Annotated in this window: 43 protein-coding genes; 28 read left to right on the top strand and 15 right to left on the bottom strand. The window is 70.1% G+C overall.

Features of this window, described 5'->3' with window-relative positions; translation table 11 throughout:
• Window positions 1-86: 86 nt before the first annotated feature.
• From BLQ50_RS15640 to BLQ50_RS15625, 4 genes are read left to right on the top strand one after another with little or no spacing between them, the layout of a single operon-like run.
• Window positions 87-299: a heavy-metal-associated domain-containing protein gene (locus BLQ50_RS15640; RefSeq protein ID WP_093185670.1), complete on the top strand. Its 213-nt coding sequence runs from the start codon at window positions 87-89 to the stop codon at window positions 297-299.
• Window positions 296-1252: a heavy metal-binding domain-containing protein gene (locus BLQ50_RS15635; RefSeq protein ID WP_093185668.1), complete on the top strand. Its 957-nt coding sequence runs from the start codon at window positions 296-298 to the stop codon at window positions 1250-1252. Before BLQ50_RS15640 ends, BLQ50_RS15635 begins: the two co-directional genes overlap by 4 nt.
• A gap of 45 nt (window positions 1253-1297) precedes the next feature.
• Window positions 1298-3568 carry a heavy metal translocating P-type ATPase gene (locus BLQ50_RS15630; RefSeq protein WP_093185665.1) on the top strand — a complete coding sequence of 757 codons (2271 nt, stop codon included), beginning with the start codon at window positions 1298-1300 and terminating at the stop codon, window positions 3566-3568.
• A 49-nt stretch (window positions 3569-3617) separates the two neighbouring features.
• A complete protein-coding gene (locus BLQ50_RS15625; RefSeq protein ID WP_093185663.1) occupies window positions 3618-3893 on the top strand; it encodes a YHS domain-containing protein in 276 nt (91 codons plus the stop codon).
• Between the two features lie 167 nt (window positions 3894-4060).
• On the opposite strand, the gene BLQ50_RS15620 is transcribed toward BLQ50_RS15625, so the two are convergent.
• Window positions 4061-5137, bottom strand: a complete 1077-nt coding sequence (locus BLQ50_RS15620; protein WP_093185661.1) for a LacI family DNA-binding transcriptional regulator — start codon at window positions 5135-5137, stop codon at window positions 4061-4063.
• A 297-nt stretch (window positions 5138-5434) separates the two neighbouring features.
• Here BLQ50_RS15620 and BLQ50_RS15615 point away from each other — a divergent pair, with 297 nt between their 5' ends.
• From BLQ50_RS15615 to BLQ50_RS15590, 6 genes are all read left to right on the top strand, one after another.
• On the top strand, window positions 5435-6742 hold the full coding sequence (locus tag BLQ50_RS15615) for an extracellular solute-binding protein (protein WP_093185659.1): 1308 nt from the start codon (window positions 5435-5437) through the stop codon (window positions 6740-6742).
• The gene (locus BLQ50_RS15610; RefSeq protein WP_093185656.1) at window positions 6742-7683 is read left to right on the top strand and encodes a carbohydrate ABC transporter permease; all 942 of its coding nucleotides are present in this window, start codon (window positions 6742-6744) and stop codon (window positions 7681-7683) included. The genes BLQ50_RS15615 and BLQ50_RS15610 overlap by 1 nt, the downstream gene beginning before the upstream one ends.
• 2 nt (window positions 7684-7685) lie before the next feature.
• Window positions 7686-8513, top strand: a complete 828-nt coding sequence (locus tag BLQ50_RS15605; RefSeq protein WP_093185653.1) for a carbohydrate ABC transporter permease — start codon at window positions 7686-7688, stop codon at window positions 8511-8513.
• 26 nt (window positions 8514-8539) lie between these two features.
• On the top strand, window positions 8540-10921 hold the full coding sequence (locus BLQ50_RS15600) for a beta-xylosidase/alpha-l-arabinosidase (RefSeq protein WP_093185651.1): 2382 nt from the start codon (window positions 8540-8542) through the stop codon (window positions 10919-10921).
• A 216-nt stretch (window positions 10922-11137) separates the two neighbouring features.
• Window positions 11138-13708: an RICIN domain-containing protein gene (locus BLQ50_RS15595; RefSeq protein WP_093185649.1), complete on the top strand. Its 2571-nt coding sequence runs from the start codon at window positions 11138-11140 to the stop codon at window positions 13706-13708.
• A gap of 121 nt (window positions 13709-13829) precedes the next feature.
• Complete coding sequence (locus BLQ50_RS15590) at window positions 13830-15050, top strand: WxL protein peptidoglycan domain-containing protein (RefSeq protein ID WP_093185647.1); 1221 nt, start codon at window positions 13830-13832, stop codon at window positions 15048-15050.
• Here BLQ50_RS15590 and BLQ50_RS15585 read toward each other — a convergent pair.
• The 3 genes from BLQ50_RS15585 to BLQ50_RS15575 form a co-directional block, all read right to left on the bottom strand.
• A complete protein-coding gene (locus BLQ50_RS15585; protein WP_093185931.1) occupies window positions 14989-15486 on the bottom strand; it encodes a phosphoribosyltransferase in 498 nt (165 codons plus the stop codon). The two genes, BLQ50_RS15590 and BLQ50_RS15585, sit on opposite strands and share 62 nt — an antisense overlap.
• Before the next feature lie 207 nt (window positions 15487-15693).
• Window positions 15694-16641, bottom strand: a complete 948-nt coding sequence (locus BLQ50_RS15580; protein ID WP_093185644.1) for an FKBP-type peptidyl-prolyl cis-trans isomerase — start codon at window positions 16639-16641, stop codon at window positions 15694-15696.
• A gap of 58 nt (window positions 16642-16699) precedes the next feature.
• Window positions 16700-17659 (bottom strand): FKBP-type peptidyl-prolyl cis-trans isomerase, encoded by a 960-nt coding sequence (locus BLQ50_RS15575; protein ID WP_093185641.1) that lies wholly within the window; start codon window positions 17657-17659, stop codon window positions 16700-16702.
• A gap of 198 nt (window positions 17660-17857) precedes the next feature.
• Here BLQ50_RS15575 and BLQ50_RS15570 point away from each other — a divergent pair, with 198 nt between their 5' ends.
• On the top strand, window positions 17858-18145 hold the full coding sequence (locus BLQ50_RS15570) for a hypothetical protein (RefSeq protein ID WP_093185638.1): 288 nt from the start codon (window positions 17858-17860) through the stop codon (window positions 18143-18145).
• Between the two features lie 65 nt (window positions 18146-18210).
• Window positions 18211-19014, top strand: a complete 804-nt coding sequence (locus BLQ50_RS15565) for an alpha/beta fold hydrolase (protein ID WP_093185636.1) — start codon at window positions 18211-18213, stop codon at window positions 19012-19014.
• Window positions 19015-19026: 12 nt separating this feature from the next.
• Here BLQ50_RS15565 and BLQ50_RS15560 read toward each other — a convergent pair whose 3' ends face one another.
• Entirely contained in the window at window positions 19027-19461 is a 435-nt protein-coding gene (locus tag BLQ50_RS15560; protein ID WP_245701308.1) for a hypothetical protein, read from the bottom strand.
• A 5-nt stretch (window positions 19462-19466) separates the two neighbouring features.
• Entirely contained in the window at window positions 19467-21578 is a 2112-nt protein-coding gene (locus BLQ50_RS15555; protein WP_093185633.1) for a coiled-coil domain-containing protein, read from the bottom strand.
• A 252-nt stretch (window positions 21579-21830) separates the two neighbouring features.
• On the opposite strand from BLQ50_RS15555, the gene BLQ50_RS15550 reads away from it, so the two are divergent.
• The 3 genes from BLQ50_RS15550 to BLQ50_RS15540 are packed head-to-tail and all read left to right on the top strand — an operon-like array spanning window position 21831 to window position 25103.
• Window positions 21831-23126, top strand: coding sequence for a hypothetical protein (locus tag BLQ50_RS15550; protein ID WP_093185631.1), 1296 nt, complete (start codon window positions 21831-21833; stop codon window positions 23124-23126).
• Complete coding sequence (locus BLQ50_RS15545; RefSeq protein ID WP_093185629.1) at window positions 23126-24118, top strand: DUF8094 domain-containing protein; 993 nt, start codon at window positions 23126-23128, stop codon at window positions 24116-24118. The genes BLQ50_RS15550 and BLQ50_RS15545 overlap by 1 nt, the downstream gene beginning before the upstream one ends.
• A gap of 43 nt (window positions 24119-24161) precedes the next feature.
• A complete protein-coding gene (locus BLQ50_RS15540) occupies window positions 24162-25103 on the top strand; it encodes a tetratricopeptide repeat protein (RefSeq protein WP_093185626.1) in 942 nt (313 codons plus the stop codon).
• 29 nt (window positions 25104-25132) lie between these two features.
• Here the strand turns inward: BLQ50_RS15540 and glgB are convergent, their stop codons facing one another.
• From glgB to BLQ50_RS15520, 4 genes are all read right to left on the bottom strand, one after another.
• A complete protein-coding gene (gene glgB, locus BLQ50_RS15535; RefSeq protein ID WP_093185623.1) occupies window positions 25133-27346 on the bottom strand; it encodes a 1,4-alpha-glucan branching protein GlgB in 2214 nt (737 codons plus the stop codon).
• Between the two features lie 75 nt (window positions 27347-27421).
• A complete protein-coding gene (locus tag BLQ50_RS18705; protein WP_175559161.1) occupies window positions 27422-28957 on the bottom strand; it encodes a maltokinase N-terminal cap-like domain-containing protein in 1536 nt (511 codons plus the stop codon).
• 51 nt (window positions 28958-29008) lie between these two features.
• Window positions 29009-30775, bottom strand: coding sequence for a maltose alpha-D-glucosyltransferase (gene treS, locus BLQ50_RS15525; protein WP_093185921.1), 1767 nt, complete (start codon window positions 30773-30775; stop codon window positions 29009-29011).
• Between the two features lie 26 nt (window positions 30776-30801).
• On the bottom strand, window positions 30802-32958 hold the full coding sequence (locus BLQ50_RS15520) for an alpha-1,4-glucan--maltose-1-phosphate maltosyltransferase (RefSeq protein WP_425424108.1): 2157 nt from the start codon (window positions 32956-32958) through the stop codon (window positions 30802-30804).
• A gap of 355 nt (window positions 32959-33313) precedes the next feature.
• Between BLQ50_RS15520 and BLQ50_RS15515 the strand changes: the two genes are divergently transcribed.
• Complete coding sequence (locus BLQ50_RS15515; RefSeq protein ID WP_093185621.1) at window positions 33314-33856, top strand: hypothetical protein; 543 nt, start codon at window positions 33314-33316, stop codon at window positions 33854-33856.
• A gap of 108 nt (window positions 33857-33964) precedes the next feature.
• Here the strand turns inward: BLQ50_RS15515 and BLQ50_RS15510 are convergent, their stop codons facing one another.
• Together BLQ50_RS15510 and glgX are read right to left on the bottom strand one after the other, a co-directional pair.
• Window positions 33965-35065 (bottom strand): hypothetical protein, encoded by a 1101-nt coding sequence (locus BLQ50_RS15510; RefSeq protein WP_093185618.1) that lies wholly within the window; start codon window positions 35063-35065, stop codon window positions 33965-33967.
• Window positions 35062-37356: a glycogen debranching protein GlgX gene (gene glgX / locus BLQ50_RS15505; protein ID WP_093185616.1), complete on the bottom strand. Its 2295-nt coding sequence runs from the start codon at window positions 37354-37356 to the stop codon at window positions 35062-35064. Before glgX ends, BLQ50_RS15510 begins: the two co-directional genes overlap by 4 nt.
• A 119-nt stretch (window positions 37357-37475) precedes the next feature.
• On the opposite strand from glgX, the gene BLQ50_RS15500 reads away from it, so the two are divergent.
• The 6 genes from BLQ50_RS15500 to BLQ50_RS15475 all read left to right on the top strand — a co-directional run bounded on the left by BLQ50_RS15500 (window position 37476) and on the right by BLQ50_RS15475 (window position 44283).
• On the top strand, window positions 37476-38282 hold the full coding sequence (locus tag BLQ50_RS15500; protein ID WP_093185614.1) for an electron transfer flavoprotein subunit beta/FixA family protein: 807 nt from the start codon (window positions 37476-37478) through the stop codon (window positions 38280-38282).
• A gap of 18 nt (window positions 38283-38300) precedes the next feature.
• Window positions 38301-39323 (top strand): electron transfer flavoprotein subunit alpha/FixB family protein, encoded by a 1023-nt coding sequence (locus tag BLQ50_RS15495; RefSeq protein WP_093185611.1) that lies wholly within the window; start codon window positions 38301-38303, stop codon window positions 39321-39323.
• A gap of 102 nt (window positions 39324-39425) precedes the next feature.
• The gene (locus tag BLQ50_RS15490; RefSeq protein ID WP_425424107.1) at window positions 39426-40676 is read left to right on the top strand and encodes a cysteine desulfurase family protein; all 1251 of its coding nucleotides are present in this window, start codon (window positions 39426-39428) and stop codon (window positions 40674-40676) included.
• Window positions 40676-41869, top strand: coding sequence for a tRNA 2-thiouridine(34) synthase MnmA (gene mnmA / locus BLQ50_RS15485; protein WP_093185606.1), 1194 nt, complete (start codon window positions 40676-40678; stop codon window positions 41867-41869). The genes BLQ50_RS15490 and mnmA overlap by 1 nt, the downstream gene beginning before the upstream one ends.
• Window positions 41866-42912 carry a uroporphyrinogen decarboxylase/cobalamine-independent methonine synthase family protein gene (locus BLQ50_RS15480; protein WP_093185919.1) on the top strand — a complete coding sequence of 349 codons (1047 nt, stop codon included), beginning with the start codon at window positions 41866-41868 and terminating at the stop codon, window positions 42910-42912. The genes mnmA and BLQ50_RS15480 overlap by 4 nt, the downstream gene beginning before the upstream one ends.
• Before the next feature lie 57 nt (window positions 42913-42969).
• Window positions 42970-44283 (top strand): MFS transporter, encoded by a 1314-nt coding sequence (locus BLQ50_RS15475; RefSeq protein ID WP_175559159.1) that lies wholly within the window; start codon window positions 42970-42972, stop codon window positions 44281-44283.
• Window positions 44284-44317: 34 nt separating this feature from the next.
• Here the strand turns inward: BLQ50_RS15475 and BLQ50_RS15470 are convergent, their stop codons facing one another.
• Window positions 44318-46408: a prolyl oligopeptidase family serine peptidase gene (locus BLQ50_RS15470; RefSeq protein ID WP_093185600.1), complete on the bottom strand. Its 2091-nt coding sequence runs from the start codon at window positions 46406-46408 to the stop codon at window positions 44318-44320.
• Window positions 46409-46496: 88 nt separating this feature from the next.
• Between BLQ50_RS15470 and ligA the strand changes: the two genes are divergently transcribed.
• Entirely contained in the window at window positions 46497-48821 is a 2325-nt protein-coding gene (gene ligA, locus BLQ50_RS15465; protein ID WP_093185598.1) for an NAD-dependent DNA ligase LigA, read from the top strand.
• Here the strand turns inward: ligA and BLQ50_RS15460 are convergent.
• Both BLQ50_RS15460 and BLQ50_RS15455 read right to left on the bottom strand, forming a co-directional pair.
• Window positions 48810-49499, bottom strand: a complete 690-nt coding sequence (locus BLQ50_RS15460) for a ThuA domain-containing protein (RefSeq protein WP_245701306.1) — start codon at window positions 49497-49499, stop codon at window positions 48810-48812. The genes ligA and BLQ50_RS15460 overlap by 12 nt on opposite strands.
• Window positions 49496-50677, bottom strand: a complete 1182-nt coding sequence (locus BLQ50_RS15455) for an ROK family transcriptional regulator (protein ID WP_093185595.1) — start codon at window positions 50675-50677, stop codon at window positions 49496-49498. Before BLQ50_RS15455 ends, BLQ50_RS15460 begins: the two co-directional genes overlap by 4 nt.
• 192 nt (window positions 50678-50869) lie before the next feature.
• Between BLQ50_RS15455 and BLQ50_RS15450 the strand changes: the two genes are divergently transcribed.
• The 5 genes from BLQ50_RS15450 (at window position 50870) to BLQ50_RS15430 (ending at window position 56990) form a co-directional block, all read left to right on the top strand.
• Window positions 50870-52399, top strand: a complete 1530-nt coding sequence (locus tag BLQ50_RS15450) for a sugar ABC transporter ATP-binding protein (protein WP_175559158.1) — start codon at window positions 50870-50872, stop codon at window positions 52397-52399.
• Window positions 52396-53448, top strand: coding sequence for an ABC transporter permease (locus tag BLQ50_RS15445; RefSeq protein ID WP_093185593.1), 1053 nt, complete (start codon window positions 52396-52398; stop codon window positions 53446-53448). The genes BLQ50_RS15450 and BLQ50_RS15445 overlap by 4 nt, the downstream gene beginning before the upstream one ends.
• 122 nt (window positions 53449-53570) lie before the next feature.
• The gene (locus tag BLQ50_RS15440; RefSeq protein ID WP_093185590.1) at window positions 53571-54647 is read left to right on the top strand and encodes a substrate-binding domain-containing protein; all 1077 of its coding nucleotides are present in this window, start codon (window positions 53571-53573) and stop codon (window positions 54645-54647) included.
• Window positions 54648-54729: 82 nt separating this feature from the next.
• Window positions 54730-55914 carry a Gfo/Idh/MocA family protein gene (locus BLQ50_RS15435; RefSeq protein WP_093185588.1) on the top strand — a complete coding sequence of 395 codons (1185 nt, stop codon included), beginning with the start codon at window positions 54730-54732 and terminating at the stop codon, window positions 55912-55914.
• Between the two features lie 71 nt (window positions 55915-55985).
• Entirely contained in the window at window positions 55986-56990 is a 1005-nt protein-coding gene (locus BLQ50_RS15430) for a sugar phosphate isomerase/epimerase family protein (protein ID WP_093185586.1), read from the top strand.
• The last annotated feature ends 681 nt before the right edge of the window (window positions 56991-57671 follow it).

The raw sequence follows: 57671 nt of genomic DNA, 5'->3' as shown, positions 1-57671 counted from the left end.
CTCGTTGCAGAATACCCCCGAGGGGTATACCGTTCTGACTGCGGATACCCGGTAGGGGTATCTATCCACGAGAGGGAGGGGGCGCGATGACCACGAACGAGTACCAGGTGACGGGTATGACGTGCGGGCACTGCGAGATGTCGATCCGTGACGAGATCGAACAGATCGCCGGGGTCGAGGGCATCCAGGTGAGTGCGCAGACCGGAAAGCTCGCGGTGACAGGCGCTGGTGCGATCGACGACGCCGCGGTCCTGGCCGCCGTGCAGGAGGCCGGCTACCTGGCGGTGCGGTCAGCATGAAGACCGGCGCGCGCCTCTCCCTCTACGGCGTCGGGCTGGTTGTCGCGTTCGGCGGGGCCTTCGGTGTTGCGGGGGTCGTCGTGCCGAACAGCGCGGTAGCTCAGTGGGCGGAAGGAACCGAGATGAACGGGCATGACGAGGGCCACGACCCCGAGGGCGCCGGATCGACCAGCGCCCCGGCAGAGACGATGAAGGGTCTCTCGCTCGGTAGCGACGGGTACCTGCTGTCGCCTGTCGCGGCGCCTGCCGTGGTCGGCGCGACAGGCGAGCTGAGCTTCCAGATCCACGATGCCGCGGGCGCCCCGGTGACGCAGTATTCGACCGCTCACGACCGCGATCTGCATCTCGTCGTCGTGCGGGCAGACGGTAGCCAGTTCCGGCACGTCCACCCGGTGCTGGACGAGTCCACGGGCACCTGGGCGATGCCGTGGGAATGGGGCGCCGCCGGAAGCTACCGCGTGATTGCGGACTTCACGCCGGCAGGCGCGGATACGCCGGCCCTGACGCTCACACGCGCGGTCCAGGTGGCGGGGGAGTTCACTCCGGTGGCCTCGCAGCCGACCCGGGTCGCCGAGGTCGACGGCTTCACCGTCTCCCTCGACGGTGAGATCGTAGCTGGTTCGCCGAGCGAACTCACGCTCACCGTGGCCCGCGACGGTGAGCCGGTGACCGCACTGGAACCGTACCTGGGTGCGTTCGGCCACCTCGTCGCCCTGCGTGAAGGCGACCTCGCGTTCCTGCACGTCCATGCCGAGGGTGCAACCCCCCAGGCCAGTGACACGGCCGGACCGGACATCGTGTTCGCGGCACAGGCGCCCACGGCGGGTCGCTACCTGCTCTACCTGGACTTCCAGGTCGACGGCGAGGTCCACACTGCCGAGTTCGTGCTCGACGCCGCGCACGGCGCCGCCGGCACGGGCGCCGTGAGCGAATCGCATCCGGATGGGCACTGACCGTCAGGTCTTGCCCGTCTCACCGCTATCAGAAGGAAGAAGCACATGAGCACATCAGCGCCCGCGAGCACGGGCACCGGCGTCGAGCTGGAGATCGGCGGGATGACCTGCGCCTCCTGCGCGATGCGCATCGAGAAGAAGCTGAACAAGCTCGACGGCGTCACCGCGACAGTGAACTACGCGACCGAGAAGGCGAAGGTCACCGTCCCTGAGGGTTACGACCCTGCGTTGCTGATCGCTGAGGTCGAGAAGACCGGGTACACCGCTGCGGTGCCCGCCCCCAAGCGCAGGACGAGCGACGCCGCGATCCCCGGAGACGCCGACGAGGTGGACCCTGAGCTAATGTCGCTACGCAATCGGCTGATCGGGTCGATCATCCTGACGGTGCCGGTCATCGCCATGGCGATGATCCCCGCGTTGCAGTTCACCTACTGGCAGTGGGCGTCGCTCGCGCTGGCTTCCCCCGTCATCGTGTGGGCGGCGTGGCCGTTCCACAAGGCGGCGTGGACGAACCTCAAGCACGGCGCCGCGACGATGGACACCCTCATCTCTATGGGGACCTCCGCCGCGTTCCTCTGGTCGCTGTACGCGCTGTTCTTCGGCACGGCCGGCACCCCGGGCATGACACACCCCTTCGAGTTCTCGTTGGCCCCCTCCGATGGTGCGGCGAACATCTACCTCGAGGTCGGCGCCGGCGTGACGATGTTCATCCTCGGCGGCCGGTACTTCGAGAAGCGGTCCAAGAAGCAGGCCGGCGCGGCCTTGCGCGCGCTGCTCGAGCTCGGCGCCAAAGAGGTGTCGGTCCTGCGAGGCGGGGTCGAGACGAAGATCCCCGTCGAGGACCTGCAGGTCGGTGACGAGTTCATCGTCCGGCCAGGGGAGAAGATCGCCACGGACGGCGTCGTGGCCGCCGGTACGTCCGCTGTGGACGAGTCCATGCTGACCGGGGAAGCAGTCCCGGTCGAGGTCACCGTGGGGGACACCGTGACCGGGGCCACGACGAACGCCGGCGGTCGGCTCGTGGTGCGGGCGACCCGGATCGGGTCGGACACGCAGCTGGCCCAGATGGCCAGGCTCGTCGAGGACGCTCAGACGGGGAAGGCCGAGGTGCAGCGCCTCGCCGACAGGATCTCGGGTGTGTTCGTGCCGATCGTCATCGTGATCGCCTTCGCCACGCTCGGCGGCTGGCTCGGTGCGGGGTTCCCGGTGACGGCGGCGTTCACCGCCGCGGTCGCGGTCCTCGTCATCGCGTGCCCCTGCGCGCTGGGCCTGGCGACGCCGACGGCGCTGCTGGTCGGCACCGGTCGTGGAGCGCAGATGGGCGTCCTCATCAAGGGTCCAGAGGTGCTGGAATCGACCCGCACGATCGACACGGTCGTGCTGGACAAGACCGGAACGGTCACCACCGGCAAGATGACTCTCGTCGACGTGGTCGTCGAGCCGGGGACCGACCGGGCAGAGCTGCTGCGCCTGGCCGGAGCGTTGGAGGACGCCTCGGAGCACCCGATCGCGCAGGCGATCGCCAAGGGCGCGACCCAGGAGGTCGGAGCACTGCCGACACCCGAGGACTTCGCGAACATCGAGGGCAAGGGAGTCCAGGGGATCGTCGACGGCCACGCAGTCCTGGTGGGTCGTGAGTCGCTGCTGGCCGAGTGGTCGCTGCATCTGAGCCCTGACCTTGCCGCCGCGAAGGCGAGTGCCGAGGACGAGGGCAAGACGGTCGTCGCTGTCGCCTGGGACGGTCGGGCGCGAGGCATCCTTGTCGTCGCCGACACGGTCAAGCCGACCAGCGCCGATGCGATCGCCCGGCTCAAGGCGCTCGGGTTGACCCCGATCCTGCTCACCGGCGACAACGAGGCCGTGGCCCGGCGGATCGCCGCCGAGGTGGGGATCGACGAGGTCATCGCCGAGGTCCTCCCGAAGGACAAGGTCGACGTGGTCACCCGGCTGCAGGGCGAAGGAAAGGTCGTCGCGATGATCGGCGACGGCGTCAACGACGCACCCGCCCTCGCCCAGGCCGACCTCGGCCTGGCCATGGGTACCGGCGCCGACGTCGCGATCGAGGCATCTGACATCACCCTGGTGCGCGGCGACCTGCGTAGCGCGGTCGACGCGATCCGACTCTCCCGCAAGACGCTCGCGACGATCAAGACCAACCTGTTCTGGGCGTTCGCCTACAACGTCGCGGCCATCCCCGTCGCGGCGCTCGGAATGCTCAACCCCATGCTTGCCGGAGCTGCGATGGCGCTGTCCAGCGTCTTCGTCGTCGGCAACAGTCTGCGCCTGCGCGGGTTCAAGAGCGTCGCCAAGCAGTAGCGCGACCACCCCACACCACCCACAGAAGAAGACGAAGGGAATCACCACGATGACGAACGAACCCCAGGCGACCTCCAGCTGTTGCAGCACCAGCGCACCTGCTCCCGCAGCAGCGGCGGGCGGACGCAAGAACCTGCTCGACGCCGGCGCCAGTGACGACATGACCACCTGCCCGGTCATGGTCGGCCGGCCCGTCAGCAAGAAGGCCGCCGAAGCGAGCGGCCTCTACCGCGACTACGAGGGAACGCGGTACTACTTCTGCTGCCCCGGCTGCGGTCCGGCCTTCGACTCAGACCCCGCCAGGCACGCCGCCACCATGGCATAGCTGCGCCACCCGTCCGCCCCCGCACGCCGCCGCCCTTCCTCGCCTCTGGCGTCGGGGGGGGGGCGGCGGTCGGCGTTGGGGACGAGTCGCGGATTTCGTGGCGATCGCCGATGTTCCGGCGATCGCGAGCTACCTCGGTCGTGGGAGAGGCATGTCCGGCGCGGTCGTCACCGCTGTGGCGGGGCGGTCGAGTCTCGGACGACGAGATGGGTCGACAGCTCAACTCGCTTGGTGGACAGCATGTCGCCGCGCGCCAGGCGGATGACGGTGGAGACGGCCGCCCGGCCGATGTCCGCGATCGGCTGGTGGACCGTCGTCAGGGGCGGCGCGCTCATCTGAGACAGCAGGGTGTCGTCGAACCCGACGACGCTGAGGGAGTCCGGCACGCTGAGGCCGAGCCGTCGGGCGGCCTCGAGGACTCCCGTGGCGGAGGCGTCGCTCCCGGCGAAGATCGCCGTGGGACGGTCTGGCCCGGTGAGCATCTCGGTCGCAGCCCGGAGGCCGTGCTCGAACGTGTACGAGTGCCGAGGGACGTCGGCGACGTCGAGGCCGTGCTCGTTCATCGCAGCCGCCCAACCATGGGCGCGCACGATGTCGCACCGGGCGCCCGCCGGGCCGCCGACATAGCGGATCCGCTCGTGGCCGAGCCCGATGAGGTGCTCGGTCGCGGCGTAGGCGCCGGCCCAGTTCGTCGCGCCGATGCTCGGCGTCGAGGTTCGAGGAACGTCGATGGGATCGACTAGCACCATGGGGATGCCCGCACGCACGAGCGCGCGCTCGCGCTCGGCCGAGTAGGCGTTCGTCACCTCGATCACGCCGGCCCGTCCGGCGCGGGCCAGGTCCTGCGCCCAGGCGACGGGCTTGCGTTCGGTGGTCCAGTCGATGCTGCGCAGGACGAGCGCCACCCGCAGCTCAGCCGCGGCCTCCATAGCCCCGCCCAGGAACGTGGCCAGATAGGGGTTCGTCACGTCGCGCGGGTCCACCATGAGCTCGATGCTCATCTCGTGTGCGGCGTGCAGCGAGCTCTGGCGCTCACCGAGGCTGACGTACCCGAGCTCGTCGATCGCGGCCTCTACCCGGACGCGGGTGTCCGGCCCGACGCCGGTTCGGCCGTTGATGACCTTGGAGACGGTCGCCATCGAGACGCCGGCCAGCGTGGCGACGGCGGACAACGTGACGCGTTGGCTTCCGAGCGCCGGGGCAGGGCGGGCGGGAGGTGAACTGCTGGCTGCGGTGCTGGTCATCGACTCTCTGGCCCCTCGAGCAAGAAGAACGTGTGCTGCATTCCACGGACCAACGTACACAATTTTCGTTCCGACGTCGCGCAGATCGGGGCGATCAGACCGCCGATAGAAGGTCAGGGCGACGCGTTGTGTCTGATTTGAGGCGCCGCATTGCTCCCGGGATCGCGAAACATTTTCTATCTCACTGGAATCTCTTGACCTCGTCATCGAGCGCGAACCATGATCTGCATGGCGACTCCAAGTCGGATCTTGGCTCGCCCGTCCGACTCTCGACAACGATGTGAAGAGGTGCAGGCAATGATGCGAAGCACAGTGCAAAAGTCCTTGGCGGTCCTGACAGCCGGCGTGGTGGCCCTGTCAGCGGCCGCGTGCGGCGGCGGCAACGGCGCGGCTGGCGCGGCCGGGGACGGCGCGGCGAGCGCCTGGGCGCTCACCGGCGGGAGCGAGACGGTGTTTCGTGCCTCGTTCGACCGGTGGAACGAGGCACACCCAGACGCGAAGCTCACCTCCGAGTGGTTCGCCAACGACGCCTTCAAGGAGAAGATCCGCACCGCCGTCGGCTCGGGCAACTCGCCCACCCTCGTCTTCTCGTGGGCCGGTGGAACCCTGGCCGACTACGTCGACAACGACGCCGTCGCGGACATCTCCGATGCCGTCGCTCCGTTGCTCCAGAACATCATCCCGTCGGTGGCCGCCAATGGGCAGATCGACGGCAAGACCTACGCCATCCCCAACAACCAGAGCCAGCCCGCCATCCTCTACTACAACCAGGACCTGTTCGACCAGGTGGGAGTGCCGGTCCCGACGACCTACGACGAGCTGCTGACCGCGGTGGCGAAACTCTCGGACGCGGGGATCATCCCGATCGCGCTCGCCGGGCAGAGCAAGTGGCCGGAGCTCATGTACATCCAGTACCTGACCGACCGCATCGGGGGCACTGAGGTCTTCCAGAGCATCCTCGACGGTGAGCCGGACGCATGGTCCGACCCGGCGGTGGCCGAGGCGCTGACCAAGATCCAAGAGCTTGTCGACGCCGGCGCCTTCGGTGACAGCTTCGGCTCGGTGGCCGCCGACGCGGGCGCCGACACCGCACTGGTGCACACCGGCAAGGCCGCGATGGTCCTGCAGGGCAGCTGGGTCTACCCGGACTTCCTCAACAACGCCCCCGACTTCGTCACGTCGGGAACCCTTGGCTTCGCGAACTTCCCGGCAGTGACGACCGGCACGGGAGACCCTGCGAACATCGTGGGCAACCCCGCGAACTTCTGGTCGGTGTCGGCGAGCGCGTCGGTCGCGGAGCAAAAGACCGCGACTGACTTCCTCAAGGCCGAGACGTACTCCGACGAGGCGATCGACGAGTTCCTCGCCGTGGGCGCGGTTCCTCCCGTCCTCGGACTCGAGGACAAGATCGCCGCGGCAGACAGCCCGGAGTACCTGTCGTTCGTGTACTCGATGGTCACCGACGCCCCGCACTTCCAGCTCTCCTGGGACCAGGCGCTGCCTTCCGACCAGGCTCAACAGCTGCTGGACAACCTGAGCCAGATCTTCCTCAAGCAGATCACGCCCGAGACGTTCGTCGACAACATGAACGCGACGCTCGGCTGATGAGTCTCACCATCACGAAGCGGCCGGGCGTCGAGGCACGCCCGGCCGCCGCCGGACGGCAACGGAGACGCACCAAGGGCGGCGTGTCGATCTGGTTCGCCGCACCAGCGCTGGTGCTGTTCGGCCTGTTCGCGCTCGTGCCGCTCGGAGGAGTCGTCGTCCTGTCGTTCATGTCATGGGACGGACTGGGCACCCCCGCGTGGACTGGGCTGGACAACTGGCAGGGCGCGATCGGCGACGACGTGACCCGCGATGCCTTCGTCCTGACCATCAAGGTGACGGCCTTCTCCTGGCTGATCCAGGCACCGACGGCGCTGCTGCTGGGGGTGTTCATGGCAGGGCGGCAGCGCTACCGCGCTGTCCTGTCCGTGCTGTTCTTCCTGCCCCTGCTGTTCTCGGCGGCCGCGGTCGGCATTGCTTTCAAGTCGCTCCTCGACCCGAACTTCGGCATCGGCCAGGCGCTGGGCATCGACTGGCTGGCGAAGGACTGGCTCGGCGACCCGCAGCTCGCTCTCGCCGTCGTGCTGTTCGTCATCGCCTGGTGCTTCGTGCCCTTCCACTCGCTGCTCTACCAGGCCGGTGTGCGCCAGATCCCGGCCAGCCTGTACGAGGCGGCTCGGCTCGACGGCGCAGGTACGGTGCAGCAGTTCCTCCACATCACGCTGCCGCAGCTGAAGTACACCGTCATCACGTCCTCGACGCTGATGATCGTCGGCTCGCTGACGTACTTCGACCTGATCTTCGTACTGACGGGTGGGGGGCCGGGCAACGCGACCCGCATCCTGCCCCTGGACATGTACCTGCTCGGGTTCCGCAGCTACGACATGGGCCGGGCGAGCGTGGTCGCGGTCGTGCTCGTGGCGGTGGGTCTCGCGGTGTCCATCGGCCTGAACCGCCTGTCCGGCGCACACAAGATGGACAGCCAGATGGAGGGTTCCTGATCATGTCCCGCACCACCTCACGCCCCAACGTCCTGGCGGGAACGGGCGGCTGGCTGTGGCTGGCCGTCATCATCGTGCCGATCTACTACATCGTCGTCACCAGCTTCCGGCCCCGCTCGGACTACTACGCCGAGAACCCCCTGTCGTTCCCGGCGCACCCGACCCTGGACGCGTACCGGCAGGTCTTGGAGAATGACTTCCTGCGCTACTTCGGAAACTCGCTGTTCGTGACGGTCGTGTCCGTCGTCGCCATCCTGGCGGTCGCGCTCACGGCCGCCTACGTCGTGGTCCGATCAGCCAGCGCACGCGCCCGCCGGATCTTCCAGGTGTTCCTGCTAGGAATCGCGATCCCCATCCAGGCCACGATCGTGCCGGTCTACTACCTCATCATCAAGCTCGGGCTGTACGACACCCTCTGGGCGCTCATCCTGCCCTCGATCGCCTTCGCGATCCCGCTGTCTGTGCTGATCCTCACGAACTTCCTCCGGGACGTCCCGAAGGAGCTGTTCGAGTCGATGACGGTGGACGGCGCCGGCGAGCTGCGCACCCTGTGGAGCCTCGCCCTCCCGCTGTCCAAGCCCGCCATCGTCACGGTCGGCGTCTACAACGGACTGACGGTCTGGAACGGCTTCCTGTTCCCCCTGGTCCTGACGCAGAGCGCGAGCACGCGGGTCGTCCCGCTCTCCCTGTGGTCCTATCAGGGCGAGTTCACCATGAACGTCCCCGCGGTCCTGGCCGCCGTCGTCCTGTCGGTCGTGCCGATCCTCGCCGCGTACATCCTCGGCCGTCGACAGCTCGTGTCCGGGCTGACCGCAGGATTCGGCAAATGATGTCCCACCAGCCTCCGAGGAGCACCATGAAGCAGCACGCCGTCGCACTCTGGCGCGACGTCTCCCAGCCGGCCGAGGCACGGGCCCAGGCACTGCTCGATGCGATGAGCCTGAGCGAGAAGATCGCCCAGCTCGGCGGCTTCTGGGACCGCCCCGAGACGGAACCTTCCTCCGACGTGGTCGACGAGCCTGTGGCGTCCGGCGGCGATGTCGCGCCGATGCAGCACGCCTTCGACCAGGCACGCCGCAGCTTCGCGGACGCCACCGCGCACGGCCTGGGACAGCTGACCAGGGTGTTCGGGACCGCGCCGGTGAGCCCCACCGCCGGCGTCGCCGCGCTGCGTGCGGCTCAGGCACAGGCGACGAGCGGCTCATCCTTCGCTATCCCTGCGCTCGCGCACGAGGAATGCCTGACCGGGTTCACCGCCTACGGCGCGACTGTCTACCCGGCCGCGATCGCCTGGGGCGCGACATTTGATCCCGAGCTCATCGAGGAGATGGCGCACGCCATCGGTTCAGACATGCGGGCGGTCGGCATCCACCAGGGGCTCTCCCCGTTGCTCGACGTGGTCCGGGACTACCGATGGGGACGCGTCGAGGAGACGATCGGAGAAGACCCCTACCTCGTCGGCACCCTCGGGACTGCTTATGTCCGTGGCCTGCAGTCGGCCGGCGTGGTGGCCACCCTCAAGCACTTTGCCGGGTACCCGGCGTCCAAGGCGGGTCGCAACCACGCCCCGGTCTCGATCGGGCCTCGGGAGTTCACCGACGTGATTCTCGCCCCGTTCGAGATGGCCGTCCGCGACGGCGGGGCTGGTTCGGTGATGAACTCCTACTCCGACATCGACGGGCTGCCGGCGGCCGCGTCCCCCGAGCTGCTCACCACGATCCTTCGCGACCGCTGGGGATTCGAGGGGACGGTCGTCTCGGACTACTGGGCGATCGCCTTCCTCGACCTCCAGCACCGGGTGTCCCCCGACCGGGCGGCCTCGGGCGCTGTCGCGCTGCGGGCCGGCGTCGACGTGGAGCTGCCCGACGCGGACGCCTATGCGCGTCTGGAGTCCTTGGTCGCGTCGGGCGAGGTCGACGAGTCGCTCGTCGACCGCTCGGTGCTGCGGGTGCTCACCCAGAAGGTCGGGCTCGGGCTGCTCGACCCGGACTGGCAGGTGGTTCCTGCCGCGACCGGTGACGGGTCGAGCATCGACCTGGACCCGCCGGGCAATCGCGCCCTCGCCCGGCGGGTGGCCGACGAGTCGGTGGTGCTCCTCGCCAACTGCGGCATCCTCCCTCTGGACCGGTCGAGCACGGCGAGAGTTGCCGTGATCGGGCCGACCGCCGACCAGTCACGGTCGTTCCTGGGCTGCTACTCCTTCCCCAACCACGTGATGGTCCACCACAGCGCCGACGACCTCGGGGTGCCCGTGCCCTCGCTGCTCGACGGCCTCCGGGAGGCGCTGCCGCTGGCAGAGCTGCGGTACGAACGTGGCGTCCCCGTGCTGGACCGGGACAGCAGCGGGATCGCCGCCGCCGTCCGGGCGGCCGAGGACGCGGAGCTGGTCGTCCTCGCGGTCGGTGATCTCGCGGCACTGTTCGGGCGAGGTACCTCAGGTGAGGGCTGCGACGTCGAGGACCTGCGGCTGCCCGGTCTGCAGGATGACCTCGTCGAAGCGGTCCTGGCGACGGGCACCCCGGTCGTCCTGGTGGCGGTGACCGGCCGGCCTTACGCCCTCGGGGCCTACGCCGACCGGTGCGCCGCGCTCGTGCAGGCCTTCATGCCGGGCGAGGAGGGCGGCCGGGCCGTCGCGGGGGTGCTCACGGGGGACGTCAACCCTAGCGGGCACCTGCCGGTCGGGATCCCGCGCTCACCCGGAGGACAGCCCTACACCTACCTGGCCCCACCGCTGGGGCAGCACAGCGACGGGATCTCCAACCTCGACCCGAGGCCGCTGTTCCCCTTCGGGTACGGGCTCTCCTACACCGAGTTCGACTACGAGGACATCAGGGTCTCGAGCCAGGAGATCGCTACGGACGGGACCGTGCACGTGTCGGTCCGGGTGACCAACGTCGGGGACCGGTCCGGAGCGGACGTGGTGCAGCTCTACCTGTCAGACCCGGTCGCCTCGATCGTGCGCCCGGTGCGCACCCTCATCGGCTTCGCGCGCGTCGAGCTGGACGCAGGGGAGAGCGCGGTCGTCGACTTCGCGGTGCACGCGGACCGCACGGCCTTCACCGGGATCGACCTGGCCCGCATCGTGGAGCCAGGGGAGGTCGTCCTTGCCGTCGGGCACTCGAGCGAGGACCTGCCGCTCGCCGCGAGCGTCCAGCTCGTCGGGCCCGTGCGCCGGGTCGACTCCCCGGTCCTGGTGACCCCGGTGCTCGTGCGCGCGGAGGCAGGCGTCCGCGGCTGAGCCCGTGCTCCTCACCCTCCCTGGCCCGCTGTTGCGACATCGAGAGATCGGTCGGTGCTGCGGTGGGCCGGGTGGTGGCGCGCTGGTCGCGCCACGTCAGAGACAGACCGAGATCGGTTCAACGAAGAACTGAAAGAAAGGTACAGACTGATGAGATCTACGTGGAGGACGGCGCTGGCCGCCACGGTCACAGCTACGGTCGCCCTAGGACTGGGTATGGCCCCTACGGCCCCTGCGCTCGCAGCAGACGACCTCGCTGCGGACGAGACAGCGACCGACTACGAGTACCACCCGAGCGTGGGCACCGTCTACGCGGCCACCGCCGCCGAACTCGCCCAGGTGAACAAGGGCAACGCGGTGCTCTACCCCAAGTCCGCCCAGCTCGAGAGCGGGCGCCTCGTGGCCACCTTCGAGCGGAGCATCGGAGACCCGGTCGGACAGGGCGTCCCTGTCTACCGGAGCGACGACTTCGGCACCACGTGGCAGAAGCTGGCCGACGTGCAGCCACCGGCCATGTCGTCGGACGACCCGGAGTACGCCAAGTACACGAGCAACTGGACCAATCCCTACCTGTACGTCTTGCCCGAGACCATCGGAGACCTGGCGAAGGGCACGCTGCTCATGGCGACGCTCGTCTCCGGGGACGACGGGTACTACCGAGACCAGAAGTCGGCAGACCCGTCCTGGGTCCCGACCGCAGACGGTGATCGCCAGGATCTGGCCATCGCGCTCTACTCCAGCGTCGACGACGGCGCGACGTGGGACCTCGTCAACATCATCGGGACGGGTGGCTGGTCCGCGGACTACGGGCGCAAGTTTGCCTCGGGCAACACCTACCACCAGCAGGATCCGGTGTGGGAGCCCTACCTCCTGGCCTACGGCGGGCAGCTCGTGGCCTACTACACCGACGAGAACGACTGGGAGAGCTTCGACCCCAACACGGGTGTCCTGACCGAACGCCCCGACAACCTCACGGGAAGCGCTCCCGCCTCTGGTCTCAACCCGGGCGACACCGGTGGGCAGATTCTCCTGCACAAGACCTGGGACGGACTGACCGCCTCGGACTGGAGCGCCCCTGTCCTGGACGCCTACGACCGCTTTGCCGCCGGCGTCGGCTTCACCGGACGACCCGGCATGACGAATGTCGTGCCCACCACGGACGGCAAGTGGATCCTGACGGCCGAGTTCGGCGTCTGGCGAGTCAGCGACAGCCCCTTGCGATTCTGGGACGCGCCGCAGCAGTCGAAGTCGTTCCACAACAACGGTGGAAGCCCGGTGATCATCAAGGTCCCGAACCCGGCGGATCCGACCCGCTGGAGCCTCGTCTTCAACAACTCTTCCTCCGGCAACGACCTGTACGTCAACGCCTCGGGCCGCAGCGACGGGCAGTGGTTGCGATACGCGACCTCGATCGGCAACGGCTACAGCCGGAACTTGCAGTACGTGCCCCAGACGGGTCGGCTGGTGATCTTGCGCGGTACGTGGGGCGGATCTCCCATCACCCACACCGAGGTCGATCTCGGCAGCTCCCAGGGGGCGTACTACTCGCTGGTCAACCGCAAGACCGGCCAGGTGATCGGCACGGGCGGCAGATCGCAGGACGCGAACTTCACGGGCAACGTTCCTGACGTGGTCCTTGAGGCGGCGGGCAGCTCGTCCGTCCCTGACAGCCAGCTCTGGCACCTGATGGCGAAGGGCGACGGCGTCGTCTCACTCCTCAATAAGTCAGGTGGCCGAGCGATCGCGATCTGGCAGGGGAACGCTGCGGCGGGATCGAAGCTGGCGCAGTGGAACGACGAAGGCGCGAGCGACAAGCAGTGGAGGCTTGTCGAGTCCAGCGACGGGTACTACCGACTGCAGTCCGTGAAGGGTCCGTCGCTGTACGCGACCGGTGCGACCGCCGGTGCTGCGGTGGTGATTCAGCCCGCCAGCGTGACCGACCCGATGTCGCAGGAGTGGGATCTCGTACAGCAGGCGCCGACTACGGCGGACCTGTCCGCGAGGTCGGTCAGCACCGACCTCGTGGCGGCCGAGACCACCGCGGCGGGATCGATCCTCCAGGTCGATACGGCGTCTGCCACCACACCCGGCGGGGCTCTGCTGCATGCGAACGACCGGGGGACCGTCTACGTCCTGGCCGAGAGCTCAGCGACCCCTGTGCGCCTGGGGACGGTTCGCTTCGATGCCATGGGCAAGGCGGACATCGACCTACCTGACACCTTCGCCGCAGGGGCCTACCAGATTGCCGTCCTCTTCGATGCGACGCCGTTGATGCGGGACGCGCTGACCCTCGTGGCGCCGCAGGATCCCGCGCTCACCGGCGAGGTGACCGTGACCGTTGACGTCGATGCGACGACGGGGGGACTGTCCCTGCTGGTCCCCGAGAATGCCGTGGACCTCGGATCGGCTCAGCTCGCTGCAGGCATCGACCGACTGGTGGCCGAGGGCCAGCTGCCTCGGGTGCGGGTTACCGACACCCGGGCTGGTGATCTCGGCTGGTCGCTCACGGGTCTCGCGTCCGCGTTCGTCGCGTCGAGCGGCGTTCCCCTCGCTGATGCGGGGATCGGTTGGACACCTCACGTGCTGTCGACGTCGCAGGGCCAGGTCGTCGCACCAGGGCCGTCGGTTGCACCGGCCGAGGGGCTGACCGCCGGGGCGACTCTTGCCCGCGCCGAAGCCGGTCGCGGACGGGGCACCGCCGAGGTCGACGCCGGGCTGAGGGCCGAGCTGCCGACGACGACCTCGAGCGGGACCTACGTCGCGACCATCACGATCACGTTGGCGTGACTGCTGTGCCGACCGGCCCGTGACTGCTGTGCCGACCGGCCACAGAATGCCGGTCGGCACAGGAAGCGGGCCACCATCTTGAGGCGGCTGACCGCCGGCCTGCCTCCCGACCCTCGAAGACATGGATCCCATGTACCTGTTCTGCGCTCACACGTCACGCCGGCTCGCCGCAGCGCTGATCGCGACCTGTCTAGTCCTCGGGTTCTGCCCGGTGCTCGCTGCGTCCGCGGCGCCGGGGGACAGTGCTGATCCGGGCCCGTCTGGTGTCAGCTGGCTCGTCCAACCGGCCGGCCCCCAGGGGGGCGCGGATGCACGCTCCTATCTCATCCACGGCGTGAACCCAGGGGAGTCGGTCGAGGACGCGATCAGCATCACCAACACCTCCGAGGCCGAGCTGACGCTGCGAGTATCCGGAGCCGACGCGTTCACGAGCTCCGACTCCGGCGTGTTCGGCCTGCGTCCTACGGACGAGAGGCCGCAAGCCGTGGGCTCCTGGGTGCAGCTACCGGTGGCGGAGATCACGATCCCGGCCCGGTCGCGGGCAGACGTCCCGGTGCTGATCTCTGTGCCGGTGGACGCAGCTCCGGGGGATCACACCGGAGGCATCGTGACGACGTACACGTCTCAGGTCACGGACGAGCACGGGCAGCCCGTGCTCCTCGAGACACGGATCGCCGTGCGGGTCTACCTGAGCGTCGCCGGCGAGCGACTACCCCGGCTGTCCGTCCAGGACCTCAGCTCGTCCTTCGAGCTCTCTCCCGATCTGCTCACCGGGACCCTGCGTCTCGCGTACTCGGTCCAGAACACCGGCAACGTCCGCCTGGGGGTCGAGGAGGAAGCCGAGGTGACCGCCTTGTGGGGTGCCGTCCTGGCCGACGCCGTCACCAGCGACCTTGAGGAGCTCCTTCCCGGAAGCTCCGTGAGCCGAGAGATCGTCGTCGACGGGCTTCCGGCCGTGCTTGCGTTGCGCACGGCGCTGACAGTGGAGCCGATCGACCTGACTGGCGACGGACGGGGGCTGACCGCCCTCACTGAGCGGACGAGCGCCATCGCTGTCCCGTGGGTCGTGCTCGTGCTCGCGGCCCTCGTTGTGGCGGGCACGATGCTCATCCTCCGCCAGCGGCGTCGTCGCTGGCGGAGCCTGCACGCCGAGGTCGCCGCGGCACGCGCGAGCAGTGCCCGGCCGGGCGAGGAACCGCTGTCAGGCCTGGACAGCAACGTGGCGAGCCCTCTGCGGAACCCCGTGGATCCGATCGGACCCGGGACCTTCGGCCGGACGCCTACTCCGGAGCGGCCGGCAGCGCGCCGTCGACCGGGGGCTGGGCTGACCAGGGGAATGTGATCCACCGGTCGGTGGTCTTCCAGGAGTAGTCGGGCACGACGATCGAGGCGGGCTTCGTGTAGAGGACCGCGGAGCGGGCCTGGACGCCCTTGTCCGCGAGCATGCTCATGACCAGGGCGAGGGTGCGGCCGGAGTCGGCCACGTCGTCGACCACGAGGACGCGGGCGCCGGGGAGCTCGGAGGTGTCCATGAGCGGGGGGAGGACCCGCGGGTCCTTCAGGGTCTGGCCGATGTCGGTGTAGAACTCGACGTTGAGCGTGCCGACGCCCTTGGTCCCCAGCGCGTAGGCGACGGCGCCGCCGGGCAGCAGGCCGCCGCGGGCGATGGCGACGACCACCTCGGGCAGGAACCCGCTCGCCACGACCTGCTCGGCGAGCTCGCGGGAGGCGAGGCCAAACGTCTCCCAGGTGAGGACTTCACGTTCTGTGGGCACCATCTGCGCAGTCTCGGTCACTTGCTAACCCTACGCGCGGCCCGGTTGCGGATCCGACGGTCCTGCGCCGGCTGTCCGGACGGGTGTTCCAGCCCGTCGCGAGCCGTGATACCCGCCGAAACGACCCGAGGCCCGCTCACCGGAGTCGGTGAGCGGGCCTCGGGCGAGCACGACCGCTTGGGTCGGGCTCCTGCGTCGAGCGGTTGTGGACTACTTCGCGGCGATGATCTCCACGACGAAGACGAGGGTCGCGTCACCGGGGATAGGGTCCTTGCCCTGTGCGCCATAACCGAGCTCTGGCGGGATGACCAGCATGACCTTGCTGCCGACCTTCTGACCGACCAAGCCCTGGTTCCAGCCATCGATGACCGCCGCGGATCCGACCGGCGAGACGTCGAACGTCGTGCCCCGGTCCCAGGAGGAGTCGAACTTCTCGCCCGTGGACTGGAGCCACCCGCTGTAATTCACGGTGACCGACTGGCCGGCCTCGACGACCGGGCCGTCGCCCTCGGAGAGGACCTGGGTGATGAGGTCGGCCGGCCCGGAGAACCCGGGCTGGACGGTGATGGACGGGGCACCCGACTCGTCGAAGGTGGCCGTCGGCATGCCCTCGCTGAGTGAGATGGCTGGCGGTGTGGCGATGATCTCGAGCGCGGTCAGGGCCGTGATCGAGGTGCCGTCGTCCTGCGGCAGCGGGGCTGCGTACAGGGCCTGCGTGCCGACCTTCTTGTCCTTGAGCACTGCGAGCAGGGCATGGCCCTCGGGAGCCGTGCTGAGGTCAATCATCTGAGGTGCATCCCACGAGGACGCGGCCGCGGGGGCCTCCTCGCCGGTGGTCCCGTTGATCATCACTGCCCGGACCCACACGATGCCGTCCACGCCGGTCGCGTCACCGGTGCCCTCGGCGAACACCCGGGACACGTCGGCTGTGACCGCGAAGGGTGGGGTGAAGCCGATCGTGGGCTTCTCCCCGGCCTCGCCGGACCAGGTGACCGCCGCGAGCGCGGCGATGTCCGCAGCGGTCGGGGGAGCGATCGTCGACGACTCCGAGGCGCTGGGCGTCGCGTCGCTGTCCTGTGCGTCAGCCCCGCATGCGGAGAGCAAGAGCGCTCCTCCGAGCGTGAGGGCGGTGATCGCGCGTACGGTGCGGTTCTTCAAGACGAATCGGTCCTTTGGTGGTTGGTTCCGCGCATCCGCGCGACGAGCAGGGCTGGTGCTATGCCGCGCGCAGGATGTCCACGACGAAGACGAGGTCTTCGGTCGCCAGGTCGCTCGTGGAGCCTTCGGTGCCGTAGGCGAGCGCCTTCGGGATGACGAGCAGCACCTGGCTGCCGACGGTCTGGCCGACGAGGCCCTGGTCCCAGCCAGCGATGACCTTGCCGGTTCCGATCAGGGTGACCAACGGCGTGCCCTCCCAGGAGGAGTCGAACTCGGTGCCGTCGGAGAGCTTCCAACCGGTGTACTGGACCTGGATGGACTGGCCGGACTCGACCACGGCGCCGGTTCCCTTGATGAGCGGCTGCGCGACGAGCTCGGTCGGTGCGACGTAGCCCTCGGGGATGGAGATGCTCGGCTTGCCGGTGTCGTCGAGCGTGACGGTCGGCAGGTCGGCAGGAGGCGTGACGGCCTCGCCCTCGGCGCGCGTGGGCACCGGGCGGGTGGAGAGCGCGTCGACCGCGAAGACGACCGTCTGGGTCGTCCCGTCGGTCTGGTTGGTCTGCGGCTGGGCGAAGAGCACGCGCGCGCCGACCTTCTGTCCGACGAGGGCCTCGGTCAGCGCCACCGGAAGGTCGGTTCCGTCGAGCGCGGCCTCGAACACGGGGTCTTCCCAGCTGGACTGCATCTCCACGCCGTCGGACCCGGTGTAGGCGACGAGCTGGAGGCCGACGAGGTTGCCCTCGAGGATCTCGTCGCCGGTGCCCTCTGACGCGAGACGGGATACCTCGGTGCTCGTGGTGAACGGAGCCGCGATCGTCAGCGTGGGCTTGGTCCCGGGATCTCCGGCCACGACGACGGCGTCCAGTGCCGCGATGTCGGCCGCGGTGGGCGCGGGAGCCGTGGATTCTGACGCACTCGGCGTCGGGGTCGCCGTGTCGTCGGAGTTCCCGCAGGCGGACAGGAGGAGCGCAGCTCCGAGCGTGAGCGCGGTGATCCCGCGCACTGTGCGGTTCTTCAAGACGAGTCAGTCCTTCGGTGGTCGATTCGTGCGGCCTACGCCGCAAGCCAGGCAACTGTAGCGTCGAATGCTGAAAGCACCCTGTGACGCCTGCCCCCTCACGAGTCCCTCACTGCCCCCTCACCAGGGGGCACGGTGGCCACACGCCCGGGGGCGGACCGGGGGCACGCACGGGGTGATTGCTGGGAGGATGGTGCCATGCCGTCTTCACGCCGTTCCTCGCGCCGTCCCTACTCCGAGGAGTACCGCCCGCTCGACATGGACCGGGCGACCGGGGGCCGGCGGACCGAGGAGCGCCGCGGCGAGGAGTGGACCGTCCAGAGCGTACGCGCGGGCGACAAGGCCTACCGCTGCCCCGGCTGCAACCAGGAGATCGCGGCCGGGACCCCGCACGTCGTCGCCTGGGCCAACGACTCCCTCTTCGGCGCCCAGGCGGCACTCGCCGACCGGCGTCATTGGCATTCCCGCTGCTGGGGCACCCCATGACAGACACTGACCGACCCCACTGGGCAGCGTCGCCCGGACCCGTACCACCGAAAGAGGTTCCCGCGATGACCGCTCCCCGCGTCCCCCTGTTCACCTACCGCGACGCGGGACCCACCGCACCGGCGCTGGTCCTGCTGCACGGGTTCCCGCTCGACCACCGCATGTGGGACGACGTCGCCCGCGAGCTCCCGAGCGATCTCACCGTCCTCGCGGCCGACCTTCCGGGCCTGGGGAAGGCCACGCTCGGCGGGTTCCCCGAGCCTTCGATCGAGGCCGCCGCGGCCGCCGTCGCGCATTCCCTGCACGACGCCGGGATCACCTCCGCAGTCGTCGCCGGCCTGTCGATGGGCGGCTACGTCGCCCTCGCCCTCGCCGAGCGCCACCCCGAGCTGGTCGCGGGGCTCGCCCTCGTGGACACGAAATCGACCGCGGACGACGACGCTGCGCGGGCGAACCGGCTGCGGGTGGCCGGGGAGGTCGAGCGGGCCGGGACGGTCGATGCAGTGCGAGGCATGCGCTCGAGCCTGCTCGGTGAGACCAGCAGGGTTGCACGCGCCGAGCTGGTCGATCGGCTCGACGGGTGGATCGGGGAGCAGTCGCCGGCCGGGGTCGCCTGGTCGCAGCGGGCCATGGCAGCGCGCGGGGACCGGACGGCCGTGCTGCGGTCCTTCGCCGGACCGGCCACGGTCGTGGTGGGGGAGGAGGACACGCTCACCCCCGTGGCCGCCGCCGAGCACATGGTGGCGGCGCTCAGCGAGCCGGGTTTCGTGGTCGTCCCCGGAGCCGGGCACATGAGCGCGATCGAGTGCCCGGTTGACGTGGCTCGGGCGCTGACGGACCTGGTCCACCGGGTGCCGCCGACGTACTGAGCGGAATTGAGGTCAGACCGGGCGTTCGGGGTGGAGCGCCCGGTCGAGAGCCTCGCTCAGGTCGATGGACTCCCCGTCCCGGGCGCCCTGGCCGAGCACGAGCGGCGGGTCGCTCGGGGTGAGCTCGGCGCCGCGCAGGCGCGCCATGAGCGAGCCCTGCACGGCGAGGACGTAGAACTCCCCGTCGGTCCCGACCCCGACGCTCTCGTTCTTGCGCAGGTACCAGCCGTGGACCGAGGTCCGGTAGGTCGCCCCGCCGCCGTAGCTGTGGGCGATGAAGCGGCGGGTCGGTACGTCGGCGGCCACCGCCGCGCGGACGAATGTCGCGATCATCGCCCGCGCCTGGTCGGACTGCACCTGGCGCTTGCGCTCGAGCTCAGCGCGCTGGTGTGCGGCGTTCAAGGACGCCTTCTCGCGCCACGAGGGGTCGGGGCTGGTCTCGGACACGTTGATCAACGCGTCTCGGACGCCTCGATGTGCTCCTCGCCGCCGTCGGTGACAGTGGCGCTCTCGGTTCCGGACTCCTCAGGCGCCTCGGCAGCCTCGACCGGCTCGGCCGCGGCCGCGGAGTCTGCCTCGACCGGTGCGTCAACAACTGCCGCGTCACCAGCTGCCTCGACCACGGAAGCGACCTCGTCGCTGTCGGTGTTCGTGGGGGCGGCTGACAGCGGAGCCGGGTGGGCCGCACCCTTTCCGGCGGCGGCCTTGCGCGCCTGCTGGGCTGGAGTGCCCTGAGCCGAGAGCGGGGCGGGCCGGGTCGACTTCTTCGGCTTCTGCTGGGTGGCGGCGGTCGCGGCGACGAAGGACTCCTCGACCGCCGCGGCCTTCTCGAGGGTCGACGCGCTCGGGATGGCCTCGGTGCCCAGCAGGGTCCGCAGCTCGTCGAGGTAGGTCGTGATGGACTCGCGCTGGCGGTTGAGGTCGTCGACCTGACGCTGGGCGGTGCTGCGCTCGCGCTCGGCCTCGATCAGGGAGTCGCTGACGGTCTGCTCGGCCTGCTCGCGAGACGAGGACGTGATGGTCTCCGCGGCCAGACGGGCCGACTCCGCAGACTCCTTGGTATATGCGTCGCTGTCCTTGCGGATCTGCTCGAAGGTCGCCAGTGCCTCCGCGGCCCGGCGCTCGGCCTCGGCGGCGTGCCGCTCGGCGTCGCTGAGCAGTCGGTCGGTCTCCGCCTTGCTCTGGGCATGGAGCTCGGTGTCCGCAAGCTGGGCCTGCTCGTGCTTGGCCGCGATGTCCAGCTCCGCAGCGGCGAGTCCCTCACGCGCGGCGTCAAGCAGCTGAGCGGCCTCGGCGCGGCTGGTGGAGAGGATCTCGTCGGCCTGACGCTTGGCGTCCGAGACGGCGCGGTCGGCGTCGACGATCGTCTGCTCGCGCAGCTCTGTGGTCTCCCGGGCGGCGCTCTCGCGCTGCTCGGTCGTCTCGCGCAGGGCGCGCTCGCGCAGCTCGCCGGCCTCCCGGGCCGCGCTCTCCACCAGGTGGGTCGCCTCGAGGTTGGCGGTCGTGAGCTGCTCGGTCGTCGTGCGCTCGGCCGTGGTGCGCAGGTCGTTGAGGTCATGCTCGGCCTGCAGGCGCACGGCGTCGAGCTCCTGGTCGACGCCGAACCGCAGGGCGGCGATCTCGGCCTCGGTTGCCTGACGCAGCGAGGCGAGCTCGCGGCTGAGCTCGCCGCGGCGTGCGTCGACCTCCTGCTGGGCCGCCGCGCGCACGGTCGCGGCGTCGGTCTCGGTGCGCTGACGCAGGTCGTCGGTGTCGCGGGTCGCGGAGGCGCGCAGCTGGGAGGTGTAGTCGTCGGCGTCCTTGCGCGCCTCAGCGGTCTCGGAGTGGGTCCGGTGGCGCAGCTCGGTCGTCTCGGCGTCGGTCGTCAGACGCAGCTCACGGGCAAAGCGTGCTGCTTCCTCGCGCTCGTTGGCGGACCACGCCTCGGTGCTGGTGCGCAACGCCTGGGCGTCGCGCTCCGTGGTCACGCGCAGCTCGGTGATCTCGCGTTCGGTCGTCGCGCGCAGGGTTCCGAGCTCACGCTCGAGGGAGGTGCGGCGCTCGGTGCCCTCGGTGATGATCGCCGTCTGGATCCGGGTGGCCTCCCGCTCGGCAGAGCCTACGAGCTCCTCGGCGCGACGCTCGGCCGACACGGTCGTGGTCTCGGCCTCGTTGTGGGCGGACGTCCTGACCTCGTCGGCCTCGCGGCGGGCAGCAGCCAGGATCTCGGCGGCCTCGTTCTCGGCGCGCGACCTGATCTGCCCCGAGGTGGCCTTCGCCCGGCTCAGGACGTCCTCGGCGTGGGTGTTCGCCTGGGACATGACGTCGGTCGACTGCTCTTCCGCCGTGCGCATGAGCTGCTCGATGCGTGAGCCGAGCCCCGCGTAGGAAGGCCGTTCGGTCTCACGGAGCTTCTCGTGGGCCGCGTCGAGGTCCGTGGCGACCTGCCGCGTGTGTGCTTCGAGCGCCTCGATCTGCGCAAGCGACTTCGCGAGCGTCGACTCGAGGGACTGGATCCGTCCGTCGACCTGCGCTCGGTCATAGCCGCGCATGACGACAGGGAAGATCGGGCGATCGTCGGACACAACAGACCTCCGTGGTCAGGGTTGAACATGCTCCACTGAACATTCACATGGTCGGTCGGCCCGACTGAAGGAGCATGGATACGTCGCTGTGACAAAGGGTTCCGTCACTGTAGGCCTCAGCCTAACGGGTCGGGACGGCGTCGATCACGAGGGTCCGCTCGGGCCGGTTACGCGGCCTTTGTTGCGCAAGGGCTAGATCTGCCTGACCCGTGGGGCGATAGGCTTGAAGACCGCAGTCGAAGGGAACAATCGGTGCTCCACAAAATCGTGACGGCCAGCCTGGTGCTCGTGGGCCTGGTGCTCGCCGGGCTCTCGGTCGCGTCCGGGACTCTCTGGCGCCCCAGTGACACGGCGGTGATGACGACCGGCACCCAGAGCGGTACGACGTTGCTCACCACCGCGCCCGGCGTCCTCGGCCTCGTCGACCACTCCGTGACGATCACCGCGTCCTCCTCGCCCGAGGCGAAGGTCGTCCTGGCGCTGGGCCGCTCGGTCGACGTCGACGGATGGATCGGTGAGGACCCGGCGCTCGTGGTGACCGGCGCCTCCGACTGGGAGACGCTGAGCGTGACCGCGAGGACGGGCAGCACGACCGACCCGGCCACCGATCCCACGACCGACCCCGCGACGCCCACCACGGACGCCACGGCCACCGACGCTCCCGCCGCAGATGCACCCGCAGACGCTGCGCCAACCGACTCCGCGCCCACCGATGAGGCTCCGGCTGTCGGGCCTGATCCCGAGGGCTCGGACATGTGGCTGACGAGCGCGACCGGAACGGGATCCGCCTCCCTCACCTGGGACGCGTCGTCGAGCGACGTGGTCCTGCTCGTCGCGGCAGTCGGCGAGAACGCGACGACGCCGGTCCTGACCCTGACCTGGCCGCGGGAGGTCACCACCCCCTTGATGTGGCCCGGCGTGGTTCTCGGTGCGCTCCTGGTCATCGCGGGCTGCATCTACGGGCTCCTGCTGCTTCGCCCGCGTGACCGGGTGGCATCTGCCCCCACGAACAGCTCGGCGCTGCGCACGTCGTCTCGCCAGAGCGGTGCGTCGACGAGCGGACCGGCCGGGGAAGCCACCTCATGGGTCGTGACCTCAGGGGATGCCTCGGCTGACACCGGCGTCTTGGACGCCTCTGCCCGGACGCCCGTGGCGGCCGAAGACGGCTCCCGCACGACCGGCCTCACGCGTCGTGAGCTGCGCGAGCAGGCCGCGCGGGAAGAAGCAGCTCGGCTCGAGGAGGTCAATGCTTCTGCCCGCCGCTCGAAGCGGGCGTGGCCATGGACCGGAGCCATCCCCATGGTCAAGAAGAGCGCGGACGCACCGTCCGCACCTGCGGCGCCCCCCGCGGCCGACCCGGCGCGTCCGGTGTGGCTGCCCGAGGGGACCGGCTCCACGTCCGGGTCCAGCTGGCGACAGGCCTGGGGCGTGCGCCCCGACGCCGCGACCCCCACCACGGGCGACGCAGCGGCAGACACGACGACACCGACCTCGCCTCCGACGGACGGGTCCGCACCACACAACAACACGACGACGGAAGGACACTGATGCGACGCACCACCCCCGCACTGGTTCTGACAACCGCCGGGTTCCTGCTCCTGACCGCGTGCAGCCCGGCCCTGCCTGAGGCGCACGTCGACCCGGCGCCCTCGACCCCGTCCGTGGTGCTCACCACGGAACAGGACGAGTCGATCAACACGGCGATCGGCGAGACGCTCGCGGCCGCTGCCGCGACCCTCGACCCGGCGGCGCTCGATGCCCGGCTGACCGGCCCCGCCCTCGCCTTCCGCACGGCAGAGTTCACGGTCGCCACCGCGACCGGGAGCGCTGACGCGATCTCCGAGATCCCGACCGCGGTCCAGTCCGAGGTGCTTCCCACGACCCAGACGTGGCCCCGGACGACCTTCGCGGTGAGCGAGCGACCGCAGAACCTGCAGACCGAGCGGCTGCTGGTCACCGAGCAGGCCTCGCCTCGTGAGCAGTACAAGCTCTGGGGCTGGATCCGGCTGTTCCCGGGAGTGACACTGCCTGCCTTCCCGTCGGCGGAGATCGGCACCGAGGCGGTCGCCCCGGACGACTCCTCGCTCGTGCTCACCCCGGTCGACGCCGTGGCGCACTACGCCGACGTCCTCACCAACGGGGACGCCTCGCCCTACGCCGCAGAGTTTGCGACGGACCCGCTGCGCGAGCAGATGACGGCGCTGCGCGAGAAGCGGACCGCGTCCGCGGCCGAGATCAAGGGCACCTACACGCTGCAGTTCACCCCGACCGACGGCGCGCTGCGGATGTTGCGCACGGCCGACGGGGGAGCGCTCGTGGTCGGGGAGATCACCTCGACCGAGACGCTCAAGGGGGAGGAGAGCGCCGTGATCTCCCCCTCGGCGACCGAGAAGGCCTTCATCGGTGACGCGGCCGCGAGCAATTCGCTCACAGTGGGACGCACGAGCCTCGTCGGGATCTACATCCCGCCGGCCACAGCCGGGACGGGCGCGTCCGTGATCGGCAGCGAGCTCCTCACCACTTCTGCCTCCATCCCCTGATCACGGTGTCCGCTTCGTCGCGACAGATGGAAAGATAGGACCCATGAGTCAACCTGGTGCACCTGGTTCCCAGTTCGATGTCCGCGGCGCCGTGGACCTGTCCGCCTTCGGGCGTCCGACCGCTCCGCCGCCGGGAGCGCCCGGCGGCGCGCCCGCCGCGGGCGGGTTCGTCGTGGACATCACCGACGAGATGTTCCCCTCGGTGGTCCAGCAGTCGGCCAAGGTGCCGGTCATCTCGCTGCTCTGGCTGCCGACCGACCCGGAGAGCATCCGGCTCGCCGCGACGCTCGGGGCGCTCGCGCAGGAGTACGCGGGACGGTTCCTGCTGGCCCGGATCAGCGTCACGGACTACCCGCAGATCGCGCAGGCCTTCCAGGTCGAGGCGTTCCCCACAGTCGTGGCGATCCTCGCCCAGCAGCCCGTGCCGCTCTTCCAGGGCGTCGCCGAGGCCGAGCAGATTCGCGGCATCCTCGAGGAGATCCTCGAGGCGGCCACGGCCAACGGCGTGACCGGGGTGCTCGAGTCCTACGACGGTTCGACCGCGACCGGGGCCGACGTCCCCGAGCCCGAGCCAGAGCTGCCCCCGCTGCACCAGAAGGCCTTCGACGCGATCGAGGCGGACGACCTGCCGACCGCGGTCGCCGCGTACGAGCAGGCCCTGCGGGAGGACCCCCGCGACCAGCTGGCCACGGCCGGCTTGGCCCAGGTCAAACTTCTGTTGCGCACCCACGAGGCGGATGTCGCAGCAGTGCGCAAGGCTGCCGCCGACAACCCCGAGGACATCGACGCCCAGCTGGCCGTGGCCGACCTCGACCTGCTCGGCGGGAAGGTCGAGGATGCCCTCGGACGCCTCATCGAGCTGGTCCCGGACGCCCCTGACCGCGAGGTGCTGCGCAAGCGCCTCGTCGAGTACTTCGACCTCCTGGGAGCGCAGGACCCACGCGTGGGTCCTGCGCGTCGCGCCCTCATGACGGCGCTCTACTAGCCCAAGCAGGGCAGAACCGCCCCCGCGGGCTACTTCTCCGGGACGAGGAACACCGCGCCGAGGGGCGGTACCTGGAGGGCGACCGAGTACGGGCGTCCCGTCCACGGCACCTCCTCGGCGTGGACCGCGCCGAGGTTCCCCACGCCAGAGCCGCCGTAGACGCCCGCGTCGGTGTTGAGCACCTCGCGCCAGACCCCGCCCGAGGGCAGCGGGAGCCGGTAGCCCTCGTGCGCTGTGCCGGCGAAGTTGATGAGCACTGCCATGACGTTGCCCTCACGGTCCCGGCGCAGGAAGGACAGCACGTTGTGGTCGGCGTCGGAGGCGTCGAGCCACTCGAAGCCCGCCGGGTCGTGGTCGAGCGCCCACAGCTCGGGGTGGGCGACGTAGAGGGTGTTGAGGTCGCGGACCAGGCGCTGCACACCGGCGTGGCCGTCGTGGTCGAGCAGGTACCAGTCGAGGCTCGTCGACTCGGCCCACTCGGTGCCCTGGGCGAACTCGTTGCCCATGAACGTCAGCTGCTTGCCCGGGTGTGCCCACTGGTAGGCGAAGAGCAGCCGCACGCCGGCCAGCTGCTGCCAGTCGTCCCCGGGCATCTTGCGCATGAGCGAGCCCTTGCCGTGGACGACCTCGTCGTGGCTGATCGGCAGGACGAACTGCTCGGAGTAGGCGTACACCATCGAGAACGTCGCCTCGTGGTGGTGGTAGCGGCGGTTGATCGGCGCCTCGGCGAGGTATCGCAGGGTGTCGTTCATCCAGCCCATGTTCCACTTGAGCCCAAATCCCAGGCCGCCGGCATTTGTCGGCTTGGTGACCCCGGCCCACGCGGTCGACTCCTCGGCGATCATCATGACGCCCGGGCTGCGCCGGTAGGCCGTCGCGTTCGTCTCCTGGAGGAAGCTGATGGCCTCGAGGTTCTCGCGGCCGCCGTGGACGTTGGGGGCCCACTGCCCGGGGTCGCGGGAGTAGTCGAGGTAGAGCATGGACGCGACGGCGTCGACGCGCAGGGCGTCGACGTGGAACTCCTCGAGCCAGTACGTCGCGTTGGCGACGAGGAAGTTGCGCACCTCCGACCGACCGAAGTTGAAGACGTAGGTGCCCCAGTCCATCTGCTCCCCGCGCATCGGGTCGGGGTGCTCGTACAGGGGCGTGCCGTCGAAGCGGGCGAGCGCCCAGGCGTCCTTGGGGAAGTGGGCGGGCACCCAGTCGAGGATGACGCCGACGCCGGCCTGGTGCAGGGTGTCGACGAGGAAGCGGAAGTCGTCGGGGTGGCCGAACCGGGACGTCGGCGCGTAGTAGGACGTGACCTGGTAGCCCCAGGACCCGCCGAAGGGGTGCTCGGCGACCGGCATGAGCTCGACGTGCGTGAAGCCCAGGTCCACGACGTACTCGGTCAGCTGGACGGCGAGCTCGCGGTAGGACAGTCTCTGGCGCCAGGAGCCCAGGTGGACCTCGTAGATGCTCAGCGGAGCGTTGTGCGGGTCCGTCCCGGCGCGCCGGGTGATCCACTCCTGGTCGTCCCACGTGTAGTCGGACTGCACGACGACGGACGCGGTGGCCGGGGGGACCTCCGTCCCCTTCGCCATGGGGTCGGCCTTCTGGTGCCATGTGCCGTCGGGCCCGAGGATCTCGAACTTGTAGCGGCTGCCGGCGCCGACGCCCGGGACGAACAGCTCCCAGATGCCCGTGGAGCCGAGGGAACGCATGGGATGGGACGCACCGTCCCAGAAGTTCACGTCACCGACCAGCCGGACTGCGCGGGCATTGGGCGCCCACACCGCGAAGGCGGTCCCGTGGACCTCGCCGAGCACGCTCGGATACGTCTTGAGGTTGGCGCCGAGCGCGGTCCACAGCTCTTCGTGGCGCCCCTCGCCGATCAGGTGCTGGTCCATCTCCCCGACGGTCGGCAGGAACCGGTACGGGTCGTCGGCGATCGTGGTCTCGTCGCCGTAGCGCGCCTGGATACGGTAGTCGGGCACTGCGGCGTCCGTCGCGAGCAGGACCGCGACCCAGATGCCGTCCTGCTCATGGACGGCGGGGTGCTCACCGGCGCCGGTGATGATCGCGACCGAGTCGGCGAGCGGTCGCCGGGTCCGGATCGTCACGGTCGACCCCGTGGGGTCGACGTGCCCGCCCAGCACAGCGTGCGGGTTGTGGAACGCTCCGCGGGCCACCGCGGCGAGATCGCCGCTCGCGACGGGCAACGGAACGAGCGGACCACCGGATGGCACTGTCGAATCGGTCATGGCCTTACCATTCCACGCCGCGGGGGACAACGCAGCCAGACGCATCGGCGCGTCCTGGAGTTCTTGCGGGCGGGGTCATCGCTCGCTCGGGTCGCCCGTGCTGGCCGTGGCGCTGCCCAGGCGCGCGTCAAGGATCCGGTCGACGGCCGAGAGCGGGATGGCGATCCAGTCCGGTCGGTTCCGCTCCTCGTAGACCACCTCGTAGAGCGCCTTGTCGAGCTCGAAGGCATCCAGGACGACCGCCCGGTCGGAGAGCGACGGGTCGCGCGGCTGACCGGGTTCGCCGCCGACGTACCCCGCGCCGTAGTACCCCTCGAGGAAGGCGGTACGAGCCCCACGGGCCCACTGCGGCGACGCGGCCCCGCCCACCGCGGAGGCGTAGTCGAAGGACCGCAGCATCCCCGCGACATCCCGTTCGCCGAGGTCGGGACGGGTGCGCTCGCGGAGCGTGCGCAGCGGTTCGCCCTCGAAGTCGAGGATCCGCCACCCGGTGCGGGCGCTGTGCAGGGCTTGGCCCAGGTGCAGGTCCCCGTGGATGCGCTGGACCGGGGGCAGCGGGCGGCCGCGGCGCACGGCGTCGTCGGCAATGGTGCACAGGTGCACGAGGAACGCCTCGATCCGATCGGCCCGTCCGCGGACGGCGCTGCTCGACGCCGCTGCGGTGCGCACCCGTCGGCGCAGTGCGGTGAGCAGCCAGGCGACGTCGGCCGGGGTCAGCTCGTCGGCGAATGCGGTGCGCAGCGCTGCGTGCATCTGGGTCACCCGTTCGCCGAGGTCGCGCGCCAGGTCGTCGAAGGGACGTCCGTGGCGGGCGTAGTCGCAGGCGAGCTCAAAACCGTCGCTCGCATCGGGGACGAGCTCGGCGAGCACGCCCGCGTGCGCGGTCCACGAGTGCCCGTCCTTCCCGCCCGCCTCCGCTCCGGCGTCGGCCCCTGTGGCCGCCCCCGTGTCGGCCCCCGTGTCGGCTACGACGAGCTGATTCCACGCATACGGCGCGGGCACGCCGGACCAGCCGACCCGGGTGAGGGCGAGGGGGACGACGAGGTCAGGGTTCTGTCCCGGGGCGAGCGACCGGAGCACCTTGAGCATGGCGCCGCCGGCGACGTGGGGCAGCAGGACCGACGTGTTCGACTGCTCGCCGGTGAGGACGTGCAGGCCGCGCAGGTCGAAGGGCGCCGATGCGACCGGTGACGCCTCAGACCAGGTGGCCGCCGCGAGCCAGGCCGCGACGAAGGCGGGGTGGTAGGCGCCGTCGTAGAGCCGGGCCGCGCCGGACTCGGCGATCAGCCCGGCGGGGGAGGCAGGCCCGTCGGGACCAGGTCCCGTGGTCTCCAGGACCAGCGGCACCTGGAGGATGACGTGCGCCCCGTCCGGCCCGACGCCGAGTGCGCGGAGCACGTCGACAAACACCTGCGGCGCCGGAGCCGGTGGGCCCTCGAAGGGGATTCGAGCGACCAGCTCGAAGCTCGCGTCGGTCCCTTTGGCCGGGAACCAGCGCCGCCCCGGCAGCCAGGCGTGCAGTGCGGCCGCGACGTCGATCGGTCCGGCCTCGACCGGGGGCTCGCCGTCGGGCGTCGTGTGCTGCGCCGTGCGTCCTGCGTCGTGTGCCATGCCGGCTCCCGCCTGTCCTCGCATCGTCGAGAGGTGTGCTGGTGCCCTGGGTCAGCTGAGGAGGTGCGCCCCTGCAGCCGGGCTGACCGCGAGCCAGAAGAACTCCCGCGACCCCAAGGTCATCATGACATCCCCGTCCGCCCCGACCGAGCCGATCTTCGACCCGCCGAACACGTCGGTCAGGTCAGCCCCGGCGTGGCCAGGAACCGTCACGGTCGCGGCCCGCGCCGTGGCCGCGAGGTTGGTCACGCACAGGATCGTCTCCTCCGGGGTGACCCGCAGGAAGGCCAGGACGGACTCGTTGTCGGCTGCCAGCGGCACGAAGGTGCCCGTGCCGAAGGCCGGGTGCGCGCGGCGGACCTTGAGCATGCCGTGCACCCAGTGCAGCAGCGACGTCGGCTGGGCCCACTGCGCCTCGACGTTCGCGTGCTGATAGTTGTGCACGAGGGACTGGATCACAGGGAGGTACAGCTTGCCGGGGTCCGCGGTCGAGAACCCGGCGTTGCGGTCGGGGGTCCACTGCATCGGGGTGCGCACGGCGTCGCGGTCGGGCAGCCAGATGTTGTCGCCCATGCCGATCTCGTCGCCGTAGTACAGGCACGGGCTGCCCGGCAGGGACAGCAGCAGGGCGTGCGCCAGCTCGATCTCCTTGCGGGAGTTGTCCAGCAGCGGCGCGAGCCGGCGCCGGATCCCCACGTTGGCGCGCATCCGCGGGTCGGGGGCGTACCACCCGTACATCGAGGCGCGTTCCTCTGTGGAGACCATCTCGAGGGTGAGCTCGTCGTGGTTGCGCAGGAAGGTGCCCCACTGCGCCCCGGCCGGGATCGCCGGGGTGTCGGCGAGGATGTCGATGATCTGCTTGGCGCGCTGGTCCTTGATCGCGAAGTAGATCCGGGGCATGACGGGGAAGTGGAAGCACATGTGGCACTCGGGGGCCTCGTCGGTCCCGAAGTACTGGACCACTTCCTCGGGCCACTGGTTCGCCTCGGCGAGCATGATCCGCCCGGGGAACTCCTCCTCGATCACGGCGCGCACGGTCCGCAGGAACTGGTGGGTCTCGGGCAGGTTCTCGCAGTTGGTGCCCTCAGCCTCGAAGAGATACGGAACGGCGTCGAGCCGGAACCCGTCCACACCCACCTGGCACCAGAAGCGCGCGACCTCGATCATCGCAGCGACGACCCTGGGGTTCTCGAAGTTGAGGTCTGGCTGGTGGGAGAAGAACCGGTGCCAGAAGTACTGGCGCCGGACCGGGTCGAAGGTCCAGTTCGAGGTCTCGGTGTCGACGAAGATGATCCGGGCGTCGGGGTACTTCGTGTTCTCGTCGTTCCACACGTAGAAGTCCCCGTAGGGGCCTTCCGGGTCCGAGCGGGAGGCCTGGAACCAGGGGTGCGCGTCGCTCGTGTGGTTCATCACGAGGTCGATGACGACGCGGATGCCGCGCTTGTGCGCCTCGGCGATGAGCTCGGTGAAGTCCGCCATCGCCCCGTACTGGGGCGCGATCGCGGTGTAGTCGGCGACGTCGTAGCCGCCGTCGCGCAGCGGCGAGGGGTAGAACGGCGGCAGCCACAGGCAGTCGATGCCCAGCCACTGCAGGTAGTCCAGGCGCTGGATGAGGCCGCGCAGGTCGCCCGAGCCGGCTCCGGTCGAGTCGGAGAACGCCCGGACGATCACCTCGTAGAAGACCGCGGTCTTGAACCACTCCGGGTCGTCGCTCAGGCCCGGGTGGATGACGCCCGGATCACCAAGGTGCTCGCTCGTGCCACCCCCGGGAACGTTGGGCTGGCGGCGTGGCGGCAGGGCCGACACGGGGATCGGCATGGTCGCAGGGTAAGGGTCGGGCCGGTTCATCGGTGTCCCACCTGGATGATGTGCGCGCAGTTGGCGAAGGGGTCGAGCTGGACGAAGGCCTGCGCTCCCCAGGAATACGTGGCTCCGGTCAGCAGGTCGTGGGCGTCGAACGTCGCGCCGTAGCCCGGGTCGGGGATACCGAGGGCGGCGAGGTCGAAGAACACCATGGCCGAGCGGGTGCTGTGCGGGTCGATGTTGACGATCGAGATCACGGTGTCGGCCACCCCGGTGGGGGAGTGCTCGGCGGACAGGTACGAGGAGAACGCGATGATCGCGTCGTCGCTCGTGGGGTGCACCGTGAGGTTGCGGAGCTGGCGCAGCGCGGGGTGGGCGCCGCGGATCTGATTGAGCCGAGTGAGCAGCGCGGCGATGCCCACGTCGTCGCCCCGGGACCAGTCGCGCGGCTTGAACTCGTACTTCTCGTTGTCGATCTGTTCCTCGACCCCGGGGCGCGGGACCCCCTCGGCGAGCTCGTAGCCGGTGTAGATGCCCCACGTGGGCGAGGCGGTGGCTGCCAGGACGGCGCGGATCGCGAAACCGGCCACCCCGCCCTGCTGCAGGTACGGCGGCAGGATGTCGTGCGTCGTCGGCCAGAAGCTGGGTCGCATGTACGCCCCGCCGGGGCCGCTGATCTCCTGGAAGTACTCTTCGAGCTCGCTCTTGGTGTTGCGCCAGGTGAAGTACGTGTACGACTGGTGGAAGCCGATCTTGGCCAGGGTGTGCATCATCGCGGGCTTGGTGAATGCCTCGGAGAGGAAGATGATCTCCGGGTTCGTGAAGCGGATCTGGCGGAGCAGGCGCTCCCAGAACGGCAGAGGTTTGGTGTGCGGGTTGTCGACCCGGAACGCGGTCACGCCGTGGGCGATCCACACCTCCAGCACCCGCAGGATCTCCTGGTAGATGCCCTCGGGGTCGTTGTCGAAGTTCAGCGGGTAGATGTCCTGGTACTTCTTGGGTGGGTTCTCCGCATAGGCGATCGAGCCGTCCACGCGCGTGGTGAACCACTCGGGGTGCTCGGTGACCCACGGGTGGTCGGGGGAGCACTGCAGCGCGAGGTCGAGCGCGACTTCCAGGCCCAGCCGGCGGGCCCGGGCGACGAAGTCGTCGAAGTCGTCGAAGGTGCCCAGATCGGGGTGGATCGCGTCGTGCCCGCCGTCCGCGGAGCCGATCGCGTACGGCGACCCGGGGTCGCCGTCGACGGTCTCGAGGGAGTTGTTGCGGCCCTTGCGGTTCGTCGACCCGATCGGGTGTACCGGGGTCAGGTAGACGATGTCGAAGCCCATCGTGGCGATGCCGGGCAGTCGGGCGGCGGCCGTCGCGAAGGTCCCCGAGGTCCAGCGGCCGGTCAGGGCGTCGTAGGTGGCGCCCTCGCTGCGCGGGAAGAACTCGTACCAGGCTCCGGCGAGCGCGAGCGGGCGGTCCACGACGAGCGGGTAGGTCGCGGAGGCGGAGACCATGTCGCGCAGCGGCGTGCGGGCCAGCAGCGCATGGACCTCAGGGCCCGTCGCGACCGCCAGGCGCGCCAGCGGGGCTTGGCTGGCATCCGCGAGCGCGACGGCGACGCCGCGCAGTGCGGCCGCGTCGTCGGCTCCGAGCTCCGAGCGCGTGGCCGCGCGCGTGAACAGGGCCTCACCCTCGGCGAGCATGAGGTCGACGTCGATGCCCGCCTCGATCTTGATCCGGGCGTCGTGCTCCCAGGTGCCGTAGGGGTCGGACCAGCCTTCGACGAGCAGACCCCACGCGCCGGGGGCGTCGGGGACGAGCTCGGCGCGGAACCGGTCGAGGCCAGGGGCGATGTCGACCATCGCGGCCGTGTGGCGCTCCCCGGTCGGGGACACCAGGACCGCGGTCGCGGCGACGGCGTCGTGCCCCTCCCGGAAGACGGTCGCCTCGATCGGGACCACCTCGCCGACCACGGCCTTCGTGGGCCAGCGGCCCTCGTCGATCACCGGCGCGACGTCGAGCACGGGGATCCGGCCGATCGGCTGCGGCGATGCGGTGACCGGCGCGACGGCGTGCTCGACGGGTGCCCCTGCGCTGCGGGTGGCTGGGGCCGAGGCCCGCGTGACCGGGGGGGTCGGGCGTGAGACGACGGTGGGCTGGTCGGCGTCGGTCGCCGTCACGGGTGGCTTCGAGGAGCGCTTGGAGGTCACCTGACGAACCTACCGACTCCGGAGGGTCGATGACACTTGAATCGCGAGAGTTTCTCGGGCAACTTCACCGGCCCTCGGGGTCCGCGCGTGGCGTCGTGACCGGGACGATCGCCGCGCGATGACCGATGGTGACACCAGGGACCTTCGTGTCGCGATCCTGGTGTCGCGCGCGCTCCGCCGCTGGACGAGCAGCAACCGCGAGAACATGCCGATCTCTCGGTGTGAGTGTGACGCAGGCTACATCGGCGCTGAGTCCTAGGTCCCGCGTCTGTCACTTCCTGGGCCGATAGCGTGAAGTCATCGCACCACACCAAGTCCGGGATATCGAAAGCCCGGCATACTGAGGGGTATCAACATGTCTGCAGCAGTCGTCAAGGCCCGCAAGCCCGTCGCCATCATCGGCATCCTGTCGATGGTTGCCGGACTCGTCCTCATCATCGCCGGCGGGGTCGTCTGGGGAGTCATCACCAGCCAGCTCAAGGCCGAGGAGATCACCGTCTCGGCAGTGACCGAGGAGGACCCGGGCGCACTGGCCGGCAAGTCTGTCGCGGGTCCGTTCACGGCCTTCGCCCAGGCCAACGCGATCAACCACCACGCCCTCGCCGCAAGCAACAACCTCACCTACGCCGAGCTTGGCGAGAAGGTCACCGAGCTCAAGGCCGCGGACGCGGACGGCAACGCCGACGAGATCGAGACCCTCACCGCCCAGCGCGCCACGGTCATGAACGGTTCGTTCCTGCGGGCCTCGCTCTTCACCTCGGTCGTCTCCTACGGTGTCTCGGCCCTCGTGATGGGCCTGGGGCTCATGTTCATCCTCATCGGATGGAGCCTGACGGAACTCAACAAGGCGAAGACCGCGGTCGTCGTCGCCGAGGAGCGGGTCGCTCTGAAGGTCTGAACATCTACCCCCCGTCGCCGCTGACGGGACCGGATCGCACGAGGGCCCCCACCGCATGGTGGGGGCCCTCGTGCGTTGTGGGGTGGGCATCGCGGGACAGCGCCCAGATCAGCCCACCAGCTCCCGGTACCGCACCCGGGCCGCCACCACGGTGCGCAGCTGGCGGACGACGCCGCCGGTGAACTCGGTCCGGTAGGACGTGTCGGTCTGGATCGAGATGGCGAAGTACAGGCCGGTGAAGGTCGCGATCGCGACCGAGACCCGCAGCAAGGACTGGTTGAGGACCAGCTCGGTGCCCTGCAGCGTGATCGGCAGCGACCATCCGCCGCCCACCGCCCAGACCTCCTGGACCTCGGGGGTCACGGTGAGCACGCCGATGCCGACGAAGAAGACGAAGACCCCGGCGCACACGACCACCACCTGGAGCAGCTGGCTGGCCCCGATCATGACCCAGACGTTGATCCGCTGACCGCGCCCGAGCGGTGCCAGGTCGTCCGCATCTGGCACGTCGGTGGTCGCCTGGGCGAGCGCGGCCCCGGCCTCCGACGGCAGGCGAAGGCCGACGAGCACGATGATGAGCGCGGCGAACAACAGGCCGAGCACCACGGACGACACCGTGGGCACCCGGTCGAAGACCTGCCACACCTCGGCGTTGTAGAACAGCACAAGAGAGAAGATGAGCAGCGGCGGCAGCAGTCGCACGAGCCGCAGCAACGACGACCCGAGCTCGTCGACAGCGCGCGCCATCCCCCACCACAGGGTCGAGAGCAGCCCGTACTGGACCGTGAACCAGGTCAGGGCGAGGACCGTGACGTTCATCGTCGCCGTCGCCAGGGCAGCCGCCCACTGCCCGCCGAAGAGCAGCGGCAGCAGCGCCGGCGCCAGCACGAAGAACGTCAGCTCCGGGGCAGCGATCTCCTGCGGCAGGGTCGACCAGGACCGCCCGCGCACCCGGTTGAGCGCGATGTATCCACTCGTGACCACGACGACCCCGCCGAGCACCGCGAGAACGTTCGCGGTCATCGACCACGACCGGTTGACCGCCCCCGAGAGCTGGGCGAGCAGCACGAGGAGAAGGAACGGCGCGGCCCGGCCGAACACGTCCCGGCCCAGCGTGTGTCCCTGCACGAGCATGGGCAGGCCGTTGCGCCGGAAGACGCGCTCGCAGTCGGCGACCGCTGCGAGCTCGGTACGGTCGGCGACCGTCACAGGGCGTCGTCGAGGTAGGCGAGGTAGACGTGGATGGTCAGCGGCTCGAGCTGGACCGTCACCCCCGCCGCGAGGCTCGTCCCGCGCCCGTCCGGCCCAGCCTCCCGCTCGGCCGGGCTCTCCCACGAGCTGTCCCAGGCGAGCGTCCAGCTGCGGGTGCTGTTCCCGCGCCCGGCGAGCACGACGTCGACCGGGTCGAGCGTGCCGTTGAGGACGACCAGCACGTGGGAGTCGTCGATATCGTCGGTCGTGCGCTCGGCACGTTCCCGGCGCAGCATCTGCACGATCCGCATCCCGGAGTCGTGCCACTGCGCGTGCGAGACCGGCTGCCCGCAGCCGTCGTACCAGGCGAGGTCCGGCTGGGTGGGCTCGTCATGGGGCTGGGGGTGGCCGAGGAAGAACTCGTCGACCCGCAGTGCGAGGTGGTCGCGGCGCAGGGCCAGCAGGAACCGCGTCGTGGCGAGCAGGTCCTTGCGCCACGGCGAGAGGTTCCAGCTGATCCAGGACAGGTCGTTGTCCTGGCAGTAGGCGTTGTTGTTGCCGTGCTGGGTCCGGCCGATCTCGTCGCCCGCGGTGATCATCGGGGTCCCTGCGGACAGCAGCAGCATGCCCATGAGGTTGCGGATCGAGCGGCGGCGCAGCTGGGCGATCACCATCGCGGGGGAGTCAGCCGGGACGGGGCCCTCGACACCGTGGTTCCAGGACCGGTTGTCGTTGCTGCCGTCCTGCCCGTTCTCGCCGTTGGCCTGGTTGTGCTTGTGCTCGTAGGCCGCGAGGTCGGCCAGCGTGAACCCGTCGTGCGCGGTGACGTAGTTGACCGAGGCGATCGGCCCCCGGATCAGCGGCGGGTCGCCGTGCCCGAAGAGGTCGGCCGACCCGGCGAGCCGGGTCGCCAGCTCGCGGACACCGTGACCGGCCCGGCCGTGCGCGGCGGCCGCCGGGTCGGAGAGCCAGAACGACCGGATGGCATTGCGGAACCGATCGTTCCACTCGGCCATCGGCGGGGGGAAGTGCCCCGTCTGCCAGCCGCCCATCCCCACGTCCCACGGCTCGGCGATGAGCTTGAGCTGGTTGATCACCGGGTCGGTCTGCAGGGCGACGAGGAAGGGGTGGTTGGAGGTGAAGCCGGCGCCGTCGCGGCCCAGCGTGACCGCGAGGTCGAAGCGGAAGCCGTCCACCCCGACCTCCTGCGCCCAGTACCGCAGCGAGTCCAGCGCCAGCTGGACCACTCGTGGGCGGCGGAAGTCGAGGGAGTTCCCGCAGCCGGTGACGTCGACCAGCCGGGCCGGTGCGCCGCCGTCGTGCAGGTAGTAGGCGGAGTTGTCCAGGCCGCGCCAGCTGACCTGCTGCCCGGGCTCCCCGCCCTCGCAGGTGTGGTTGTAGACGACGTCGAGCACAACTTCCAGGCCTGCCTCGTGGAGCAGGTGGACCATGCCCTTGACCTCGTCGAGCACCGCGCCGGGGCCGGCCGCCTGCGCGGCCGCCGTCGCGTACGGGGCGTGCGGGGCGAAGAACCCCAGCGTGTTGTAGCCCCAGTAGTTGCTCAGACCCTTGGCGATCAGGTGCGGTTCTGAGACGAAGGCGTGGATCGGGAGCAGCTCGATCGTCGTCACGCCGAGGTCCACCAGGTGCGCGATCGTGGCCGGGTGCGCCAAGCCTGCGTACGTCCCACGCAGGTGCTCCGGGACGGCCTCGAGCTTCTGGGTCAGGCCGCGCACGTGCGCCTCGTAGATGACGGTGTCCCGCCAGGCGACGTTCGGACGGCGCACCGGCGGGTGGTGGTGGCGCGGCCCCACGACGACCGAGAGCGGTACGTGACCGAGGGAGTCGCGATCGTCGGGCGCGCCGTCGGGGTCTCCGGTGATCGCGTTCGTGACCGGGTCGAGCGTGGCGACGTGACCATAGCTGACCGGTCCGTAGTCGAGCTCGCCCACCAGCCCGCGTGCGTACGGGTCGACGAGCAGCTTGGCAGGGTTGTGCCGCAGCCCCGCGCGGGGGTCCCAGGGGCCGTGGGCGCGGAAGCCGTACCGCTGCCCCTCGTGCACCCCGGGGACATACCCGTGCCAGACGCCGTAGCTCTGCTCCACGAGGGGGATGCGACGCTCGGTGAACCGCGGGATCGTGCCCACCGCGCCGCCTGGCTGCGCCGAATCGGAGACCGGGTCGATGAGGCACAGGTCGACACCCGTGGCGTGCGAGGCCAGGACCGAGACCCTGACCCCACCGCCGTGCAGGTGGACACCGAACGGGGGGACTGGTCCGTGGACGGAGGCGGCGGTCGTGTCCTTCATATCCGCTATTCTGACGCCCCCGTCGCCAAACCCGTGCACGCCCGGACCAGATGTCACCCGCATGTGCACGCGTTGTAGGCTGCACACGACTTGTCGCGATGGAAAGAGAGCCGCCTGCTATGAGGATCGTTGTCCCCGTGAAGCACGTCCCCGATATCCACTCCGATCGACACCTCACCGATGCGGGACGGGTCGCCCGAGGATCCGACGACGGCACGCTCAACGAGCTCGACGAGAACGCGATCGAGGCGGCCCTGCAGCTCGTCGAAGCGCTCGACGACGGAGAGCGCGCCACGAGCGAGGTCGTGGCGATCACCGTGGGACCGGCCGACGCCGATGCCGCCCTGCGCAAGGCCTACCAGCTCGGCGTGGACCGCGCCGTCCGCCTGAGCGACGACGCGCTCGCCGGGTCGGACGTCTTCGGGACCGCGACGGCCATCGCCGCGGTCGTCCGCCGGCTTGAGGCCGACGGACCCGTGGACCTCGTCATCACCGGCATGGCGGCTCTGGACGGCCTCGCCTCGGTCGTCCCCGTGCTGCTCGCGGCCGAGCTCGGCCTGCCCCAGCTCACCCTCGCCTCGAAGCTGACCCTCGAGCACGGCCAGGTCGAGATCGTCCGCGACCTCGAGGGCGTGACGGAGGTGCTCACCGCGCCGGCCCCCGCGGTCGTGTCCGTGACCGACCACGTCAACACCCCGCGCTACCCGAACTTCAAGCTCATCATGGCCGCCCGCACCAAGGAGATCACGGTCTGGGATGTCGCCGCGGTGGGCCTGGATGCCTCCTCGGTGGGCGACGCCGGAGCGCGCACCCGCGTGCTCGCGAGCGCCCCGCGCCCGCCGCGCCCCGACGTGCAGCTGGTGACCGACAAGGGAGAGGGTGGGCTGGCGCTCGCTGACTTCCTTATCCGCAACGACCTCGTCTGACTCGCGAACGGACTGATCATGGCTGACTCCACCCCTGACCCCACGACTGCAGGACGCACCGTCCTCGTTGTCCTCGATCGCCCCGACCGCGGCCTGCGCTCACCGGCCCGCGAGCTCCTGACCATCGCGCGCGACCTGGGTGAGGTCACGGCCTTCGCGATCGCCGAGCCCTCGCAGGACGCCCTCGCCGAGCTCGGCGCCTACGGCGTCGGTCATGTGCTGGTGGCCGACATCGTCGGCGACTCGGCCGACGCCCACCTCGCCCACCTCACGCCGGTCGCCGCCGAGGCGCTCGTCGCCGCGGTTGCCTCGACCGGGGCCGACGTCGTGCTGCTGTCCTCCTCCTTCCTCAACCGCGAGGTCGGGGCCCACCTCGCCCACGCCATCGGTGCCGGGCTGGTCCTGGACACCTCTGCGGTCTCCGTGGGGGAGCAGGGCCTGGTCGGTGACAAGCGCGTCTTCGCCGGGTCCTGGGACGTCTCCTGTGCGGTGACGACCGCTGCGGCCGTGGTGACCGTCCGGGCGAACGCCGTCGTCGCGGCCCCGGCTGCGGAGCCCGTCGTGGTGCAGGTCGACCGCATCGACATTCACCCGAGCGCCGCCGCGACCGCGACGGTCCTCGTCTCGCGCACCGAGCACGCCCAGCCCGAGGGCGGCTCCGGCCGCCCTGCGCTCGCCGAGGCGGCCTACGTCGTCGCCGGCGGTCGGGGCACGCTCGGGGACTTCGCCCCGGTCGAAGACCTCGCCGACGCCCTGGGCGCAGCGGTCGGCGCGACGCGCGACGCGGTCGACGAGGGCTGGGTCACCCACGACGCGCAGATCGGTCAGACCGGCGTGACGATCGCCCCTCGGGTCTACATCGGCGCGGGCATCTCCGGCGCCCCGCACCACCGGGGTGGCATGCAGGCCTCCGGTGTGATCATCGCGGTCAACAACGACCCGGACTCCCCGATCTTCGAGATCGCGGACTTCGGCGTCGTCGGCGACCTCGCCGAGGTCCTTCCGCAGGCGGCGCAGGCGATCCGGGCGCACAGGGGCTGATCACGCCCGACGACGGAGGGGATGCAGCCGGGTGCGTCGAGGCGGGCGGGCCGGCTGAAGGCTCAGCCGCAGTCCGGCCGCCCGCGGGCGGCTCGTAGACTGGTGACCGTGACCCCGACTCCCACCGCCTACCTCGACCACGCGGCGACGACCCCCATGTCGCCGGCCGCGATCGAGGCCTTCACCGACCAGCTCGCGGTGGCTGGCAACCCGTCGTCGCTGCACTCGGCCGGTCGCGCCGCCCGGCGCGTGGTCGAGGAGTCCCGGGAGCAGGTCGCCGCGGCGCTCGGCGCCCGTCCCAGCGAGGTCATCTTCACGGGCGGCGGCACGGAGGCCGACAACCTGGCCATCAAGGGCCTGTTCTGGTCCCGGCGGGTGGCCAACCCCCAACGACGACGCATCCTGGTCTCCGCCGTCGAGCACCACGCGGTCCTCGACCCGGCCTTCTGGATGGCCGAGCACGCCGGCGCCGAGATCGTCCTGCTCGCGGTGGACTCCCGTGGGGTGCTCGACGTCGAGGCGTTGCGCGCCGAGCTCGCCGCGCACGGCCCCGAGACCGCCCTCATCTCCGTCATGTGGGCCAACAACGAGCTCGGCGCGATCCAGCCGATCGCCGACGTCGTCGCGGCGGCCCGGCCCTTCGGCGTGCCGGTGCACTCCGACGCGGTCCAGGCCGCAGGCCAGATCCCCGTCGACTTCGCCGCGAGCGGCCTGGACGCACTGACCCTCACCGCGCACAAGCTCGGCGGCCCGGTCGGCGTCGGCGCTCTGCTGGCCCGCCGAGACCTTGCGCTCACGCCCGTGCTGCACGGCGGCGGGCAGGAGCGCGGGGTGCGCTCGGGGACGCTCGACGCGGCCGGGATCCGGTCTTTCGCCGCCGCCCTGACCGAGGCCGTCGCACTGATGCCCGCCACGACAGCGCGCCTGGTGGCGCTGCGGGACCGGCTGATCGCGGGCGTCCGGGACCGGGTCCCCACGGCCACGCTGCGCGGGCCGGATCCTGCTGCTGACGGTGCCGGGCTCCGCCTGCCAGGCAACGCCCACTTCACCTTCGCCGGCTGCGAGGGCGACTCGCTGCTCTACCTGCTCGACTCCGCCGGTGTGCAGTGCTCGACCGGGTCTGCCTGCCAGGCGGGTGTTCCCCAGCCGTCCCACGTGCTGCTCGCGACGGGGGTGGGGGAGGAGGACGCGCGCGGTGCGCTGCGCTTCTCCCTCGGCCACATCTCGACCGACGCCGACGTCGACCTGCTGCTCAGTGTTCTGCCCGGTGTGGTCGACCGGGCCACCGCCGCGGGCCTGGCCTCGGCGGGAATCGGATTGAGCCGCAACCGCGGCACACAGGAGGTGCGCTGATGCGGGTTCTTGCCGCGATGTCCGGAGGTGTCGACTCTGCGGTCGCCGCCGCACGTGTGGTCGACGCCGGGCACGAGGTGGTCGGCGTCCACATGGCGCTCTCGCGCAACCGCAACCAGTTCCGCACCGGGTCCCGGGGCTGCTGCTCGATCGAGGACGCGGGCGACGCCCGCCGCGCCGCGGACATCCTCGGCATCCCCTACTACGTGTGGGACCTGTCGGAGAAGTTCGAGGACACGGTCGTGGCGGACTTCCTCTCCGAGTACGCCGCCGGGCGCACGCCCAACCCGTGCGTGCGGTGCAACGAGCACATCAAGTTCGAGGCCCTGCTGGACAAGGCGACGGCCCTCGGGTTCGACGCCGTCGCGACCGGCCACTACGCCCAGGTGATCACCCGCACCGGCGCCGACGGCGCCGACATCCGTGAGCTGCACCGCTCGCCCAACACCGCCAAGGACCAGTCCTACGTGCTGGCCGTGATGGGCCCGTCGCGTCTCGCGCGCGCCATGTTCCCGCTCGGGGCATACGAGACCAAGGACGAGGTGCGAGCCGAGGCCGCCGCCCGCGGGCTGAGCGTGTCCAACAAGCCGGACTCCTACGACATCTGCTTCGTGGCCGACGGCGACACCCAGGGCTTCCTGCGCGACCACCTGGGCTCCAAGCCCGGTGACATCGTCGACACCGACGGAACCATCATCGGCGCGCACGACGGCGCGTACTCCTACACGGTCGGCCAGCGCAAGGGCCTGTCGATCGGTCGCCCGGCGGCCGACGGCAAGCCGCGCTACGTCCTGGACGTCCAGCCGGTCTCCAACCGGATCGTCGTCGGCCCGGCCGAGATGCTCACGGTCGACCGGATCACGGGCGACCAGAGCGTCTGGCTGGCCGACGACGTGCTCGCCGCGGCGGGTCTCGACGAGCAGGGGTCGGCCTTCTTCGACGCCGAAGTCCAGGTGCGCGCGCATGGCGAACCGGTGCCCGCTCGGGTCCGCGCTGTCGCTGACGCCACGGGACCTGCGGGCCGGATGGAGGTCGAGCTCCCGGGGGAGACCCTGCGCGGCGTCGCCGCCGGGCAGTCCCTCGTGGTCTACCTGGGGACCCGGGTGCTGGGCCAGGCGACCGTGGTGAGCTCGGGGTGGAGTGGCGCGCCCGCCGCCGCGGCTGGTGCCACAACCGCCGTGCACTCCGCGTGACCGGCGCCAGCGGGCCGGGCGTCTGGCCCGGCATCGACTCCCTCGAGGCCTACCTGACGATCTTCGGTGACCTCGCCGAGGTACCCGAGGGCGTCCGCGGACTGCCGTTCGTGGCCCAGCTGCCCGCGCGCGGCGCCGGTGCGCTGCCCGTGGCACGGACCGCCGCGCTGCTCGCGGACATGCCGGTCGAGCTCGGCCCGCACGGCTGGAAGCTCAGCGACCACCCCGGCATGGACCTCGACCGGGCCAAGTCCTTGCTGCGCGAGGACCTCGACGCCCTGGCTGTCGCCGGACACGGCTACTCCGGCCCGATCACGGTCCAGGTCGTCGGCCCGTGGACGCTCGCGGCCACCCTCTATCTCGCGCGCGGGGACAGGGTGCTCGCCGACCGCGGCGCCGTCGCCGAGCTGGCCGGGTCGCTGGCCCTGGGGATCGGCGAGCACGTGGCGGCCGTCCGCGCGCAGGTCCCCGGCGCCCAGGTGACCGTCCAGGTGGACGAGTCCCTGCTCGGTCAGGTCGCCGCGGGCGTCATCCCCACCTTCTCCGGATACTCCCGGCTGCGCGCAGTCCGCGGCCCCGACCTCCTCGACGCCCTGAGCCCCGTGCTCGAGGCCGCCCGCGCCGCCCAGGCGCGCAGCGTGGTCCATGTCGGTCAGGCGTGGGTCGGCATCGCCCCGGTCGTGCTCGCTGGGGCCGACGCCGTGGGCGTTGAGCTCGGCGCCGTGACCGACGGACCCGCCTGGAACGAGCACGGCTGGGAGCTGGTGGCCCGGGCGATCGAACGCGGCACGCAGCTGTGGGCGGGCCTGCCGCCCGCGACCGTCTCCCAGTGTGCTGGGACCGACGTGCGCGGCCTCGCCGACCTGGTCAGCGTGCCGTGGCGGCGGATGGGCCTGCCTCTGTCCGGCCTCGACGACGTCGTGCTCACCTCGGCCGGGTCCGCTGCGACCCTGGCTGCCTCCGGCACGCCCGACGCCGCGCGCGGCGCCCTGGGATCGGTCGTCCGAGCCGCCGCGATCCTCGCCGAGCGGGCGGCCGGCTAGCGGTCGCTGCGTCTCGTCCGCCCGATCGCCCGATGACCCGCGGCTATGATCCTTCAAGTGCCCAGACTCCTCGCCGACACCACGCCGCTGCGCGTCTCACCGGCCTTCCGCAGGCTGTGGTGGGGGCTAGGGATCTCCAACCTCGGCGCCCAGCTGACAGTTGTTGCGGTCGGGCTGCAGGTCTACTCCCTCACCCGTTCGACCCTGGCGGTCGGGGTGCTCGGCATCTGCGCGCTCGTCCCTCTCGTTGTCCTCGGGCTGTATGGCGGGGCGCTCGTGGACGCCTACGACCGTCGCAAGGTCGCGCTCATCGCCTCCTCGGTCCTGTGGGTCGTCACGATGGCGCTCGCCGCTCAGGCCTGGCTCGGCGCGGACTCGGTCAACGTTCTCTACGCGCTCGTCGCACTCCAGTCGGCGGCCTTCGCCGTGAACAACCCGGCACGCTCGGCGATCATCCCGCGCCTGCTGGACCCTAAGCTGCTGCCGGCCGCCAACACGCTCATGACCATCACCTGGAACGTCGCGCTGACGATCGGCCCGTTGGCCGCCGCGCTGATCGTGAGCCGGTGGGGCTACGGCATCGTCTACACGGTCGACGTCCTGTGCTTCACAGCCGCGCTGTGGGCGCTCGTCCAGCTGCCCGGCATGCCGCCGGAGCCCTCGCACGGTGGGGACGCGGGCGACGAGCCGTCCTTGGACGGCCCCAAGCGGGTCGGCCTGTCCTCTGTCCTGGAGGGCCTGCGCTACCTCGCGACCCGACCCAACGTCCGCATGACCTTCCTCGTCGACCTGGCCGCGATGATCTTCGCCATGCCCCGGGTGCTCTTCCCGGCCATCGGCGTCGTCATCCTCGGGGGCGGGGCGACGACGACGGGTGCGCTCACTGCGGCCCTCGCCGTCGGCGGGCTGCTCGCCGGGCTGTTCTCCGGCGGCCTGACCCGGGTCCACCGCCAGGGCGTGGTGATCATGTGGGCGATCATCGCCTGGGGCCTGTCGGTCGCGGGCTTCGGCATGGTTCTCGTGCTTGCCGGACGCTCCAACCCCGATCAGGTGCTCGTCGTCGCGCTCGTCGGGGCCCTCGTCATGCTCGTGCTGTGCGGGGCGTCCGACGCGATCAGCTCGGTATTCCGTCAGACGATCCTGCAGTCCGCGACCCCGGACGACATGCGCGGCCGGCTCCAGGGTGTCTTCATCGTCGTCGTCGCCGGTGGGCCACGCCTGGGCGACCTCGTGCTCGGTGCGCAGTCGTCCTGGTGGGGAGAGGGATGGGCGGCCGTCGTCGGCGGCTTGACCTGCGTCGTCGTGCTCCTGCTCCTGTTGCGCTGGCAGCCGCGGCTGCTCTCCTACGACGCACGCCATCCCGAGCCGTAGCGCGGGGTGGCGTGGGACGCGGGGCGACGGCGCCTCAGACGAGCCGCTCCCACAGGAAGCGATATGCGAGGGCCTGCATGTGAGCGGCCTGGGAGTTGTTGGCCGCACCGCCGTGACCGCCCTCGATGTTCTCGTAGTACGTCACGTCCTTGCCCGCCTCGATCATCGCCGCGGCCAGCTTGCGGGCGTGCCCGGGGTGCACCCGGTCGTCCTTGGTCGACGTCGTGAACAGCACCGGCGGGTACTCCCGGCCCGCATCGAAGAGGTGGTACGGGGAGAACGTCTGGATGTACGCCCACTGCTCGGGCACGTCCGGGTCGCCGTACTCGGCCATCCAGGACGCTCCGGCCAGCAGGTGGGAGTAGCGCTTCATGTCCAGCAGCGGGACCTGGATGACGACGGCCCCGAAGAGCTCGGGGTACTGGGTGAGCATGTTGCCGGTGAGCAGCCCACCGTTCGAGCCGCCCTGCACGCCCAGGTGCGCGGGCGACGTGATCCCGCGGGCCACGAGGTCCTTGGCCACCGAGGAGAAGTCCTCGTAGGCGCGGTGCCGGTTCTCCTTGAGCGCGAGCTGGTGCCAGCGCGGCCCATACTCCCCGCCTCCGCGGATGTTAGCGACGACGTACACCCCGCCGCGGGCCAGCCACGCCCGCCCCATGCCGCCGGAGTATCCGGGGGTGAGGGAGATCTCGAAGCCGCCGTAGCCGTAGAGCAGGGTCGGTGCCCTCCCATCGAGGGTGAGGTCTGCGCTCCGCACGACGAAGTACGGGATGCGGGTCCCGTCGTCAGACGTGGCGAAGTGCTGGTCGATCGTCAGGCCGTCGGCGTCGAAGAACGTCGGCATGGACTTGAGGAGCGCCGGCTGGGCGCCGTCGTCGCCCACGGTTGTGATCGACAGCGTCGTGGGGGTCAGGTAGTCGGTCGCCACGAGCCACACGTCGTCGCTGTCGTCGGAGTCGACGGCCGAGACCTCGACCGTGCCGATCTCCGGCGCCCCCGTGAAGGCACTCCGCGGCCACGGCCCGGTCCCACCGGCGGGCGGCGTGAGCACGTGCAACCGGTTCTTGACGTCGTCGAGCACGTTGATCACCAGGTGGCCACGGGTCCACGTCGCACCGGCCAGGGAGGTCGTGGCGTCCGGGGCGAACAGCACCGTGAGCTCGCGGTCCCCGGCCAGGAACGCGTCGAAGTCTGCCGCGAGCAGGGAGCCGGAGACGTACGTCTCCTCGCCCACGGTCCAGTCGTCGCGGAGCTCGATGAGCAGCCACTCGCGCTTGACACCGACTTCAGCCGAGCGTGGCACGTCGATCTTCGTGAGCTGGTCGCCGGCGCCCAGGACAAAGAGCTCGGAGCTGTAGAAGGCCAACGACCGCGCGACGAAGTCGCGGACGAACCCGGGGGTGTGGCTGCGGAAGGCCGCGATGTACATGTCGTCGGCCTCGCCCTCGTAGAGGGTGGTGGCGGAGTCGAGAGGAGTGCCGCGGGTCCAGCGCTTGACGATCCGGGGGTAGCCCGACGGAGTGAGGGAGCCCTCGCCGAAGTCGGTGAAGACGTAGACGGTGTTCTCATCGATCCACGCCAGGTCGCCCTTGGCCTCGGGGCGGAAGAATCCGCCGTCCTCGGGGGCCACGAACGCCTTGGTGTGGAGGTCGAACTCCCGCGTGACATCGGCGTCGGACCCGCCGGGGGACAGGCTGACCAGGGCCTTGCGGTAGTCCGGGCGCAGCACCTGCGCGCCGTGCCAGACCCAGCTGGTGCCTTCGTCTGCGCCGAGCGCGTCGATGTCGAGGACCGTCTCCCACTCCGGGTCGGACGTGCGGTAGGAGGCGAGCGTGGTCCGCCGCCACAGGCCCTGGGGGTGGTCGGCATCCTTCCAGAAGTTGTAGAAGAGCTCACCGATCCTGGAGACGCCGGGGATCTTCGCGTCGGAGTCCAGGACCGCGCGGATCTCGTCCTCGGTGGCCGCGAATGCCTCGGTCGCGGCGACACTCGCCGCGGTGGCGGCGTTGCGCTCGCGGACCCAGGCGAGCGCCCGCTCGCCCTCGACCTCCTCGAGCCAGAGGTGCGGGTCGGTCGGCGCGGTGGCGGCAGGTGATCCTGACAGTGCGGTGGCCTCAGAGTTCATGTGACCACTGTAGGTTCTGCCGCCGACACGGGGCCGGCCTCTGCGGGCGATCCCCGCAGATGTCGCAGGTTCGCGCGATGATGTACCCGTGAGTGAACAAGCCCCTGCCACGACTGCCGACGACGTAACCCCAGCATCGAGCGAGGCGCACCATGCCTGGACCGAGCTGGCCGAGCAGATCGAGGCCCACCAGTTCGCCTACTATGTGCGCGACGCCCCGACGGTGTCCGACGCCGAGTACGACACCCTCCTGCGAGCCCTCGACGCGCTCGAGACGGCCCATCCCGAGCTGCGCACCCCGGATTCCCCGACCCAGCGGGTCGGGGGCACGTTCTCGACCGACTTCGCGGCGGTCGACCACGTCGAGCAGATGCTCAGCCTGGACAACGCCTTCAACACCGAGGACCTCGCGGCCTGGGCCGAGCGCGTGCACCGCGAGATCGCCGCGACCGAGGTGCACTACCTGTGCGAGGTCAAGATCGACGGCCTCGCGATCGCCCTCCTGTATGAGAAGGGCAGGCTCGTGCGGGCGGCGACCCGCGGCGACGGGCGCACCGGGGAGGACGTGACGCTCAACGTCCGGACGATCGAGTCCGTGCCCAAGACCCTCGGCGGGGACCCCGCCATGCACCCGGACCTCATCGAGATCCGCGGCGAGGTCTTCATGCTCACGGACCAGTTCGCCGCCCTCAACGAGGCGCAGGTCGCCGCCGGCAAGGCGCCGTTCGCCAACCCGCGCAACGCCGCGGCCGGGTCGTTGCGCCAGAAGAACCCGAAGATCACCGCGAGCCGTCCGCTGCGGATGTACGCCCACGGCGTCGGCGCGCTGCACTGGCAGGCGGGTACGCCGTCGTCGCTCCAGCGTCAGTCGGACGCCTATGCGCTCCTGGAGTCCTGGGGGGTTCCGGTCTCCGGCCACAACCGGGTGGTCACCGGGCTCGACGGGGTGCAGGAGATGATCGACTACTACGGCGTGCACCGCCACGACATCGAGCACGAGCTCGACGGGATCGTCATCAAGGTCGACGAGCTCGCCCTGCAGCGCCAGCTGGGGGCGACCAGCCGCGCGCCGCGGTGGGCCATCGCGTACAAGTACCCGCCCGAAGAGGTCAACACCAAGCTGCTGGACATCCGGGTCAACGTCGGCCGCACCGGGAGGGTGACGCCCTTCGGCGTCATGCAGCCGGTCCTGGTCGCCGGGTCAACGGTCGAGATGGCGACCCTGCACAACGGTAGCGAGGTCAAGCGCAAGGGCGTGCTCATCGGTGACACCGTCGTGCTGCGCAAGGCGGGGGACGTCATCCCGGAGATCGTCGGCCCGGTCGTCGATCTGCGCGACGGCTCCGAGCGTGAGTTCGAGATGCCCACGCACTGCCCCTCCTGCGGCACGCTCCTCGCGCCGGCGAAGGAGGGCGACGTCGACATCCGCTGCCCCAACCAGCGGTCCTGTCCCTCTCAGCTGCGCGAGCGGGTGGCGCACCTGTCGGGCCGTGGAGCCTTCGACATCGAGGCGATGGGCTGGGAGGCCGCGATCGCGCTCGTCGATCCCGAGTTCAACCGGCCTGAGAGCGCCGACGAGGCCGGGATCGAGCGTCAGGTGCCGGTCCTGGCCACCGAGGCCGGGTTCTTCGACCTCACCGCCGGTGACCTCGAGACCGTCAAGGTCTGGCGTCAGAAGAAGGTCAAGGGCGTCGTCACCGACGTCTGGGAGCAGGTGCTCTTCTTCTGGACCAAGCCCACGGCCAAGACGCCGTCGAAGCCCTCGGCCACGACGGTCACGTTTTTCAACGAGCGCGAGAAGGCCAAGTCCCAGCCGCTGTGGCGGGTCCTGGTCGCCCTCTCCATCCGCCACGTGGGCCCGACGGCGGCCCGCGCGCTGGCCACCAACCTCGCCTCGATGGACGCGATCATCGACGCCACGGAAGATCAGCTAGCCGCGACCGAAGGGGTCGGCCCCACGATCGCCGGGGCGGTCCGGGAGTGGTTCGGGGATACGAGGTTCCCCGAGGATCCGGACAACTGGCACGGAGAGATCGTCGAGCGGTGGCGCGCGGCCGGGGTCCGCATGCAGGACGAGCGGGACTCCTCGATCCAGCGGACGCTCGAGGGCCTCACGATCGTGGTGACCGGGGGACTCGACGGCTTCAACCGCGACCAGGTCAAGGAGGCGATCATCGTGCGCGGCGGCAAGGCATCCGGGTCGGTGTCGAAGAAGACCGACTTCGTCGTGGTCGGCGAGAACGCCGGCTCCAAGGAGGCCAAGGCGCGCGAGCTGGGCCTGACCATCCTCGACGAGGCCGGGTTCGTGCGCCTGCTCGCCGAGGGGCCGCCGGCCGAGGACAAGCTGGCAGACGACGTCCTCGTAGAGGACGAACCGGCCGGAGAACCCGGAGCCGACGACTCAGCCCCGTGAGGCCCAGACCATGCCGCGCTCGATGACCGCGCGCAGGTCCGGGTTGACCAGGTCGGCCATGTGGTGGCCGGGGGCGCACACGAAGATGCGTCCCTCGCCCCACGTCCGCGTCCAGATCGCCGGACAGGTGAGCGGGTCGGTCCACGGGTCGCCGGGTCGAGGGTGGATCTGCGTCGTGGCCAGCACGTCGATCGCGGCGTCGGTCAGCACCCAGTACTGCTCGGAGTGCAGCGTGATCGAGGAGATCCCGGCCACCACGGGGTGGTCCGCGCGGTCGGGCTGCACGGTGATCGTGTGGTCGAGGAGGTCCCCGGGGTGCGCGGCGAACTGCGCGCCCATCATCTGCAGGTAGTCGGTGGCCAGCCGGAAGGAATCGATGATCCCCCCGTGCCAGCCGGCGAAGCCGGTGCCGGCGGCGACCGCGGTCCGCAGACCGCGCAGCTCGTCGGGCAGGATCTCGCCCATCGTCCAGCACTGCACGATGAGATCCAGGCCGGCCATGAGCTCGGCGTCGGCGTAGACCTCTAGGGAGTTCTCGACGATAACGTCGAAACCAGCCTCGATGAGGTGGGGGACGAACAGGTCGGTCGCGACCTCGGGGGAGTGGCCGGGCCACCCTCCCCGCACGACCAGAGCACGTCGCTGCGGCATGTTCATGAGTCCTCCGTTGGCGCTCATACGATCAGGGCATCGATCGCTGCAGGTGAGAGTACGTGATCGATCGCCATGGCGCTGGCACCCAGAACGCCGGCCCGTCCGTGTGTCCGGGACGAGACGATCCGGAGGTCCTGGGTCGCCAGCGGCAGCGACCGCTGATAGACGATCTCGCGGATTCCGGCAAGAAGGTGCTCGCCGGCGTCGGCCACGACCCCGCCGATGACGATCATCGACGGGTTGAGCAGGCTCACGCAGCCGGCCAGCACGGAACCGATGTCGCGGCCGGCCTGGCGGACGGCATGGCTGGCCGTGAGGTCACCGGAGCGGACGAGAGCGACGACGTCGGCCGAGCCGTCGGCATCGAGCCCGGCCTCGCGCAGGTTCTGGGCGATGGCCTGGCCGCTCGCGACGGCCTCGAGGCAGCCGAGGTTCCCGCAGCGGCACGGGACCTGGGACGGCGCGGGGGTCGCGATGTGTCCGATATCCCCGGCTGCGCCGCGTGCGCCTCGGCGGAGCTGGCCGTCGCTGATGATCCCGGCACCGATCCCGGTCGCGACCTTGACGAAGAGCAGGTCGCTCACCGCAGGCCAGGCGGTGCGGTGCTCCCCGAGGGCCATGATGTTGACGTCGTTGTCGACGAGCACAGCCGCGTCGAAGTGCCTCGACAGCACGGCCGGGACGTCGACGTCGTCCCACGCGGGCATGATCGGCGGGTTGATCGGCCGACCGGTTGAGTGCTCGACCGGACCGGGCAGCCCGACGCCGACGCTCACGAGGTCCGCGCGGGTGCGTCCGATGCCCGCGATGAGGTCGTCGGCGACGGTCATGACCCAGGCGAGCACGGCGTCGGGCCCGTCGGAGATCGCGATTGCGGCCTCGAGCTCGGCCAGGATGGTGGATCCGAGGTCGGTCACGGCGAGGTGCGCATGGGTCGCGCCGAGGTCGACGGCGAGCACGATCTTGGCGCTCGGGTTGAAGGCGAAGGTGGCCGGCGGGCGGCCGCCGGTCGAGCTCGCCTCGCCCGCGGGGGCGATGAGGCCGGCGGACATGAGCAGGTCGATGCGCGCCGCGATCGTGGAGCGTGCCTGGCCGGTGACCGCTGCCAGGTCCGCGCGGGTACGGGGTTGGCCGTCACGCAGCATCTGAAACATCTCTCCCGCGCCCGTGGGGCGGGGAGCGAATTTCAGCAGTTCCTCCATGGGCACAGTGAATCACGTGGCCTCTCGATCGGCTGTCACAGGCGGCTGTCACAGAACGGACAAGAAGCGTAGCGCTCTTCGGTGCTTCTGTTTGCCACTCTCTCAAGTTTTGAAACATCACGACCATGTAACGATTGAAAATCGTCCATCTTTTGATTGCGGATCGACAGAAGTTGAACTACATTCGGTCACATGGTCAACGTGGACCCCCAGCCGGAACCCCGGCCGCTCCTGCAGATGCAGGGCATCGTCAAGCAGTTTCCCGGCGCCCGTGCTCTTGACGGCGTCGATCTCGAGATCCTTCCCGGAGAGGTGCACTGCCTGCTCGGCCAGAACGGAGCCGGCAAGTCGACCCTCATCAAGGTTCTCGCCGGAGCCCATCAACCCGACGAGGGACAGATTCTCCTCGACGGCGCACCCGTCACGATCGCCCACCCGGTCGCCGCCCTCTCCCTCGGCGTGGCGACGATGTACCAGGAGCTCGACGTCGTCGACGGGCTGACCGTGACCGAGAACATCTTCCTCGGCCACGAGCTGGCCTCGGCCGGCTTCTCCCAGCGCCGGGCCGCGACCCGGCGCACCCGGGAGCTGCTCGCTCGCCTGGGGCACCCGGACATCTCCCCGCACAAGGAGGTCGGCCAGCTTTCCGCGGCTGGCAAGCAGATCGTCCAGATGGCTCGCGCGCTCTCCTACGACGCGCGGATCATCATCATGGACGAGCCCTCGGCGGTCCTGGACTCCGGGGAGGTGGCCAACCTCTTCCGGGTCGTGCGCGAGCTCACCCGTGAGGGGGTCGCCGTCGTCTACATCTCCCACCGCCTCGACGAGATCCGCCAGATCGGGGACCGCATCACCGTCCTCAAGGACGGCCGCACGGTCGCCCAGAACCTCGCGGTCGCCGACACCCCGACCCCCGACCTCATCCGTCTGATGACGGGTCGCAGCGTGGACCAGGTCTTCCCGCCGTCCACCCCCCCGACCCCGGACGCCGAGGTGCTCCTGCGCGTGGAGGGGCTTGGGCTCAAGGGGACCTTCCAGGACGTGTCCTTCGAAGTCCGAGCGGGCGAGGTGGTCGGCCTCGCCGGTCTCGTGGGTTCGGGCCGCTCGGAGATCCTCGAGACGGTGTACGGCGCCCGCGTGGCGACGTCGGGCACGGTCGAGATCGCCGGGCGCCGCATCCGCCGCGGCTCGGTGAGCTCCGCGGTCGGCGCAGGCATCGGCCTCTGCCCCGAGGAGCGCAAGAGCCAGGGCCTGCTCCTCGACGAGCCCATCTACCGCAACATCACCCTCTCCACCTTCACCCGGTTCGCGACCGCCGGGTTCCTCGACGAACGCGGCGAACGCCGCGCCGCCCGGGAGCAGGTGGAGGCCCTCGACCTCCGCCCCCACGACGTCGACCGCCACGTCCGGACCCTCTCGGGAGGCAACCAGCAGAAGGCCATGCTCGGGCGCTGGCTCGTGCACGGCTGCAAGGTCCTGCTCCTGGACGAACCGACCCGTGGGGTCGACGTCGGGGCCCGGTCGGAGATCTACACCCTCATTCGAGACCTCGCCGCCGCCGGAACCGCCGTCGTCGTCGTCTCGAGCGAGATCGACGAGGTCCTCGGGATGGCCGACCGCGTGCTGGTCGTCTCCGAGGGACGCGTCGTCTTCACCGGCCCCGCAGAGTCAATCGACGAGCACCAGGTGCTCGCACTGGTCATGGAAGGAAGTGCAGCGTGAGTGAGCAAGACGTCTTCGCCAAGCCCTCACCGTCGGGGGCCCCGGCCGCCAAGCCCGACGACGCGTCGGCCGTCGCGCCGTCGCGCAGGAAGCTGTTGAGCGGGTCCGCTGGCCGCAGCGTGGGACTCGTCGTGGCGCTCGTCGTGCTGTGCATCGTCGGGTACATCACCGGCGGCGAGCGCTTTGCGAGCTCCGACAACGCCATGACGATCCTGCGCCTCGCCGCGGCGCTGGGCGTGCTGAGCATCGGCATGACCTTCGTCATCACCGGAGGCGGGATCGACCTCTCGGTCGGCTCCGTCATGGGCCTGACTACGGTATGGGCCTCGACCCTGGCCACTCAGACCATGGCGCAAGACACCCATTGGATCGTCATGGTGGGGGTGGCGCTCGCGGTGGGAACCGCCTGCGGCCTCATCAACGGTGTGCTCGTGGCCTACGGGAAGGTGGTGTCCTTCATCGCGACGCTCGCCATGATGGTGGCTGCCCGCGGCCTCGCCGAGATGATCGCCAACCGACAGACCCAACAGGTCAAGGTCAAGCCGTTCCTGGAGTTCTTCCGGGCGAACATCCTGGGTATCCCCGCACTCGTCTGGATGTTTGTCCTCGTCGCGGTGGCCGGGTGGGTGCTCCTCAACCGGACCACATTCGGGCGGCGCACGATCGCGGTCGGCGGCAACCCCGAGGCAGCTCGTCTCGCCGGGGTCAACGTCAAGCGCCACACCATGTACCTCTACGGGCTGGCTGGCCTGAGCGCCGGGATCGCCGGGGTCATGATGCTCGTCCGTACGACGGCCGGGTCCTCGACCACCGGCACGGGCTACGAACTTGACGCGATCGCGGCTGTGGTCGTGGGCGGCACGCTGCTCATCGGCGGCCGCGGGACCATCGGCGGCACCGTCCTCGGCGTGCTGATCTTCACCACGCTGACCAACGTCTTCACCCTCAACAACATGTCCACCTCGGCGCAGTCGGTGGCCAAGGGCGTCATCATCGTCGTCGCCGTCCTGCTCCAGCAGCGCTTCGCGGCCCGCGGCCGGGCCACCTGAGCGGGTCACCAGCCCGCTCACCCTGACTTTTCGTCAGCATTCGCACCAGAATCCACCATCAGAACCACCCAGCACCACCCACCATCACAGCGCAGCACCAGACCGGATCAAAGGAGATTTCCATGTCTGCTCGTCTCACTACCCCCCGCCGCCGCAGGCTTCTCAGCCTCACGGCGACCGCGGCCTTCGGCGCGCTCGTGCTGGCCGGCTGCACCTCGAACGAGGCCCCCAAGGCCGAGGAGCCCGCCGCCTCGAGCGCCCCCGGAGCCACGTCCGACAACGGCAGCGGCAACGACGTCGCCGGCGACAAGGTTGTCATCGGCTTCTCCGCTCCGGCCGCTGACCATGGCTGGATGGGCGCGATCACCTCGGCGGCCAAGGCCGAGGCCGCCAACTACCCCGACGTCGAGCTTCGCGTCGCTGAGGGCACCAACGATGTCAGCCTGCAGATCGCCCAGATCGAGACCTTCATCAACGACAAGGTCGACGCCATCGTGCTGCTGCCCTTCGACGGCGCAGCGCTGACCGAGGTCGCGACCCAGGCGATGAACGCCGGGATCGTCGTGATCAACGTCGACCGCGAGTTCTCGAGCCCCTTCGCCGCACGCACCACGGTGCTCGGCGACAACTACGGCATGGGCGTGAGCGCCGGCACCTACGTCTGCGGTGAGCTCGGCGGAAATGCCGATGCCGTGGTCGCCGAGATCGCGGGGATCGACTCTCTCCCGCTTACCCAGGACCGGAGCCAGGGCTTCGCGGACGCGCTCGCGGACTGCGGGCTCAAGGTCTCCAACCGCGTGGCCGCGGACTTCACCGTCCAGGGCGGGGAGTCGGCGACAGCGAACCTGCTCCAGGCGGCTCCGAAGATCGACGCCATCTGGAACCACGACGACGACCAGGGCGTCGGCGTCCTCGCCGCGATCGAGAGCGCCGGGCGTGACGAGTTCTTCATGGTCGGCGGGGCCGGTTCGGCCGACGTCATGGAGTCCATCAAGGCCGGCGACTCCGTCCTGCAGGCGACGGTCGTCTACCCCTCGACCCAGGCTGCCGACGGCATCAAGCTCGCCCGGCTCATCGTGCAGGGCAAGTCGATGAACGACCTGTCCTCCCTCGGGGTGCCGCGCCAGGTGCAGCTCTTCGCACCCGTCGTCACCAAGGACAACGTCGACCTCTACCTCCCGTCCGCCTTCCAGTCCTGATCCATCACTGAGAACCGGGCCGGATCCGGTCCGCGGCACACTGCCGCGCACCGGGCTCCGGCCCGTGGAAGGGAGTCCCACCATGTCTGACCATGTGTCTGACACCGAGCGCCCCCGCCTCGGTGTCGGGATGGTCGGCCACTCCTTCATGGGTGCAGCGCACTCACAGGCGTGGCGGACGGCACCACACTTCTTCGACCTGCCGATGCGTACAGAGATGACCACGGTGGCCGGCCGCCGCCTGGCGACCGGCCAGGCGGCCGCGGACCGGCTCGGCTGGCTGGGCGCCGACCCGACGTGGCAGTCGCTCGTGGCCCGCGACGACGTCGACCTCGTCGACATATGCACCCCTGGGAACACGCACGCGGAGATCGCGATCGCGGCCCTGGAGGCCGGCAAGCACGTGCTCTGCGAGAAGCCGCTCGCCAACTCGGTCGCCGAGGCAGAGCTCATGGTCGCCGCGGCCGACAAGGCTGCGGCCCACGGCGTCATGGCGATGGTGGGCTTCACCTATCGCCGCGTCCCGGCGGTCCAGCTGGCCCGCCAGCTGGTCGCCCAGGGCCGGATCGGCACGGTGCGCCACGTGCGGGCGCAGTACCTGCAGGACTGGCTCGCCGACGAGGACACCCCGCTGTCCTGGCGGCTGGACCGGTCGCAGGCGGGATCGGGTGCACTCGGAGACATCGGCGCGCACATCATCGACCTCACGCAGTTCATCACCGGGGAGGCCATCGTCGGAGTCTCGGGTCTGCTCGAGACGTTCGTGACCGAGCGCCCCGTGGCCCAGGAGTTCTCGGGGCTGTCCGGGGTGGCCGGGACCGAGCGCGGCCCCGTCTCCGTGGACGACGCCGCGGCCTTCCTCGCGCGCTTCTCCTCGGGAGCGATGGGCGTCTTCGAGGCCACCCGCTTCGCGGGCGGCCGCAAGAACGCGATCCGGGTGGAGATCAACGGTTCGCTGGGGTCGTTGGCCTTCGACTTCGAGGACATGAACGTCCTGAACTTCTTCGACGCGACCGAGCCTGCCGCCGTCGCGGGATTTCGCCGGATCGTCGTGACAGAGGCAGAGCACCCCTACATCGCGCACTGGTGGCCGGCCGGCCACGGGCTCGGCTACGAACACGCCTTCACCCACCAGGTGGTCGACCTCGTCGGCGCGATCGCGGGCGGCACCCCGCCCGCGCCGTCCTTCCGTGACGGCCTCGCCGTCCAGAAGGTGCTTGACGCGGTCGAACGCAGCGCGTCTGACGGCGCCTGGCGCGAGCCGTAGATGCTCTGACCTAGCTGTCTTCCCCCTCCCGTGTTGCAGTAGAGGCACGTCTTGTTCTGAAGGAGAGCGACATGGCACGACCGATCACCTTGTTCACCGGCCAGTGGGCTGACCTGCCCTTCGAGGAGGTCGTCGCTCTGGCGGCCGGCTGGGGCTATGACGGGCTGGAGATCGCCTGCTGGGGCGACCACCTGGACCCCTGGCGCTGGGACGACGACGCCTACGTCCAGGGCAAGCTCGACCTGCTCGCCGCGCACAACCTGTCCGTCTACGCGATCTCCAACCACCTCAAGGGTCAGGCCGTCTGCGACGACCCGATCGACCAGCGCCACCGCGACATCCTCTCCGACCGGGTGTGGGGGGACGGCGACCCGGAGGGCGTGCGCCAGCGCGCCGCCGAGGAGATGAAGTGCACGGCCCGCCTGGCGGCGAAGCTCGGGGTGAAGACCGTCGTCGGTTTCACCGGCTCCTCGATCTGGAAGTACGTCGCGATGTTTCCCCCGGTGTCCCAGGATGCGATCGACGCCGGGTACCAGGACTTTGCCGACCGGTGGAACCCGATCCTCGACGTCTTCGACGAGGTCGGGGTGCGCTTCGCCCACGAGGTCCACCCGAGCGAGATCGCCTACGACTACTGGACGACCGTGCGGACCCTCGAGGCGATCGGGCACCGCGAGGCGTTCGGGCTCAACTGGGACCCGAGCCACATGGTGTGGCAGGACATCGATCCGGTGAGCTTCCTGTGGGACTTCAAGGACCGGATCTACCACGTGGACTGCAAGGACACGAAGAAGCGCATGGGCAACGGGCGCAACGGGCGCATGGGTTCCCACCTGGCATGGGCGGACGGCCGTCGCGGATGGGATTTCATCTCGACCGGGCACGGTGACGTGCCGTGGGAGGACGCGTTCCGGATGCTCAACTCGATCGACTACACCGGCCCGATCTCGATCGAGTGGGAGGATGCCGGCATGGACCGCCTGGTGGGAGCCCCAGAGGCGCTCGAATTTGTGCGCCGGCTAGCCTTCGACGCCCCAGACGCAGCCTTCGACGCCGCATTCTCGGCACGGGGGTAGCTCGCCTCTCGGGTGACTCGTCACGCTGGGGGAGTGGAGGCCCGGGCGGGCCTCCACTCCCTGTCTCTTCTACCTGGTGGGAGTGTGTTCGCCGTCACCCCGATCTGGTTTGACGGCTTCGCCTCGGCCACCGTAATGTTCTGGAAGTCAGCCCGACCGGGAGACACAGACACCACTGCGAAGCTCGTGAGAGCCGCCGCGAAGTGGCTGGTCCCGGGGTTGATTTCCACGCTGTTTCTGCTGGTGAGTTCGTCTTGCTGGGTGGGGTAGTGTTGGGCTTCTGGTTCAGACCGGTGTGCGGAACTGCTTGAGAGAGTGGTTCTGAGGCGAGGTTGGATCGGATAGACTTGGATGGCCCGCTCTTGGCGGTTAGGTGGTTCGGAAGCGGACTGGTTGACAGTGAGATGCGGATCGGGTAAGTTTGAACGGTTGCCCCAAGAGAAGGACCTTAGCGGTCTGGAAGTGGTGCGCGTCCGCTCCTTGAGAACTCAACAGTGTGCTTAATAGTCAATGCCAAGACCCCTTGTCTGGTGTTGGTTGCTGGGTCTTCGATCTGGTGGCTGATTCGCAGCAAGGTTTATTTGGTATGAATTGAAAACGCAAGTTTTCGGTTTGTAGCCTTGATTAATCAAGTGCCTCTTTGCAGGGGTGCTTGCTTCGTATGGTTGTTAACTGGTTTCG

It is taken from the genome of Sanguibacter gelidistatuariae (genome assembly GCF_900096585.1).
Classification (GTDB): domain Bacteria; phylum Actinomycetota; class Actinomycetes; order Actinomycetales; family Cellulomonadaceae; genus Sanguibacter; species Sanguibacter gelidistatuariae.
This window is presented reverse-complemented; position numbering and strand designations above follow the sequence as displayed.

What these genes read in the sequence shown, in the direction of transcription:
- BLQ50_RS15500 (WP_093185614.1), top strand. Translation starts at nt 37,476, where the DNA reads ATGAGGATCGTTGTCCCCGTGAAGCACGTCCCCGATATCCACTCCGAT.
- BLQ50_RS15495 (WP_093185611.1), top strand. Translation starts at nt 38,301, where the DNA reads ATGGCTGACTCCACCCCTGACCCCACGACTGCAGGACGCACCGTCCTC.
- BLQ50_RS15440 (WP_093185590.1), top strand. Translation starts at nt 53,571, where the DNA reads ATGTCTGCTCGTCTCACTACCCCCCGCCGCCGCAGGCTTCTCAGCCTC.
- BLQ50_RS15460 (WP_245701306.1), bottom strand. Translation starts at nt 49,499, where the DNA reads ATGAGCGCCAACGGAGGACTCATGAACATGCCGCAGCGACGTGCTCTG.
- BLQ50_RS15590 (WP_093185647.1), top strand. Translation starts at nt 13,830, where the DNA reads ATGGATCCCATGTACCTGTTCTGCGCTCACACGTCACGCCGGCTCGCC.
- treS (WP_093185921.1), bottom strand. Translation starts at nt 30,775, where the DNA reads ATGCCGATCCCCGTGTCGGCCCTGCCGCCACGCCGCCAGCCCAACGTT.
- BLQ50_RS15455 (WP_093185595.1), bottom strand. Translation starts at nt 50,677, where the DNA reads ATGGAGGAACTGCTGAAATTCGCTCCCCGCCCCACGGGCGCGGGAGAG.
- glgX (WP_093185616.1), bottom strand. Translation starts at nt 37,356, where the DNA reads ATGAAGGACACGACCGCCGCCTCCGTCCACGGACCAGTCCCCCCGTTC.
- BLQ50_RS15450 (WP_175559158.1), top strand. Translation starts at nt 50,870, where the DNA reads ATGGTCAACGTGGACCCCCAGCCGGAACCCCGGCCGCTCCTGCAGATG.
- BLQ50_RS15615 (WP_093185659.1), top strand. Translation starts at nt 5,435, where the DNA reads ATGATGCGAAGCACAGTGCAAAAGTCCTTGGCGGTCCTGACAGCCGGC.
- BLQ50_RS15565 (WP_093185636.1), top strand. Translation starts at nt 18,211, where the DNA reads ATGACCGCTCCCCGCGTCCCCCTGTTCACCTACCGCGACGCGGGACCC.
- BLQ50_RS15540 (WP_093185626.1), top strand. Translation starts at nt 24,162, where the DNA reads ATGAGTCAACCTGGTGCACCTGGTTCCCAGTTCGATGTCCGCGGCGCC.
- glgB (WP_093185623.1), bottom strand. Translation starts at nt 27,346, where the DNA reads ATGACCGATTCGACAGTGCCATCCGGTGGTCCGCTCGTTCCGTTGCCC.
- BLQ50_RS15585 (WP_093185931.1), bottom strand. Translation starts at nt 15,486, where the DNA reads ATGGTGCCCACAGAACGTGAAGTCCTCACCTGGGAGACGTTTGGCCTC.
- BLQ50_RS15470 (WP_093185600.1), bottom strand. Translation starts at nt 46,408, where the DNA reads ATGAACTCTGAGGCCACCGCACTGTCAGGATCACCTGCCGCCACCGCG.
- BLQ50_RS18705 (WP_175559161.1), bottom strand. Translation starts at nt 28,957, where the DNA reads ATGGCACACGACGCAGGACGCACGGCGCAGCACACGACGCCCGACGGC.
- BLQ50_RS15435 (WP_093185588.1), top strand. Translation starts at nt 54,730, where the DNA reads ATGTCTGACCATGTGTCTGACACCGAGCGCCCCCGCCTCGGTGTCGGG.
- mnmA (WP_093185606.1), top strand. Translation starts at nt 40,676, where the DNA reads ATGCGGGTTCTTGCCGCGATGTCCGGAGGTGTCGACTCTGCGGTCGCC.
- BLQ50_RS15630 (WP_093185665.1), top strand. Translation starts at nt 1,298, where the DNA reads ATGAGCACATCAGCGCCCGCGAGCACGGGCACCGGCGTCGAGCTGGAG.
- BLQ50_RS15600 (WP_093185651.1), top strand. Translation starts at nt 8,540, where the DNA reads ATGAAGCAGCACGCCGTCGCACTCTGGCGCGACGTCTCCCAGCCGGCC.
- BLQ50_RS15635 (WP_093185668.1), top strand. Translation starts at nt 296, where the DNA reads ATGAAGACCGGCGCGCGCCTCTCCCTCTACGGCGTCGGGCTGGTTGTC.
- BLQ50_RS15595 (WP_093185649.1), top strand. Translation starts at nt 11,138, where the DNA reads ATGGCCCCTACGGCCCCTGCGCTCGCAGCAGACGACCTCGCTGCGGAC.
- BLQ50_RS15605 (WP_093185653.1), top strand. Translation starts at nt 7,686, where the DNA reads ATGTCCCGCACCACCTCACGCCCCAACGTCCTGGCGGGAACGGGCGGC.
- BLQ50_RS15545 (WP_093185629.1), top strand. Translation starts at nt 23,126, where the DNA reads ATGCGACGCACCACCCCCGCACTGGTTCTGACAACCGCCGGGTTCCTG.
- BLQ50_RS15430 (WP_093185586.1), top strand. Translation starts at nt 55,986, where the DNA reads ATGGCACGACCGATCACCTTGTTCACCGGCCAGTGGGCTGACCTGCCC.
- BLQ50_RS15620 (WP_093185661.1), bottom strand. Translation starts at nt 5,137, where the DNA reads ATGACCAGCACCGCAGCCAGCAGTTCACCTCCCGCCCGCCCTGCCCCG.
- BLQ50_RS15610 (WP_093185656.1), top strand. Translation starts at nt 6,742, where the DNA reads ATGAGTCTCACCATCACGAAGCGGCCGGGCGTCGAGGCACGCCCGGCC.
- BLQ50_RS15625 (WP_093185663.1), top strand. Translation starts at nt 3,618, where the DNA reads ATGACGAACGAACCCCAGGCGACCTCCAGCTGTTGCAGCACCAGCGCA.
- BLQ50_RS15515 (WP_093185621.1), top strand. Translation starts at nt 33,314, where the DNA reads ATGTCTGCAGCAGTCGTCAAGGCCCGCAAGCCCGTCGCCATCATCGGC.
- BLQ50_RS15640 (WP_093185670.1), top strand. Translation starts at nt 87, where the DNA reads ATGACCACGAACGAGTACCAGGTGACGGGTATGACGTGCGGGCACTGC.
- BLQ50_RS15570 (WP_093185638.1), top strand. Translation starts at nt 17,858, where the DNA reads ATGCCGTCTTCACGCCGTTCCTCGCGCCGTCCCTACTCCGAGGAGTAC.